The following is a 56,788-nucleotide window of genomic DNA, read 5'->3' as shown; positions in this document are numbered from 1 at the left end:
CTTCTCGTGGTATTCGTTGCAGACGTCGACCAGGTCGGCCGGGATCTCACCGTAGGTGAAGGTCACACCCTTGTCTTCGTCCCAGATGATGGCCTTCATCTTCACGAGGTCGACGATGCCCTGGAACTTGTCTTCGGCGCCGATCGGGATCTGGATCACGACGGGGTTGGCCTTCAGGCGGTCGACCATCATCTGGCGAACGCGCAGGAAGTTCGCGCCGGTGCGGTCCATCTTGTTGACGAACGCGAGGCGGGGCACCTTGTACTTGTTGGCCTGGCGCCAGACGGTTTCCGACTGGGGCTGAACGCCGCCGACGGCGTCGTACACCATCACGGCGCCATCGAGCACGCGCATCGAGCGCTCGACTTCAATCGTGAAGTCGACGTGGCCGGGGGTGTCGATGATGTTGATGCGGTGTTCCTGGAAATTCTGGGCCATGCCCTTCCAGAAGCAGGTGGTGGCAGCCGAGGTGATCGTGATGCCACGCTCTTGCTCTTGCTCCATCCAGTCCATCGTGGCGGCGCCGTCGTGCACTTCGCCGATCTTGTGGTTCACGCCGGTGTAGAACAGGATGCGCTCGGTGGTGGTGGTCTTGCCAGCGTCGATGTGCGCCGAGATACCGATGTTGCGGTACCGCTCGATGGGGGTTTTGCGTGCCATGAGATTACTCCGTTAACGGCGGAAAGCCCGCCCACCACACGGCAGGTCGGGCTTCAAGCCAGGTCTGATTTGAAGGACGGTGCTTAGAAGCGGAAGTGGCTGAAAGCCTTGTTGGCTTCGGCCATGCGGTGCACTTCGTCGCGCTTCTTCATCGCGCCGCCACGGCCTTCCGTGGCTTCCATCAGTTCGTTGGCCAAGCGCAGGGCCATCGACTTTTCACCGCGCTTGCGGGCGGCTTCCTTGATCCAGCGCATCGACAGGGCCAGACGACGGACCGGGCGCACTTCGACGGGCACCTGGTAGTTCGCACCACCGACGCGGCGCGACTTCACTTCGACCATGGGCTTGACGTTGTTGATGGCCATGGTGAAGGCCTCGACCGGGTCCTTGCCCGGGTTCTTCTTCTCGATCTGTTCCAGGGCGCCATAGATGATGCGCTCTGCAACAGCCTTCTTGCCGCCTTCCATGATCACGTTCATGAATTTGGACAGCTCGACATTGCCGAACTTCGGGTCCGGCAGGATTTCACGTTTGGGGACTTCGCGACGACGTGGCATTTTTCTAACCTCTTTGCTTCAGTTGGCACCGTTTCCGGCACCGCGAGAGCTAACAAAAACTCTCACTTACTCGACCCGACATTGGGTCACTTCGTTCGATGTGCCAGCCTGGGCACGCCGAACACCGCTGAATGAGAACGACAGAAGGACGAATCCTTCGGGAAACCGGAAGGCTTAGGCCTTCTTCGGGCGCTTCGCACCGTACTTGGAGCGCGACTGCTTGCGGTCTTTCACGCCTTGCAAGTCGAGCGAACCGCGCACGATGTGATAGCGAACACCGGGCAAGTCCTTGACACGACCGCCGCGAACCAGCACGACGCTGTGTTCCTGCAGGTTGTGGCCTTCGCCGCCGATGTAGGAAATGACTTCGAAACCGTTGGTCAGGCGCACCTTGGCAACCTTACGCAGAGCGGAGTTCGGCTTCTTGGGGGTCGTGGTGTAGACCCGGGTGCAGACACCGCGACGTTGCGGCGAGTTCTGCATGGCAGGGCTCTTCGAGTTGATCTTCTCAACTTCGCGGCCCTGACGCACCAATTGATTGATGGTTGGCATGAATGAATAAGTCCAAAGTTACTGCGGCCGAAACTTCTTTCGTGGTCCGGTCGTGACACCAGGCGCCGCAGATGACGAAAACGTGAAACCCTTCGGAATTTTCCGAAAAGCCCACGAGTATAGCAGCCAGACCTTCTCGGAGCAATTCCCCGCCCCCGCCCCCGCCCCCGAAACCGGCCCCGCGACCCCGGCGGGGCGGGGCGGGCCGAACTACTTGATCCAGAGCCGCATGGCGTCCCATGCGCGCCCGAGGACGCCGGCCTGCTCGACGGACTCGAGCGCCACGAGCGGAACGTCCGTCACGGGCTGGTCGGCCAGGGTGACCTTGAGCGAGCCGACGGTCTGGTTCTTGACGAACGGCGCCACCAGCGGGTCAGGGCGCGCAATCTGCGTCCTGATCTTGCCGGCCGAGCCCGAGGGCACGGCCACGACGATGGCCTCGACGCGGCCGATCTTCATCGTGTTCTGCTTGCCCTTCCAGACAGCCGGCGTGGCGACGGGTTGGCCACCATCGAAAAGCCGGACTGCGTCGTAGGCCGTGTACCCCCAGTTCAGCAGCTTTTGCGATTCGTTGGCGCGGGCGTTTTCGCTGGAGGCGCCCAGCACGACGGTCAGCAGGCGACGGCCGCCGGAGAGGTTCGGGAAATATCGCTTGGCCGTGACGATCATGCAGAAGCCGGCGGCGTCGGTGTGGCCGGTCTTCAGTCCGTCGACGGTCGGGTCGCGGAACAGCAGCAGGTTGCGGTTGGTTTCGTTGGTCGACGGGGTGCCCGGGTAGCGGTACTTCTTGATGGCGTAGTACCTCACCTCGTCCGGGTAGTCGCGCAGCAGGCGTGCGGCGAGGATGCTCAGGTCGCGCGCCGTGGTCGTGTGGCCGGGCGCGGCGAGGCCTTCGGGGTTCTTGTATGCGGTGTTCTTCATGCCGAGCGCCTTGGCCTGCTCGTTCATCAGCTCGACGAAATGCTCGACCGTGCCGCCCACCCCTTCAGCCAGCGCCACGGTCGCGTCGTTGCCCGACTGCACGATCAGGCCCTTGATCAGGTCCTCCACCGGCACCTGCATCTTCGGGTCGATGAACATGCGCGAGCCGGGCATCTTCCAGGCGCGTTCACTGACTGGCAGGGTTTGCGTCAGGGTGATCTTCCTGGCACGCAGCGCATCGAAGACCACGTAGGCACTCATGAGCTTGGTCAGCGAAGCGGGTTCGACCGGGGTGTCGATGTCCTTTTGCGCCAGGATCTGATTGGCCGTGACGTCCATCAACAAGTAGCTGCGGGCCGCGACCTCTGGTGGCGCGGGAACCTGGGCGAATGCCGACATGCACAGCGGCAGACCGGCAGCGAGCAGCAGCGCACGCAGCGCTTTCGAAAAACGGGTCATGGGAGAGCTGGGAACGAAGGAGAGCTAGCCCGCGCGCAAGTGGCGGGCTACGAGACTCTTGAGCAGCGGCAATTGTCCGTGAAAGAAATGACCGCCTCCGGGAACGACTGTGACAGGAAGTGACTGCGGGCGAGCCCAATCCATCACGGCAGAGAGTGAAACCGTGTCGTCTTGCTCGCCATGCACCACCAGCGCGCGGTCATGCGAGTTGGCGGGCAATGGCGGCGGCGGTACGCGCTCGACGCTCGGGCCGACCAGGGCGATGCGCTGGATTTCGCGTGCGTCCCAAATCGACTGCAGCGCGTTGATCGCGACGAATGCGCCGAACGAGAAGCCGGCGATCGACAACGGTCCATCGGGAGCGACCTGTTGCACCACCGCCAGCATGTCTTCGCTTTCGCCGCGGCCTTCGTCGTGCACGCCTTCACTCGCGCCGACACCGCGAAAGTTGAAGCGCACGGCCGTCCAACCGGCACCGACAAAAGCGCGCGCCAATGTCTGCACCACCTTGTTGTCCATGGTCCCGGCAAAAAGCGGATGCGGATGCGCAATCACAGCAACACCTTGCGACCCCGTGCCGGCGACCGGCGCGTCGCGCAGCGCCTCGATGACGCCGGCGGCGCCGCGCAACTGGATTTTCTCGGTTCGCGGATTCAAGTTCAGCGTCCCACGTCAGGCGGCAGCAGGAGGCGGTCGACCACCTGGCCGTTCTTCAGATGCGAATCGACGATCTCGTCGATGTCTTCCATGTCGACGAAGCTGTACCAGACCGCTTCCGGATACACCACGGCCACCGGCCCGCCCGCGCAGCGATCAAGGCAGCCCGCCTTGTTCACGCGAACCTTGCCCTGTCCGGCGAGCCCCGCCTGCCTGACGCGCATCTTGCAGTGGTCGAAGCCGGCCTGTGCGTTGTGCTGGGAACAGGAGTCTTCGCCATTCTTGCGCTCGTTCAGGCAGAAAAAGATGTGACGGGCGTAATAGCCGCTCGGTACAGGGGTCGGAGACGTGGGCATCGGCGCATTCTAGGATTGCCCGCCGCGGCGCGAGAGCCCCTGCACGACGTAGCCGAGCGTCGCGAAGGGCCAGAGCCACCCCAGCCACTGCGCCAAGCCGTTGAAGCGGATGAAGCGACCCTGCTCCCAGGTTGCAAGCGTCTGGGCGAAGTAGGCGCTTTCGGGCGCCTGGTTCAGCAAGCTCAGGTGCACGACCAGTGCCAGGATCAACAAGCCGCCGCACAGCCGGCGTGGGGCCCAGAGCAAGGGCACGCCGACGACCACAGCCGCCGCGATGCCCACTTGCACAGGCAAGCTGAGCCACGACCAGGCGTGCGGTGGCCCGTAGCTCAACGCAGCCGACAGCGCACTGGCGGCAATGCCGGCCAGCAACGTCATCGACAACAGGAACGCGCGCTGCGGCACCGAGCGCGCCACCGTCAACCCCAGCAGGCATGGCACCAGTGCACCCAGCATCACGCAGAGCAGCTCGACACCCGGAACCAGCGGCTCCAGTTCGAACTGTCGTACCGGCATCCAGTCGATGAACGGCGTGTCCATCAGAAGCTCAGAGATGCCGGCCTCGACCCGCTCGAATACCTGCCCCAGCCCAAAAGTCACCGCCGCCGGAAACAACAGCGCAATCGGCCACAGCGCGAGCAGCACCAGTGCGCCACGCGGCTCCTCGACGAACCATTTCGAACGAGCCGAATGCCAGTACTCGATGACGCCGAGCCGCTCGAGTCCCACCGCCACCACTGCGCCAAGAAACGCACCGGCCGAATTGAGGCTGAGGTCGACATTGGAGGGCACACGAACCGGCAGGTAGCTTTGCAGCGTCTCCATGGCGAACGAGATCGCCGCGCCGGCGAGCGTGGCGCGCAGCACGGCGCCCAGTGCGCCGATTCCCGTGCGTGTGCGAAGCACGGTCAGGGCCGACAGGAACCCGAAGGGGACATAGCCCATCACATTGATGGCGAGATCGAATCCGGTCCAGTACTTGGGCCATGGCGCGGTCAGATATGCCCAGGGTGCAATGCCCTGGTCACGCCAGTCGGAAAACGGATAGAGACTGGCGTAGACAATCAGCGCCGCATAGGCCAGCGTGAGCGGCAGTGCGGTTGTCTTGTGCGCAGCCACCAGGTCAGAAAGGCCGCACGACCACGAGCAGGACGATGGCCAGCAGGAGCAGCACCGGCGCTTCGTTGAACCAGCGGTACCAGCGATGACTGCGCCGGTCCGTGCCCGCCTCGAACCGGCGCAGGAGCACGCCGCAGCCGTGGTGGTAGCCGATGACCACGAGCACCAGCGCAAGCTTCGCATGCAGCCAGCCGTTGCCGGGCCCCCGTCCGACGCCGAATCCAAGCCACAGCCAAACTCCGAGGACCAGTGCGGGGACCGCGAGAATAGTGGTGAAGCGCATCAACTTGCGCGCCATGAGCAGCAGCCGTGCCCGTTCGGCGATCGACTCCGGCGGCACCATGGCCAGGTTCACGAAGATGCGCGGCAGATAGAAGAGTCCGGCGAACCAGCTTGCGATGAAAACGATGTGCAACGACTTGACCAGATTGAACCAGAGCATCCGGAAAGTTTAGTTGGCTCCACCCTGCGCCGAAGGGGCAAAAAAAAGCCCGGCGTCAAAACGCCGGGCCAGGAAGCCCTTTTGCTGTCACACATCAAGGCACCCGCTCAGGGAGGAAAAGCGGGGGACGACAAGTCGTCCAAGAAGGAATTTAACAAAGCCGATTCATCCTTTCAAGTCGTTCGTAACTATTTTTTGACGTTTGTGGCACTAAAGGTACAACTAAACGTTTCGTTCTTCCCGGATAAACGGACGAACGATCGTGCAGAAATAGCAGAGCCGGCGTCTCCGTCACTTCAGGCACAATTTTCGATATGACCCCCCTTGCCCCCTTCCCTGCCAGCCGTCCGCGCAGGCTGCGTCGTGATGCCTTCTCGCGCAATCTGGTGCGCGAATACGCGGTGAGCGCCCATGACCTGATCTATCCGGTGTTTGTGCAGGAGGGCCAAAAGAAGCGCGACGCCGTTGCATCGATGCCGGGTGTCGACCGGTTGAGCCTCGACCTGTTGCTGCCAGTGGCCGAGGAATGCGTGGCACATGGCATTCCGGTGATGGCGCTGTTCCCGGTGATCGACGGCAGCCTCAAGACCCCGACGGGCGACGAGGCCTTCAATCCAGACGGTTTGATTCCCCGCGTTGTCGCGGCGCTCAAGTCGCACTTCCCCGAACTGGGCGTCATGACGGACGTCGCGCTCGACCCCTACACCAGCCACGGCCAGGACGGGCTGCTCGACGACACGGGCTACATCCTCAATGACGAGACCGTTGAAGTATTGACGAAGCAGGCACTCACTCAAGCAGAAGCCGGTGTGGACATTGTGGCTCCCAGCGACATGATGGACGGTCGCATCGGCGCGATCCGCGACGTGCTCGAAGCCAGCGGCGCGATCCACACCTGCATCATGGCCTACAGCGCCAAGTACGCCAGCGCCTTCTATGGCCCCTTCCGCGACGCGGTCGGCTCGACTGCCAATCTCGGCAAGAGCAACAAGAAGGTCTACCAGATGGACCCCGGCAACAGCGACGAAGCGCTGCGCGAGGTGGCCATGGACATTGCCGAGGGCGCCGACATGGTGATGGTCAAGCCGGGCATGCCGTACCTCGACATCGTGCGCCGCGTGAAGGACGAGTTCCGCATGCCGACCTTCGCCTACCAGGTGAGCGGCGAATACGCGATGCTGAAGGCCGCCGCGCAGAACGGCTGGCTCGACCATGACGCGGTCATGCTCGAAAGCCTGCTCGCCTTCAAGCGCGCCGGCGCTGACGGCGTGCTCACCTACTTTGCGCTTGACGCGGCCCGCTTGCTACAAAAACAATAGCGTCTTTCGCGCGCTCCATCAGCGCCAAAGGCAGCCTCGGCTCACAGAACCCAACGACCGATGCGCAGCTTCGAGATCAACGGCCTCCAGGTGCTCGAGCATGATGCGTTGGCGCCGCTGGCCGCGCCGGGCGCTTGCGCTAGCGGCAGCTACCTGTGGATCTCGCTGACGCGGGAGGAGTTCAAAGGTCAACTCGACACGGTGCAGGACGTCCTGCAAAGCCTTTGCGGCACGCAACTGGTCGACCTGCACGTGCTGGACCTGCTGAACGAACAGTTGCCATCGCACTACGACTACACCTCGATCTACGACGTGCTGGTATTCCGGCGCCTGGCGACGAACCAGGGCAGTCCGGGCGGTGTATCGCCTGCGCCGCCCGCCAATCCGGTTGCAGGGCCCGAGGGGCCGTTGTTGCTCAAGCGCATCGACACCCGTCCGGTCGGCTTTGCGGTGTTCGACCGGGTGCTGCTGTCGGTCCATCCGGAAGACGGCGCCGTGCGCGACGCCTACGCGGCTAAGTTGCTGGCTGCGGGCGCGCCGGGCACGGGTGCTGCGCCGTCGGGTGACGGGCGGCCAGCGGGCACGCGATTGCCGACGGGTCCGGCCGACCTGATGCTGAGATTGGTCAACCAGATCGTCGATGGTTACCTTGACTTGCGGCGCGAAATGACCCGTCAGATCGACCACTGGCAGGGGGAACTGATCGACGTCAAGAGTCGCTTCTCTAACTGGGGAGCGCTGATGCAGGCGCGCCAGTCCCTGCATCAACTCGACGAGATCTGCGAGGACCAGCGCGGTGCGTTGCAGGACTGGATCGACGCCCTTGAAACGCTGCCCATGCCCGAAGACCCGGCCGAGCGGCGCGAGCGCGAACTGGTGATGATCCGCAGCCGCGACGTGCATGAGCACATCGAGCGCGTGGTGCACCACGTCCGCCGCCTCGAGCAGAACGCCGAGACCGCGGTGCAGATGCATTTCAGCGTGCAGAGCCACCGCACCAACGACATCATGCGGGTGTTGACCGCCCTCACGGCCGTGTTCCTGCCGCTGAACCTGATTGCAGGCATCTTCGGCATGAACTTCGAGTTCATTCCGCTGGTGCACAAGGCCGACGGCTTCTGGATTGCGATGGGCGCGATGGGCGTGATCGCGGTGGTGCTGATCGTTGTGTTCTGGCGAAAGCGATACCTGGCTCGCACCGCCCGCTGACGAGCATGAAAATCAGAAAGGCCGGGTGGTGCTCGACGCACCTGCCCGGCCTTCTTGATGCCAGCCTGGTCGGGTCACATGCGGGTCAAGTTGCGTCGGGCGATCTCGGCGCGTACGTCGACCGGATTGCGCAGCGTCGACACGAGCTTGCTGTTGACGCGCGAACTCACGTTAACGTTTTGGTCCGGTGCGGCCGCGGCGCGAATGGCTTCGTCTTGCACCACGCTGCGCTGACCCGACACCGCGACCGTTTCCGGACCGCGGGAGCCGCGCGTCACGTTCTGGTCGGACGACCAGGCCGTGCGCATGGCTTCGCCTTGCACGTCGGCACGGTTGAGGCCGGACAGGGGCGCTTGAACGCCTTGGTACGTCTCCGCCTGGACGCCCGTCGCGGCGATGAGTCCGAGGACGGCAAAAGCCGCGGCGGCGAGAAGACTGGCGGCTTTCATGGGTGGTCTCGGTTCAGGTTGGTGTGGCAGCGTGGGGGTGGATCAGGATCAAAGCGCCGATCAGCGCTGCGCCACTTGGCGACGAACCGCCAGCGAACCCTTCGTGTATTGCGACGGGACGGTGTCGCGGTAGAAGGCGCGGCGGTCCAGGCTGGCTAACGGGTCGTGCGCCTTGGCGACGGCTTCGGCGCGGACAACGTTGGGGTCGACGTTGCTGGAGGCAATCGCGGACACGCCAGCGGCTGCGCCGTCGGCGTACGGATTGCCGGAACGGGCTGCCACGGCGCCTTCGGAGGCGACGTCCGCACGAGCACGCGAATGGGTCAGGGGTTGAACGCCTTCATAGGTTTCAGCCTGTGCGCCAGCGACGGCAAACAGAACAACGGCTGCGGCGGCGATAAGGTTCGAGGTCTTCATGATGACGATTCCTTGGGTTAAGAATGAATTGCGGCTCGGACAACAGGGAATCGGGTACTCACTCGGCTCTCTGTCGGCAGACTTGCCTGATTGCCAGTCCGTGGGTCGAATTTTGGTGGCAATCCCTAGGTGAAAACCCTCGAAAATTGAATCACCGCGTTCACGGAATCGAAACAATGGACAGCCTCGACCTCATCAAGACCTTCCGGGAAGTCGCCCAACAAGGCAATTTCTCGCGTGCCGCGACAAAGCTGGACATGTCGAAGGCGACGGTCAGCAAATACGTTGCCGAACTGGAGTCGCGCTTTGGCGTGCGCCTGTTGAACAGGTCGACGCGATCGGTGAGCCTGACCGACGCAGGCGCCCTGCTGCTGGAACGCAGCACGCCGATGCTGGAGATGATCGAACTCACGCAATCGGAACTGCAGGAGCGTGCGAGGCAGCCGGCCGGCCTCCTGCGCATTTCAGCCCCACACGGCATGAGCCTGGGCGGGTTGCCGACCCTGCTGGCGCAGTTCATGGGCTACTACCCGGACGTACGCATCAGCCTGCGCTTGAGCACTGCGGTCGTCGATATGGCAGAGGAAGGCATCGACGTGGCGCTTCGGCTCGGCCCCATCGAGAACGAAAACCTGATCGTGCGGCGCCTGGTGCGAATTGGACCGGTCGTGTGCGCCGCGCCAGCGTATTGGAAGAAGCATGGCCTGCCCAGCCGGCCGGAGGACCTGGCCAACCATCTTGCGCTGACGCGGTCCGACATGGGCCCGCATCCGCATTGGCGCTTCGAGGTCAGCGGCAAGCCGGTCGACGTGCCTTTGACGAGCCGCATGGACTCGACCGACGGCGGCCCGCTGGTACAGGTCGCGGTGCACGGTCTTGGCGTGGTCTACCAGCCTGATCTGCTGGTGCGTTCGCACATCGACAAGGGCGAGCTGCAGCCGGTCTTGCAGGACTATGTGCGCAAGGACATGTGGCTCTACGCTGCCTACCTGCAACGCCGCAACAACAGCGCGGCGCTGCGCGCGCTGCTGGACTTTCTGGAGACGCGCGTCGGCAAGGGCACCGGCGGCAATGCCTGAAGGCCTGGGCGCGCCGCGCCGCTCCTATCCGACGTACTTGCCGAAGAACGCCAGCGTGCGTTCGAGCGCCAGCTTGGCCGCTTCAGCGTTGTACGAGCCACGCTGGTCGCAGTTGAAGCCATGGCCGCATTCGTACACATGCACCTCGACATCGGGATGCGCGGTGCGGAAGGCATCGACGGTGGGCATCGGAATCCAGTGATCGTTGTTGCCGAAGTGGACCATCACCGGCACCTTGGGTTGCAGCGCGCTTTCTTCCGGCGTGGTCATGCCGCCACCGTAGTACGGCGCCGCAGCCGAGAGGCCCGACACGACGGCCGCCGCGCGCCAGGTCAGCAAGCCGCCCCAGCAGTAACCCACGATGCCGACCTTGCCGGCCTTGCCCGCGTAATCGACGGCGGCCTGGATGTCCTGCAACACGCCAGGCAGCGGCAAGGCCTCGATGGCCATCTTGAGGGCGAAGCCAGCCTTCATGTCGTCTTCGGTGTAGCCGAGGTCGACTCCCTGTTTGGCGCGATGAAAGGTGGCGGGCGCCACCGCGAGATAGCCCGCGGCCGCATAGCCGTCGGCGACCGAACGGATGTGCGAGTTGACGCCGAAGATCTCCTGCACCACGACGACGGCGCCCTTCGGTTGTCCGGCGGGCTCGGCCACATAGGCCGGAAAAGTGAAGCCGTCTTTTGCGGTGAGATCGATGAATTGGCCCATGGTCATTTGCTCCGTTGGTGGATGGTGCGGGTTACCGCAAGGCGCTGGCGAGGAAATCGAGGCGGTCCTGGCCCCAGAAGATTTCGCCGTCGAGCACATAGCTCGGCGCGCCGAACACGCCGGCATCGATGGCATCCTGCGTGTATTGCTCGTAGGCTTCCTGCGCGGCCTGGCTTTGCGACTGCGCCATGAGGCGCGCGGGCAGCCTGCACTCGGCGACCAGCCCTTCGAGGTGCTTCGGGTCGGCGATGTTGAGTTGATGCACCCACACCGCGGCGAACACGGCGCCGCAGAGCTTCATCGCCGCATCGGTGCCTTCATGCAGATCCGCCGCGATGATGAGCTTGGCCGAGTCCTCGACCGCGACCGGAAAGAACTTGGGCTTGGGTTCAAGCGGCATGTCGAGATGTCGCGAGAAACGCGCCAGTTCCACCAGGCGATAGGCCTGCCGTTGTGGTGCCCGCTTTCCGAGCGGCAATCCACCCGAGACCGGGAACACCGCGCCGAAATCCACCGGCCGTATGCGCACCGTGGCGCCGGCGGCTTTCGCAATGGCGGCGAAACGCGCATGGCCGAGGTAGGTCCACGGACTTTGCGGGGTGAAGTAGTAGTCGATGGTGCGGCTCAATTGCATCTCCACGATGATGTAATCAGGGAGTCGGGGGGTTTTAACCGAGGCACGGATTCTGTGCAGGAGATGGGCTTTGAACAAGGTGCTCTTGATTACGGGCGGCAGTCGCGGTATTGGCGCCGCGACCGCGCGTCTGGCCGCGCAACGCGGTTGGGCGGTGGCGGTCAACTACGCGAGCCAGGCTGCTGCGGCTGACGAGGTGGTGGGCGCGATTCGCGCCGCCGGCGGCACCGCGATGGCCGTGCAGGGCGACGTGGGCGACGAAGCGCAGGTGCTGGCGATGTTCCGGCAGGTCGATGCCGAACTCGGGCCGCTGGCCGGGCTGGTCAACAACGCCGGCGTGGTCGACATGCAGGCCCGCGTCGACGAGATGAGCGTGGGGCGGCTGGAGCGCATGCTGCGCGTCAACGTGATCGGCAGCATCGTCTGCGCGCGCGAGGCGGTGAAGCGCATGAGCACGAAGCATGGCGGCAAGGGCGGTGCGATCGTCAATCTTTCCAGCGCCGCTGCGCGGCTCGGTTCGCCGGGTCAATACGTCGACTACGCGGCAAGCAAGGGTGCGATCGACAGCTTCACCATCGGCCTGGCGAAGGAAGTGGCCGACGAGGGTATCCGCGTGAACGCGGTGCGCCCGGGACTGATCGAAACGGAGATCCACGCATCCGGCGGCCTGCCCGATCGCGCGAAACAGCTCGCGTCGACAGTGCCGATGAAACGGACGGGCAGCGCCGCGGAAGTGGCCCATGCCATTGTCTGGCTGCTGTCCGACGAGGCGAGCTACTCCACCATGACCACCATCGACGTGACGGGCGGGCGCTGAATGAGACACCCCCGATGCGCCTGCGGCGCCTCCCCCTCCAGGGGGCGCACCCAGCGGCCCGGCAAAGCCGGTTCCGCGGGTGCCCACGAACAGACTTCGCCGTGCTCGTCCTGGTTTCATTTGTCGCGGAAGACGCTTGGCGTCATGGAGCACTGACATGGCCAGTCCCGCGATGGATCTGATCAAGCCGCTGATAACGCTGCTGGCCATTGTGAATCCGCTGGCGATCGTGCCCTTCTTCATCCACTACACGCAGGGGTTCACCGACGGCCAACGGCGGCGCACGGTGATGGTGTCCTCGTTCAGCGCGTTCGTGGTGATCGGGATCAGCGCGTTGCTCGGACTGCAGTTGCTGGCCTTCTTCGGTATCTCGATCGCGAGCTTCCAGGTAGGCGGGGGCATGTTGCTGCTGATGAGTTCGCTGTCGATGTTGAACGCCCAACCGGCCGAGATGAAGACCACGAACGAGGAGATCCGCGCGACCGAAGTCAAGGCCTCGCTGGGCGCGTCGATCGCGGTGGTGCCGCTGACCATTCCGTTGCTGACCGGGCCGGCCACCATGTCGACGGTGGTGATCTACGCCGAGAAGACGCGGCACATCTGGGAGTTGCTGGTGCTGGTGGGCTACGGTGCTGTGATCGCAGTCGCAACGGCCGCCGCCTTCTCGCTTGCCCAGCCGATCGCGCGCGTGCTGGGCAAGACCGGCATCAACGTCATGACGCGGCTGATGGGATTGATCCTGGCGGCGCTGGCCGTGGAGGTGATGGCCGATGGGTTGGGCAAGTTGTTCCCGATCCTCATTCACGCGCCCTGACGCCATCGCACGCGGTGCAAGTAGCACTCGCCACACTCGTGGTCGAGAAGATCGACGCATGCAAGACGACGCTGGCCTATTCGGTTGGGGAGCCGACCAGGTCGTACGTCAACATCACGCCGCAATGGCGAAGGGTCACGGCGACAGTCAGCCCCGGCACGCTGGAGTTCAAATTCCCCAACGGCGCTGCGGTCGTCTACAAGTTGCAGGCCAATGGCTCGCTGGCCGGCACGTACACAAGCCAGGGTTTCAATACGGCGGCAACCCTGACACGCGCTCCGGCTTGAAGGAGGCGCGCTACCGGCTATCGAGCCGCGCGAGCGCCCCTTGCACGTCGGCCGGCGAGCGCACCTGTACCGCCTGCAGGCCGGCGGCCACCGCACCGACCACGTTCTCGACCAGGTCGTCGAAGAACAGGATGTTCCCGGGCGCCACGCCGATGGCTTTGGCGATGTGTGCAAAGGCTGCCGCCTCCGGTTTGCGCATGCCGATTTCCGATGACACGAACACTCGGTCGAACGTGGCCGCAATGCGCGGATACGCGGCGTTCCACGCCCGCTGGTGTTCCGCGTTGGTGTTGCTGAAGGCGTAGCAGGGATAGTGCTTGCGCGCGTGCGCGACGGCGTCGAGGGTTTCGCTGATCTCGGCGCCGAAGATGCCGTTCCAGCCCTCGCCGATCTGCGCGTCGCTCGCCATGAGTTCGAGGTTGCGCCGCAGTCCATCGAAGTAGGCGGCGGCCGTGATTTCGCCGCGCTCGAGTTGGCGGTAGGGTTCGTCGTGGCCGAAGCGCTCGCGCACCTCGCGCAGCGGCAGTGCGGAATACCGTGCCCAGTGCTGGATCGCGCGTTCGAAGTCGAACTCGAACACCACGCCGCCCAGGTCGAACAGCAAGGCTTCAACGCGTGACACGGGCATCCCTTGACGTCTCCAGGTCGACGATGCGTGGCTGGATGGTGCCGGCATCGACGATCAATTCGCCTATCGAAATGGGCAGGCTGAAGCGTCGCGGTCCGGCGCTACCCGGGTTGACGTAGAGGACGCCGCCGCGCGGTTCGATCTTGGGACGGTGCGTATGACCGCTGACCACCACCTGCACGCCGGCCGCGGCAGCATCGATGTCGAGTTCGTCGAGGATGTGCAGCGCGTAGATGAAGATGCCACCGACCTGCACCATGTCGGTGTCGGGCACGGCGTCGGCCCACGGCTTGCGGTCGTTGTTGCCGCGCACGGCGGTGACGGGCGCGATGGCGGCGAGTTGCGCGAGGACTTCGGGCCCGCCGATGTCGCCGCCGTGCACGATGTGGTCGCACCCCTTCAGGAAGGCCAATGCCTCGGGGCGCAGCAGGCCATGGGTGTCGGAGATCAGGCCGATGCGAGTCATTTGCTGTTGGCTATTGGCTGTTGGCTGTTGGCTATTGGCTATTGGCTGTTTGATTACTTCAAGCCGTCGAGCCACTGGACCATGTCGTTGACTGCGGCATCGGTGGCCGCGGCGAGCGCCTTCACGCCCCCGGGGGCGTCGGCAGTGGCGGCCGGGCGTTGCACGGTGAACGTCTTCTGGCCGCGCACGCGGTCGCCGCCCGGCGCGCCGGTGATCATCGTGGCGCGCAGGCGCACCAGGCCAACGCTGGTCGAAGGGGTGTCGAAATACTGGCTGAACTCCTCGACGGTGACGCGCAGGGTGTCAGGCGCCTTGCCTTCCGCGCGGGTCATGCTGGCGTTCTCTTCGGCATTGAGCACGAGGCGGCGTTGCGACAAGCCATTGCGCAGGCGCTGCCGCACCATCTGCGTCGGCGCCATGCTCCAGCGCGCCTGGCCGTAGGGGCGCAACTCGTTGGGGTCGGCATAGCCGAGGCGATAGAGGATCTGCGTGCCATCCAGGCGCGGATTGGTCTCGAGTTCGGTGAGCGCGATGGTCGGCAAGGTCGGCGCGGCCACCGGGGCGGGCGCGGTGTCGCCGGGGCCGAAGTCGTACATCGTGACGCGCGAAGGCTTGTCGGGCAAGGCACCGCAGCCGGCGAGCGCGGCGCAGATACCAAGGCACGAGAGGGCTGCAGCGCCCGTACCTCGGGCGCGGGCGGCAAGAGTCTGGAGGACAGGAGTCGTCATGCGTGTCACCTTCATGGCCGCGCGCTTTCAGGCGGCGGGGAGAAGCCGGGCTCGCCCGGGCCGGGCACGACGCCGCCGTTGCCGAACAGGAGCGACTGCGGGTTGTCGTTGATGTTGTCGGCGGTTCGGCCGAGCCGGCGCACGGTGCGCGAAGCGTCGTCCGCGACGCGGTTGATTCGCGGGATCGTGGCACCGTTGAAGGTTTCGACCGCCAGAGACAGCGACCTGGCGCCGTCGCCGATCCGCTGCATGGCCCCGTCGGGCTGATTGAGCCGGGCGACCGTGGTGTTGAGATTGTTGGCCACGCGCGAGACGTCACCGGCAGCTTTCTTCACGCGCGCAAGTGCGTCGGGCATGGCCTTGAGCGCGGGGCTGAGATCGGCCTTTACGGTCTTGTCGAGCGTCTGCGTGAGCCGGTTGGCACCTGCGGCCGCCTGCCCGATGTTTTCGAGCGCGTCGCCGATACGCTTCTGGTTCTCGTCGGCGAGCAACAGGTTGGCGCGCTTCGCCGCCAGCTCGACCTGGTTGAGGATCGCCTCGCCGCGCTCCTGCAGCGCGGCCAGCACGGAAGGCTTGAGCGGAATGCGCGGTGGGTTCTCGTTGTTGGGCGCGAGGGTCTCCTGCGATTCGCCCTTGTCGTCCAGCGCGATGAAGGCCAGCCCGGTCACGCCCTGGTAGCTCAATGAAGCATAGGTCGAGGTGGTGAGCGGCACCCTTTCGTCGACGGAGATGCGCACGCGGACATTGCCCTTGACCTTCGGATCGAAGTCGATCGACGTGACCTTGCCGACCGCGATACCGCGGTAGCGCACCATGGCCTGTGGCTGCAAGCCGCTGACGGCATCGCGCGTGGAGAGTTCGTAGATGTTGCGCACGGTGTCGTCGCGCGTGAGCCAGAGCACCAGTGCGATGAGCGCGGCCAGCATGCCGATCACGAACGCGCCGGCGGCAATGGCATGGGACTTGTTTTCCATGGCGACCTCACCTCTTCTCGTGCAGGGCTTCCATGGCACGCTGGCCACGGCCGCCGAGGAAATACTCGTGGATGAACGGATGCGGATAGGTGATCACGTCGCGCGCGGTGCCGGTCACGATCACCTTCTTGTCCGCCAGCACGGCGATGCGAGTGCTCAGGTCGAACAGGGTGTCGAGATCGTGCGTGACCATCACCACCGTCAGTCCGAGTTCGCGGTGCAGACCGCTCAGCAGGTCGCAGAAGCCGTCGGCGCTTTCGGGATCGAGGCCGGCGGTGGGCTCGTCGAGCAGCAGCAGCGGCGGGTCCATGATGAGCGCGCGTGCAAGCGCCACCCGCTTGATCATGCCGCCCGAGAGGTCCGACGGGCTCTTGGCAGCCTGCTGCGCATCGAGACCCACCATCTGCAGCTTGACCAGCGCCGCATCGCGGATCAACTGGTCGGGGAACACCTGCAACTCGCGCAATGGAAACGCGACGTTGTCGAGCACGCTGAAGGCCGAGAACAAGGCCCCGTGCTGGAACAGCATGCCGACGTTGGCCGCCGCCATGCCGCGGAAGTGGCCGGGCTGCCGGCCGAGCACGCTGACCTCGCCTTTGTCGGGATGCTCCAGGCCCAGGATCTGGCGCAGCAACACCGTCTTGCCGGTGCCCGAACCACCCACCAGCGACAGCACCTCGCCGCGCCGGATCACCAGGTTGAGATCGCGGTGCACCACCTGGTCGCCATCGGGCGACTTGAAGACGGTCCAGAGATTGCGGATCTCGACCACGTTCTCGAATGCGTCGGCCGGCCCCGTCATTGGCGCAACCCGAAGTTCTTGAAGAGCACCGCGAACAATGCGTCGACGAGGATCACGATGGTGATCGAGGTCACCACGGACGACGTGGTGCCGCGCCCGAGGCTCTCGGTATTGGGCTTCACCTTGAGCCCGAAATAGCAGCCGATCAGCGCGATCAGGATGCCGAACACCGCCGACTTCGACAGCGCGATCCAGAGGTTCGACATCGGCACCGCGCGCGGCAACGCCGACATGAAGTACGTGGGCGAAATGTCGAGCGCCGCGTTGGCCGCGAACATGCCGCCGATCAGTGCCGCCATCGAGGTCCAACTGCTGATCAGCGGCATGGCGATGGCCAGCGCCAGCACGCGAGGCATGACCAGCCGGAAGCCATGCGAGATGCCCATCACGCGCATCGCGTCGAGTTCTTCCGTCACGCGCATCACGCCGATCTGCGCGGTGATGGCCGAGCCGGAGCGCCCGGCGACCAGTACCGCGGCCAGCACCGGCCCGAGCTCCCGAATGAGCGACAGCCCGAGGATGTTGACGATGAAAGCCTCTGCCCCGAAGTTGCGCAACTGCTGAGACGTGAGGTAGGCCAGCACCACGCCGATGAGCAAACCGACCAGGGCGGTGATCGGCAATGCCGTGGCGCCGAACTGGTAGAGCTGGCCCGAGAAATCGCGCCACGGCGCACGGTGCGGCGCACGGAAGAGGCGAATGATGTCGAGCGTGAGCTGGCCGATGATGCGCAGGAAATCGCGCACCACGAACATGATGCGCGGGCCGTTGTGCGCGAAGTCCCTGAAGCGGTCGGCCCAGGTCCGGGGCGGCTCCTCCGGCATGCTGCAGGTGTACAGCGCGACCTGGTCGAGCACGGCCTTGTGCTGCGGGTCCATCTCGAGTTGCGCGGGCCAGGCCTTTCCCCAATGGTTCCAGAGTACCTGCGCGCCGACATGGTCGAGCGGATCGATCGGCCGCAAGTCCCACGCCGTCGCGGAACGCGTGGAGGCCAGGCTTTGCAGCAACGTCGGCCAGGCGTTCGGCTGGGCAATGGCGATCGCCGTCCAGCGGCCGCTCGCCGTGACCGTGCCGGACGTCTGTTCGACTCGCGGCGAAGTGTCTGGCGAAGGGGACGCAACGGCAGGCATGGGCTCGATCGATTCCGGGAAGAGCGCTGGTTGGGGAGTGGCAGGGCTCGCATCATCGTAACCGCAGGGGCTGTCCACGCGGCGTAGGTACGACCCCAACCCGGCGCCGCCGCCTTTCGTGGCTTGGCGCGCATGGCGGGCATGCCTAAACTGCCCACACTCCATCGTCACAACGCGAGACTCCACCATGCAGATCATCAAGACTCCGATCGACCATTTCATCAACGGCCGCATGGTCGCCAACACCTCGGGCCGCACACAGGACGTGACCAACCCGGCGACCGGTTCGGTGACCGGCGTGGCAGGCCTGGCGAGCGCGACGGAAGTCGCTGCTGCCGTCGCCGCCGCCAAGGCAGCCTTCCCGGCCTGGGCCGACACGCCACCGATCCGCCGTGCGCGCGTGCTGTTCAGGTTCCTCGAGCTGCTCAACCTGCACAAGGACGAGTTGGCGCACCTGATCACCGCCGAGCACGGCAAGGTCTTCACCGACGCGCAGGGGGAGGTCACGCGCGGCATCGACATCGTCGAGTTCGCCTGCGGCATCCCGCAGCTGCTCAAGGGCGACTTCACCGACCAGGTCTCCACCGGCATCGACAACTGGACCCTGCGCCAGCCGCTCGGCGTGGTGGCCGGCATCACGCCGTTCAACTTTCCGGTGATGGTGCCGATGTGGATGTTTCCGGTTGCGATCGCCGCTGGCAACACCTTCATCCTCAAGCCGAGCCCCACCGACCCCAGCCCTTCCTTGCGCATCGCCGAGTTGCTGAAGGAAGCCGGCTTGCCGGACGGCGTGTTCAACGTCGTGCAAGGCGACAAGGTTGCGGTCGATGCACTGCTGGAACATCCGGACGTGAAGGCCATCAGCTTCGTCGGCTCCACGCCGATCGCCAACTACATCTACGAAACAGGTGCCCGCCACGGCAAGCGCGTGCAGGCGCTCGGCGGCGCGAAGAACCACATGGTCGTCATGCCCGATGCCGACATCGACCAGGCCGTCGACGCGCTGATCGGCTCCGGCTACGGCTCGGCCGGTGAGCGCTGCATGGCGATCAGCGTCGCGGTACTGGTCGGCGACGTGGCCGACCGCCTGTTGCCCAAGCTCATCGAGCGCACGAACACGCTGAAGGTGCTCGACGGCGAGAACCTGGCGGCCGAGATGGGCCCGATCGTGACGAAGGCCGCGCACGAGCGCATCACCGGCTACATCGGTCTCGGCGAAAAGGAAGGCGCCAAGCTGCTGGTCGACGGCCGCGGCTTCGACGCGAGGAAGGCCGGCGACGGCTGCGACGACGGCTTCTGGATGGGCGGCACGCTGTTCGACCACGTCACGCCGGACATGCGCATCTACAAGGAGGAGATCTTCGGTCCGGTGCTGGGCTGCGTGCGCGTGCACGATCTCGCACAGGCGGTGGACCTCATCAACGACCACGAGTTCGGCAACGGCGTGAGTTGCTTCACCAGGGACGGCAACGTTGCGCGCGAGTTCAGCCGGCGCATCCAGGTGGGTATGGTCGGCATCAACGTGCCGATCCCGGTGCCGATGGCCTGGCACGGCTTCGGCGGCTGGAAGCGCTCGCTGTTCGGCGACATGCATGCCTACGGCGAGGAAGGCGTGCGGTTTTATACGAAGCAGAAATCGATCATGCAGCGCTGGCCGGAGAGCATCGGAAAGGGTGCTGAATTCGTGATGCCCACTGCGAAATGAGCTCCCCCCCGAAGCGGCCATCGGCCGCCTCCCCCTCCAGTCCCCTCCAGGGGGCGTCGCCAGCGGCCCGGCGGAGCCGGTTCCGCGGCGCCCCCTGAGAGCACAGGGCACAGAATCGGGTCATGAGCGACACGACCTTCGACTATATCGTCATCGGTGGCGGCACGGCTGGTGCACTGCTGTGCAACCGACTCACGCGGCGGGCGGAAAGACGCACGCTGCTGATCGAGGCCGGGCGCAAGGACGATTACCACTGGATCCACATTCCTGTCGGCTACCTGTACTGCATCGGCAACCCGCGCACCGACTGGCTCTACAACACCGAGCCTGACGCCGGCCTCAACGGCCGCAGCCTGCGCTATCCGCGCGGCAAGACGCTCGGCGGCTGCTCGAGCATCAACGGGATGATCTACATGCGCGGCCAGGCGCGCGACTACGACCAGTGGGCTCGACTGACAGGCGACGACACCTGGCGCTGGGACCAGGTGCTGCCTTCATTCAAGGAGCACGAAGACTACTACCTCGGCGGCGACGCGATGCACGGCGCGGGCGGCGAATGGCGCGTCGAAAAGCAGCGGCTGCGCTGGGACATCCTCGACGCCTTTGCGGAGGCCGCCGTGCAGGCCGGCATTCCGCATTCCACCGACTTCAATCGCGGCACCAACGAAGGCGTCGGCTACTTCCAGGTCAACCAGAAGAACGGCTGGCGCTGGAACACGGCCAAGGCCTTCCTGCGGCCGACCTGCTACGGCCGGCCGAACTTCGAGATGTGGGTCAGCGCCCATGTCACGAAGCTCATCGTCGAGACACAGCCCGACGGCAGCCCTCGCTGCACCGGCGTGCAGGTATGGGACGGCCACCAGATGGTCACCGCCCACGCTACGCAGGAAGTGCTGTTGTGCGGTGGCAGCATCGGCTCGCCGCAACTCCTGCAACTATCGGGCATCGGCCCGGCGGACTTGCTGCAGCAGCATGGCATTCCGGTGGTCGCCGACCTGCCGGGCGTGGGAGCGAATCTGCAGGACCATCTGCAGATCCGCGCCGTTTTCAAGATCGAGGGCGCGTCGACGCTCAATGTGCTGGCCTCCTCGATGCTCGGCAAGGCGACGATCGGCCTCGAGTACCTGTTGAAGCGCAGCGGTCCGATGAGCATGGCGCCGTCGCAACTGGGCGCCTTCACACGCAGTTCGCCGGCGTACGAATGGCCAAACCTGGAGTACCACGTGCAACCGCTGTCACTCGACGCGTTCGGTGAGCCGCTGCATGCGTTCCCGGCGTTCACCGCAAGCGTGTGCAACCTCAACCCGACGAGCCGCGGCACGGTGCGCATCAAGAGCAACCGCTACCAGGACGCACCGGCCATTGCGCCCAACTACCTGAGCACGGAGGAAGACCGCAAGGTCGCGGCCGATTCGCTGCGCGTCACGCGCAACATCGTGGCGCAGCCGGCGCTGGCCAGGTACAAGCCGCAGGAATGGAAGCCCGGCCTGCAGTACCAGAGCGACGACGAACTGGCCCGGCTTGCGGGCGACATCGCGACCACGATCTTCCATCCGGTCGGTACCACCAAGATGGGCGCCGCCGACGATCCGATGGCGGTGCTCGATTCACGGCTGCGCGTGCGCGACGGCCGCGGCGGTTTCATCGCAGGGCTGCGCGTGGTCGATGCCGGCGCGATGCCAACCATCACCAGCGGCAACACCAACAGTCCGACCTTGATGATGGCGGAGAAGGCCGCAGCGTGGATTCGCGCGACGACCTGATCGCAACCCGGTGTCACAAATACCGGGTGGCAGCATCGCTGGCGCCAGGCCATTAGGCGGTGCGGACCTCGATGGACCGGGATTTGCAAACGAGCGATACAACCTGAAGCTGACGTTGCCCGCGAGCAACGGGTATCCCCCAATGCACATTCCCGGTGCTGCCGCTACAGTCTTGCCACTCGCAACGGGCCGCGCCCGCTGGGCGGGGCCGAGGAGACAAACCTTCGCGACCAAGTACAACGAATTAATAAAGGCTCTGTGCATGACACCGATGCCGCATTTGATAAAGCGCCGCTAGTCGGCGCTTTTTTTATGCCCTGGACGTTCGGAGGCTTGTGCGTCCGGTCTCTTCAGCTATCAATTCGATAGCAATCCTGAATGCGAAAATGCCCGCCATGGAAATGCTGGTGGTCACGGGAGCCTCCCTTCTCGCGGGATTTGTCGATTCGATCGTGGGCGGCGGCGGACTTGTTCTGGTGCCCGCTCTGTTCGCCACTTTTCCGGGCGCACCGCCAGCGACGTTGCTGGGCACCAACAAGAGCGCCTCGGTGTGGGGCACGGCGGCCGCGGCGGCCCAGTTCGGCCGAAAGGTGCAACTCCAGTGGGCATCGCTGCTACCGGCCGCAGCGGTCGGTTTTGCGGGCTCGTTGCTCGGCGCCTGGGCCGTCACCGTGTTTCCGGGCGAATTCCTGCGGCAGGCCCTGCCCTTCATCCTGCTGGCCGTGCTGGGCTATACCCTGGCCCGCAAGGATATGGGGCGCCACCACGTGCCGCGCTTCATCGGCCAGCACGAGACCATGGCCGCTTGCGCGGTCGGCCTGCTGATCGGGCTGTATGACGGTTTCTTCGGCCCGGGCACCGGAAGCTTCCTGGTGTTCCTGTTTGTGCGCTGGCTGGGCTACGACTTTCTCAATGCTTCCGCCTCGGCCAAGTGCATCAACGTCGCCACCAATCTTGCAGCGTTGATGCTGCTGGCGGCGAAGGGGCACGTGTGGTGGCACTACGGCTTGGTGATGGCCGCGGCGAATGTCGTGGGCAGCGTGCTCGGCACACGCGTGGCCCTGAAGCATGGCGCGGGCTTTGTGCGCGGCGTGTTTATCGTGGTGGTGAGCGCGCTGATTCTCAAGTCGGGCTACGACGCCTTCCTGCGCTAGCGGCGGCTAGCGGCGGCTAGCAGCGGCGAGCGGCGGCGAGCGGCGGCGCATCGCGACATCGCCTCCGTGCTGGCTGCGAGGCTCGGAAACAGCGGGAAACCACAAGCAATTCACGAAACTTTTTCCCTCGGAAGGAGGCACCGGGCCGATCATCGAAGCAGCTCGAAGGAATCCAGAATGCACAGTCATCAAAGCACCGTCAGCAGGCCAACCGAGGCTCAGCCACGCACCCCGCTGGCCGCGGCCGTGGCTCGCCGGTTCAGCGCCCTGTCGGTCCGACGCACCCGCGTCAACGCACAACGCCGGCAAGATCGACTCGCGCATCTTGATCTGGACCAGCGCGTGCGCGAATCGGGCGAGTGGTAGGTGGTCTGCTGAACACCCCCGATGCGCCTGCGGCGCCTCCCCCTCGAGGGGGCGCACCCGGCGGCCCGGCAAAGCCGGTTCCGCGGGGGAGATGAAACACCCCCGATGCGCCTGCGGCGCCTCCCCCTCGAGGGGGCGCACCCGGCGGCCCGGCAAAGCCGGTTCCACGGGTGCCCACGAACAGACTTGATTTCCTGCGATGGCAGGGCACGCGAACCGCGTGGTGGAAACTGAAATGAACTGACCGGGCTAGGGGCTATGCAACGTCAGGGCGTTGTTGCAGCGGGGGCGCTGGCGGCCGCAGCCGGCACGGCCACTGCCGCCGCCACCGCGGGCCACGCGGCCTCGCTGGCCAGCCGCGGCTTGCCGATCGGCGCCGACGCCTTGCCCACCTTGATGGCCGCCATGTCGGCCTCGCTCGGATACTGCCCGAGTAGCCAGTAGTCGAACACGCGCCGCGCGATGGGCGCCGCGGCCCCGGCACCCCACCCCGCGTTCTCCACGATCACTGCCACGGCGATCTTCGGATCATTGGCCGGCGCGAAGGCCATGAACAGTGCGTGATCGCGCTGGTGCTCTTCCAGTGCCTTGGCGTTGTATTTGGTGTTCTGCGCCTGCGTCACGGCTTGGGCCGTCCCAGTCTTGCCGGCGGCGACGTAGCCCGCACCGGTGAACACGGCACGCGCGGTGCCACCGGTGATCACGGCCTGCAGCCCTTCGCGCACCACGGCCACGTTGGCCGGCGCGAAGTGGAGATCGTCGACCGGCGGCTGCTCGACCGGCTGGGTCTTGCCAGTGACGGTGTCACGCGTGGCAACCACCAGGTGCGGCCGATGCTTGTGGCCGCCGTCCGCAATGATGGAGGTGGCCTGCGCGAGTTGCAGCATCGTGAAGCTGTTGTAGCCCTGCCCGATGCCCAGGGAGATGGTCTCGCCGGCATACCACTTCTTCATCTCGGGGCGCTTGTAGGCGTTGCGCTTCCATTCGGTGCTGGGCAGCACCCCGCGCACCTCGCCGCCGATGTCGATGCCGGTGATTTGGCCGAAGCCCATCGGCTTCATGAAGTCGTGGATCAGGTCCACCCCCATTTCGTTGGCGAGCGAGTAGTAGTAAATGTTGCTCGACAGCTGGATCGAGCGGCGCATGTCGACGTTGCCGATATTGCCCTCGGGGCTGCCGAAGCGGTGCCCGGCGAAGTTGTAGAAGCCCGGGTCGTTGATCTGCACGTTGGGCCCGCGCTTGCCGGTTTGCAGCGCACCCATGGCCATGAATGGCTTGTAGGTGGAGCCCGGCGGATAGGTGCCGCGCAGCGCACGGTTCAACAGCGGCTTGTCGATCGACTCGCTGAGTTCCTTCCAGCTCTCGCTGTCGATGCCTTCGACGAAGAGGTTGGGGTCGAAAGTGGGCTTGCTGACGAAGGCCAGCACTTCGCCGGTCTTGGGGTCGAGGGCGACCATCGCGCCGCGGCGCTCGCCGAACATGTCTTCGACCATTTTCTGCAGCTTGATGTCGAGCGACAGCATCACCGTATTGCCGGGCGTGGCCGGATGGCCGTTGAGCCGGCGCACCGCGCGTCCGCCGGCCGAGGTTTCCATCTGCTCGACGCCGGTCAGGCCATGCAGCGTCTTCTCGTAGCTCTGCTCGATGCCGAGCTTGCCGATGTATTCGGTACCACGGTAGTTGTCGTAGTCCTCGTCGTCCCACTCCTCCATCGCGGCCTTTTCTGTCTGGTTGATGCGACCGATGTAGCCGAGCACATGGCTGGCGATCTCGCCGTGCGGATAGTTGCGGAACAGGCGCGCCTTGATCTCCACGCCCGGGAAGCGGTAGCGCTGCGCGGCGAAGCGGGCCACCTCCTCGTCGCTCAGGCGCGTGCGGATGGGAATGGAGTCGAAGCTGCGGGAATCTTCGCGCAGCCGCTTGAAGCGCCTTCGGTCGCGCGGCCCGACCTCGATCACCGAGGACAGGCCGTCGATGGTTTCCTCGAGGTCGGCGACCTTGGACGGCGTGATTTCCAGCGTGTAGGCCGAATAGTTGGAGGCCAGTACGATGCCGTTTCTGTCGAGAATCAGGCCACGGTTCGGCACCACCGGCACGACCGCGGTGCGGTTGTTCTCGGCCTGTTCGGCAAGGTCCTCGTGACGCACCACCTGCAAGTAAGCCAGACGCAGGCAAAGCAGGCTGAATGCCGTCAGCACGACGAGTCCGATCACGATCACGCGACGCTTGAAGCGCGCGATGTCGGCAGCGACGTTGCGGATCTCAGTCATCGGGGTCGAGCTTAGGCTTGTGGGTTGTCAAAGGCAAACGTGGCGCGGGCTCCGCGGACGCTCTGGAGCGGCTACAGGGGCCGGTTGGCGTCGGGCTCCGGCGTGCGGCGTTGCGGCGCGAGCAGCAAGGCACTCACGAACGGCCAGAGCACCGCTTCGATCAACGGTGCGAACGCGAGGTTCCAACCCGGAAACAGCCCTCCGCCAATCATGCGGATGCCAAGTTCGACGAAGTGCGACAACGCGAACAGGGGCAGCAACTGCAGCGCCTGCGACACCACCGGATACCAGAGCAGGCGACGGTGAATCATGATCGCGAAGAAGCTCAGCGCCGTGTAGGAGAGTGCATGCTGGCCCAGCATGGCGGACTGGTGCACATCCATGAACAGTCCGAACACGAAGGCCACGCCGATACCGATGCGCGATGGCTGGTGCACGCTCCAGAACACGACGGCCAACGCAAGCAGGTCAGGGAACCAGGCGATGCGGCCGAGCGGCAGCATGTTCAGCAGCATGGCCAGGAGCAGGCTGCCCCAGATGAAAAGAGGGCTTACAGGCAGCAAGAGTTGCTGCTGGCCGGGACGCATGATCATCGCGCGGCTCCTTTCTCTTTCTTGTCTGCCTTGTCGGGTTGGGCGGCTTTGACCGGCTTGTCAGCCTTGTCAGCTTGGGCCGCCTTGTCAGCCTGGGCCGCCTTGTCAGCCTTGTCAGCCTTGTCAGCCTTGGCTGCCTTGTCTGCCTGGGCCGCCTTGTCTGCCTGGGCCGCCTTGTCCGCCTTGCCCGATTTCTCGCCCTTCTTCTTCGCGGGTACGACCGGTGCCGCCACGACCGGCGCCGGCTTGGGCGGCAGGTTCAGGTTGGCCGGCACCAGCACCATCACGTAGCGAGCGGCCGAAACGCCGCCCGCCGGCACGCAATGGATGCGCGCGAACGCGGAATCGGCGCGTCGTTCGATGCGGTCGATCTTGCCGACCGGCAAACCCGCCGGATAGACGCCGTCGACACCGCTGGTCGCCAGCAGGTCCCCTTCCTGCACGTCCGAGTTGGCCTGCATGAAGCGCAACTCCAGCCCGCCCCCATATGCATTGGCCTCGCCGAAGGCAACGCTGCGCGCACCGGTGCGGGTGTTCTGCACGGGAATGGCCAGGTCGCGGTCAGTCACCAGGGTGACCTCGCTCGTGAACGGAAGCACCTGCGTGACCTGACCCAGTACGCCGCGTTCATCGATCACCGGCGACCCGGGCAGGATGCCCTGCGTCATGCCCTGGTCGAGGATCAGCTTGCGTGTGTAGGGGTCGGCGGCGTCGTAGAGCACCTCGGCCACCCGGCCGGGCGTGGTGGTGCTGGCCCGCAGTTCGAGCATCGAGCGAAGCCGGGCGTTTTCCTGCGCGAGAGCATCCGATTGGCTCGCGCGCTCGGACTGCAGTGCGAGCGACTTGCGCACCTCTGCTTCGTTGCGCTGGGCGGTCTGCAGGTCTTCGAAGTAACGGGTGCCGCCCAATACCAGTTGCACTGGTTTCATCGCGACCCATTGCACCGGATAAAGCACCGCGCCGATGGCCGCCCGCACTGGCCGCACGATGTTGAATCGCGCATCCGCCACCATCAGGAACAGCGACAGCGCGCTGAAGAAAATCAGCTTGCTGAGCGCCGACGGCCCCTGGTTGAAGAGGGGCGGCGCAGTGCGATCAAGGGTGCCGAGGGGCATGGCATCAGGCCGGCGTCATATGGCAAAAAGCCGGCGCCATGCGAACATGGGCCGGCCACTGAAGTCTACGGGAATCACTCGCTGGTGAAGATACTTCCGAGACGATCCATGCGCTCCAGCGCGATACCGCAACCGCGCACCACGCAGGTCAGCGGGTCTTCGGCCACCAGCACCGGCAGGCCGGTTTCTTCCGCCAGCAGGCGGTCGAGATCCCGCAGCAGCGCGCCGCCACCGGTCAGCATCATGCCGCGCTCGGCGATGTCGGCGCCGAGTTCGGGCGGGGTTTGTTCCAGCGCGTTCTTCACGGCCGAGACGATGTTGTTGAGCGGGTCGGTCAGGGCTTCCAGCACTTCGTTGCTGCTGATGGTGAAACTGCGCGGCACGCCTTCGGAAAGGTTGCGGCCCTTGACTTCCATTTCCTTGACTTCGGACCCCGGGAAGGCCGAGCCGATGTTCTTCTTGATGACTTCGGCGGTCGGCTCGCCGATCAGCATGCCGTAGTTGCGGCGGATGTAGTTGATGATGGCCTCGTCGAAGCGGTCGCCGCCGACGCGCACGGACCCCTTGTAGACCATGCCGCCCAGCGAGATGACACCGACTTCCGTCGTGCCTCCGCCGATGTCCACGACCATCGAACCGGAGGCTTCGGACACCGGCAAACCGGCGCCGATGGCCGCAGCCATGGGTTCTTCGATGAGGTAGACGGAGGTGGCGCCTGCCGCCTCGGCCGCATCCTTGATGGCGCGGCGTTCGACCTGGGTGGACCCGCAGGGCACGCAGATGATGATGCGCGGGCTCGGCGTGAACAGCGTGCGCGGGTGCACCATCTTGATGAACTGCTTGATCATCTGCTCGGTGATCACGAAGTCGGCGATCACGCCATCCTTCATGGGTCGGATGGCTTCGATGTTGCCGGGCACCTTGCCGAGCATGGCCTTGGCCTCTGCCCCGACCGCCTGGATCACCTTCTTGCCGTGCGGACCGCCTTCATGCCGGATGGCCACGACGGAGGGTTCGTCCAGCACAATGCCCTTGTTGCGGGCAAAGATCAGGGTGTTGGCTGTGCCGAGGTCAATGGCAAGGTCGGTCGAAAAGTATCGACGGAAAACTCCGAACATTTTGCGGGATCCTTGTGGCACCGCGTGCGCTTCGGCATGCGGTCGCCTTTAATCTGTGGGTCGTCTGACGGGGATGAATAGAGGTTTTTGCAGCAAAAGCCGGCGCGTTCGCGTGGGTTGCGGCAAAGGCGGGATAATAACCGATCCCCCCGGCCTGACGGGCCAGCACACGCCCCGCACGTGCGATTACGTCGCTCTTTCTCCCCCGATTTCAGACGTTTCCTCCAATGTCACTTACCGATTCCGATATCGCGCGCATTGCGTCGCTCGCCCGGCTCCAGCTCGGCAGCGAAGAAAGCACGCGCATGCTGGGCCAGATCAATGGCTTTTTTGCGCTGGTCGAACGCATGCAGGCGGTCGACACCACAGGTGTCGAGCCTTTGGCGCATCCCGTGGCGACCATTGAAGACATATCGCTGCGACTGCGCGATGACGTCGTGAGCGAGCCGAATTGCCGCGAGGCGAATCAACGCAGCGCACCGGCAGTCGAGGCGGGGCTGTTCCTGGTGCCGAAGGTGATCGAATGAGCACCGCCCGGCCGCCCGAAGGTGCTCCGAATCGCAGTGCGAAGCACGAAGGTTTTCACATGATTTCCGCCCAGCCGCCCGGAGGCGCTCCGCACCGCAGTGCGAAGCACGAAGGTTTTCGAATGATTTCCACCCAGCCGCCCGAAGGCGCTCGCGCCGCAGTGCGAAGCACGGAGGTTTCGCAATGAGCCGGCCCGACTTGCATCAGATGGGTGTGACCCAACTCGCCAAGGCGCTCGCGGCGCGCGAGGTGTCGGCGAAAGAAACGGCGCAGCATTTTCTGGGTCGCATCCAGTCGCATGGCGAGCTGGGCGCGTTCGTCTCGCTCGATGCCGACGTCACGCTGACGCAGGCGCGTGCGGCCGACGAGAAGCTGAGCGCCGGTGGCGCACCTGCGTTGACGGGCGTGCCGATTGCGCACAAGGACATCTTCGTCACGACCCACTTCCCGACCACCGCGGGTTCGAAGATCCTGGAAGGCTACCGCTCGCCCTTCGACGCAACGGTGGTGCGCAGGCTCGCCGAAGCCGGCGCCGTGACGCTGGGCAAGCTGAGCTGCGATGAGTTTGCGATGGGCTCGTCGAACGAGAACGTGGCCGTGCCGGCCATCGGCCTGGATGCCGCGACGCCAGTGCGCAATCCGTGGGACGCATCGCGCATTCCGGGGGGCTCGTCGGGGGGCAGCGCCGCGGCGGTTGCCGCGCGCCTGGCGCCGGCTGCGACGGGCACTGACACCGGCGGCTCGATCCGCCAGCCCGCCTCGTTCTGCGGCATCACCGGCATCAAGCCGACCTACGGCCGTGCCTCGCGCTACGGCATGGTGGCGTTTGCATCGAGCCTCGACCAGGCGGGCCCGATGGCGCGCTCGGCCGAAGATTGCGCGCTGCTGCTGTCGGCCATGTGCGGCCCCGATCTCGATCGCGATTCGACTTCGATCGACCGGCCCGCAGAGGACTTCTCTCGCAACCTGAACGACTCGCTCGAGGGCCTGCGCATCGGCGTGCCGAAGGAGTTCCTCGGCGATGGCGTGGCGCCCGGCGTACGCGCAGCGATCGATGCTGCATTGGCGGAGTACGAGAAGCTGGGCGCCAGGCGTGTCGCGATCACGCTGCCGCGCACCGAGCTGTCGATCCCGGTCTACTACATCCTTGCGCCTGCGGAAGCATCGAGCAACCTGAGCCGCTTCGACGGCGTCAAGTTCGGCCACCGCGCCGCCAAGTACAAGGACCTCGCCGACATGTACGCGCAGACGCGCGAGGAAGGCTTCGGCGACGAGGTGAAGCGCCGCATCATGATCGGCACCTATGTGCTGAGCCACGGCTACTACGATGCGTACTACCTGCAGGCACAGAAGGTGCGGCGCATGATTGCAGACGACTTCCAGCAGGCGTTCAAGGAATGCGACGTGATCGCTGGCCCTGCCGCACCGACGGTCGCGTGGAAGATCGGCGAACACGGTGACGATCCGGTGGCCGATTACCTGGCCGACATCTTCACCTTGCCGGGTTCGCTCGCGGGGCTGCCCGGCATGAGCCTGCCGGTGGGATTCGGCGAAGGCAACATGCCGGTGGGCCTGCAGCTCATCGGCAACTACTTCGGCGAGGCCAGGCTGCTGAACGCGGCACACCGGTTCCAGCAGGCGACGGACTGGCATACCCGCATGCCTGAGGGTTTCTAGGATGGGTCTGGGGGCTGCCGTGCGATTGGGGCCTGATGGCCTGGGTGGCCTGGGTGGCCTGGGGCGGGATCACGCCGACGGCGTACTCTGCTCCGCGAATGTCCCCCGCCGTCAGCCTGCGGCCGCCGGCTCCTCCTTTATTTCGCTGCGCAGAGCACACCATCGACATGATCCAGACGCGCAGTCGTTGATCGGCCGACACCACCGACCGTTCCACGCGCCGAGGGTGCTGGGTGTCCCTCGCAGCGAAATAAGGGAGGAGCCGAAGGCGGGGGACATTCGCGCAGGGGGATACCCAGTGCCCTCGGCACGCACCCCGATCATCGGCATCCGATCGCCGGCACCCCCGAACGCCAGCAACCCGACAAGACAACAACATGTGTTGGAGCAAACAAGATGAGTGAAACCGCTGTCGTGAACCCTTTTGCCGAGGCGCAAGTCGGCCGCCCCACCGGGCCGCTGGTGCAGGGCTTCGAAGTCATCATCGGCTTCGAGACGCATGCGCAGCTTTCGACCGAGAGCAAGATCTTCAGCCGCGCCTCGACGGCCTTCGGCGCGGAGCCGAATACGCAAGCCTGCGCGGTCGACCTGGCCCTGCCCGGCACGTTGCCCGTGATGAACAAGGGCGCCGTCGAACGCGCCATCAAGCTCGGGCTGGCGCTCGGCTCGCACATCGCGCCGCGCAGCGTGTTCGCGCGCAAGAACTACTTCTACCCCGACCTGCCCAAGGGGTACCAGATCAGCCAGTTCGAGATCCCGGTGGTGCAAGGCGGCACGGTGAGCTTCTTCGTCGGCGATGAACTGAAGGCCGTGCGTCTGGTGCGTGCGCACCTCGAGGAAGACGCGGGCAAGTCGCTGCACGAGAACTTCATCGGGCAGTCGGGCATCGACCTCAACCGCGCCGGCACGCCGCTGCTGGAGATCGTGACCGAACCCGACATGCGCTCCACCGCCGAGGCCGTGGCCTATGCGAAGGAACTGCACAAGATCGTGACCTGGATCGGCATCTGCGACGGCAACATGCAGGAAGGCAGCTTCCGCTGCGACGCCAACGTGTCGGTTCGCCGCCCCGGCGAGCCGCTGGGCACGCGGCGCGAGATCAAGAACCTCAACAGCTTTCGCTTCATGCAGCAGGCGATCGACTACGAGATCCGCTGGCAGATCGGCGAGATCGAGGACGGCCGCGCCATCCAGCAAGCCACCGTGCTGTTCGACCCCGACACCGGCGAGACGCGCGCGATGCGAACCAAGGAAGACGCGGCCGACTACCGCTACTTCCCCGACCCCGACCTGCCGCCGCTGGCGATTGCGCAGGAGTGGATCGACCGCGTGAAGGCCGCCATGCCCGAATTGCCGCGCGCGATGGCGCAGCGCTATGTAGCCGACCTCGGGCTGTCGGAATACGACGCAACGCAGCTGACGCAGAGTGTGGCGTTGGCGCGCTACTTCGACGAGGCCGTGGCGAAAGGCGCCACGCCGAAGCTCGCCAGCAACTGGATCACCGGAGAGATCGCACGGCGACTCAACGCGCAGGAAATCGGCATCGAGGCCGCGCCCGTGAAGGCCGCACAACTTGGGCAACTGATCGCACGCATCAGCGACGGCACGATCCCGAACAGCGCCGCGCGCGTGGTGTTCGATGCACTGTGGAGCGGCGAAGGCAACGAAGTCGACGCGATCATCGCGGCGAAAGACCTGAAGCCGATGAACGACACAGGCGCGCTCGAAAAGATCATCGACGGCGTGCTGGCGACGAACCAGAAAAACATCGACGAATACCGCTCCGGCAAGGACAAGGCCTTCAACGCATTGGTCGGCCAGGTCATGAAGGCGAGCCAGGGCAAGGCCAACCCCGCGCAAGTCAACGCGCTGCTGAAATCGAAGCTCGGCTGACAGCGTATTGCGTGGGCTGCCGCGGAGCTGGCTTTGCCAGGCCGCCGGTGTCGTCCCCGGCAGGGGGTGGGAGGAGCGCACAAAGTGCGCGGAGCCTGGGGGCGAGCAAGAATGCTGCCGAGCTCACTTGCTCCACAACTGCTTCAGCCGAGTCCGCTCGTCGTCGAAGCGTGCATTGACGCGCCGCTTTTCCTCTTCCTGCTCGCCGATGAAACGGTTCTGCACCGCCATGGCCTGGTTGCTCTCGTCGATCTGGCGTCGCAACGCGGCCGGGGCCTTGTTGGCGTCGTTCCGGTAGAACTCCAACTCGGCGTCGATCCTTTTTCGGTCTTCGGCCAGTTCGCCCTGGCGCTTGCGGGCGGACTGGATCACGGAGTCGATCTGGGCGATTGCATCCGCACGATCGCGCTCGTGGGCGGCATCGTTGGGATAGCGCATGAGCAACGCGCGCTCGCGCCTGCGCTCTTCGCTCTGCTTCGACGCCGCAATCTGCGCCTGCCGCGCGCGTTCGTCGCGCTCGGCCTGTTCCTTGGGGGTGTAGCTCGGCTCGACGCGGCGGCGCATGGTGCCGCTGGAGTTCAGTTCGCGCTGCTCGCGGTCGAGGCAATCGGCGATGGGACGGTCCGAGGTGATGGTGCGACCGCGTGAATCGACGCAGCTGTAGATGCCCGCGCCGTTCGCCGGCTGCGCCTGCTGGGCCTGTACGGCGGACGCGGCAATTCCCAGCGCCAGCGGCAATCCAGCAAGAAGAACGGCAAGGCGCACTGGTTCGATCCCTTCAACGTGGCTGGTCAGGCCGCACCGTATCGTGCCCTGTAGGCCAGCACTCCTTCGCGATGGGCATCCAGCGAGTTGTCCGGACGGCCTGAGAGGTAATGTAACAAGTCGTTCAGGGTTGCGATCGACATGACTTTCAGACCGAGTTGATTTCGTACATATTGCACAGCGCTGTGGTCGACGTCGACTCCGTTCTCGGTCGCCTTCTCCTGGCGGTCGAGCGCGATGGCCACGGCGTAGGGGGTCGCGCCGGCGGCCTCGATGATGGCGATGGATTCGCGCACTGCGGTGCCGGCCGACATCACGTCGTCGACGATCAGCACGCGACCCTTGAGCGGCGCGCCAACCAGGCTGCCGCCTTCACCGTGGGCCTTGGCTTCCTTGCGGTTGTAGCAAAAGGGCACGTTGCGGCCGCGCCGCGCCAGCTCCGCGGCCACCGTGGCGCCGAGCGGGATGCCCTTGTAGGCGGGGCCGAAGATCATGTCGAATTCGAGCCCGCTGGCGATCAGTCGCTCTGCATAGAATTCGGCCAGCCGCGCCAGCTTGAGGCCGTCGTCGAACAGCCCGGCATTGAAAAAATAGGGGCTGATGCGGCCCGACTTGATCTTGAATTCGCCGAAGCGAAGCACGCCCGCGTCGAGCGCGAATTGCACGAAGCGCTGGGCCAGATCCACACCACCCATCTCAGCCATATCGGGAATCCTTCTAGTGTTCAAACTGACCAGCCTCAACCTCAACGGCCTGCGTTCCGCGACCACCAAGGGGGTGGCCGACTGGGTCGCTCAACTGGCGCCGGATTGTATTTGCATGCAGGAAATCCGCGTCCAGGCGAGCGACGTGACGGGGCGCTTCGAGGAGATGGCGGGGCTGAAGGGGCACTTTCACTTCGCCGAGAAGAAGGGCTATGCGGGGACCGCGATCTATACGAGGCATGAGCCGACCGAGGTGGTCGTGGGCTGGGGCGACAAGGAGTTCGATGCCGAGGGGCGCTACCTCGAACTGCGCTTCGACACGCCCAAGCGGAAGTTCTCCGTGATCAGTTGCTACTTTCCGAGCGGTTCGTCTGGCGAGGAGCGGCAGGCTGCTAAGTTCCGGTTTCTGGCGGGGTTCTTTCCGCACCTGATCGCATTGAAGAAGCAGCGCGAATTCGTGCTCTGCGGCGACATCAACATCGCGCACAAGGAGGTCGACCTGAAGAACTGGCGTGGCAACCAGAAGAACAGCGGCTTCCTGCCGGAGGAGCGCGCGTGGATGACGCGGCTGCTGGATGCGGGCGCCGATGGCGCGGGTCTTGTCGACGTATACCGCATGCTCAAGCCCGACACGACGGATGCAGCCTACACATGGTGGAGCAATCGCGGGCAGGCTTATGCCAACAACGTCGGATGGCGGCTGGACTATCACCTTGCAACGCCAACGATTGCTGCGCTCGCACGCAACGAAGAAATCTACAAGACCATCAAGTTCAGCGACCACGCGCCGATCACGGTGGAGTACGCGTTCGGCTTGTGAGTTTCGGCCAAGGTGGCAGCGCCGACGACCTGCCTCGCCGCCAGCGAACAATTGAAGCCACATCCACCCGCATCCTCCGCATTGGGGGTGCCAACCGCCAACGCCCGTCCGAACATCGCAACCCGACTTCCGGCAAGCGATCCGGATGAGCATGCGCAGTGGCATCGTCATGGCCTGACGTGCGGCCATTGACAACGCCGCCCCGGTCGTGAAACTGCGGACCACTTCAGGGGGTCATGCGCGACTGCGGCAACCCGTCACGACGGACGTGCAGCGCACACCAAGGAGCGCGCAAATGGCGCAGCAAATCAAGCGAAGCACCGTCCTGGGCGGAATCACCAACCTGTCGGTGCTGGCCCCGGTCAAGAAGGGCATGGTGATCGGCTTCGAGCCCATCAGCTATCTCGAAAGATTGCGCAAGGTGCTCGACGCGCTGTACTCGGCCCGGCAGAACGTGCGCGAATCGGAACTGCTGCAACCGGTGTTCCCGGATTCCGTCGGGCGGTTCGGCATCATCGACCACTTCCGCTATGCCCTCGTGCCGCCCATTCCCGGCCTCCCGGACGACCAGCCCCAGCCGGAAGACGGCACCTGGCGCCTGTCGCTCAACGTGACCTTCGACGGCGGCTGGGAGCCCTACATGCGGGTGATCTACCGCGACCTGGGCACGCTGCTCGATCTCCTGTTCTGCAACTGCGAAGACTATCCCGGCTCGAAAACCTCGCGCTACGAGGACTACTGTGCGTGGGTGCGCCGCAACGAGGTGGCGGGCGGCACTTTCTACGCCGATTCGGTCATGCCGCTGGGCGACCATGAATACCTTGCGGAGGTCGAGAAAAAGCAGCGCGAACAGGGCGCGCTCGCCACCGTCGACAAGGACATCGCAACGCACGCCGTGCCATCGGCCGTGGCAGCGCAGCGCGCGGCAATGGCCCGTGGGCTGGCCGACGTCGTCGGCACGCTGGTGCTGCCGTTGCGTACGCTCACGGGCCTGTACCGCCTGTCCATCTACTTCCCGCCGGGAGACCCCGCCAACAACGACGGAGACCGGGGCACGCTGCGCCGCTTTGCCCAGTCGGTGCTGCAAGGCTCCATCGACATGATCGCAATCCTGGACAAGCTTCAGCCGGGGCAGCCAGGCCAGGCCGAATGGGCAGCGGCCCAGGCCAGGCTGGTGCCATACCTCGACGCCCTGGGCTGGCTCAAGGGCGTCGGCGTTCCCCCGCCAACGCCCGCACCGGCACCCGCAGCGCCGCCCTATGACCCGACCCTGATCCAGAGCCACGTCCTCACCAGCAACGAGCCCGTCACCCACGGTTGCGTGGTGCTTTTGCGCGTGACGGACGCCGGACCCGCGCGCACGACGCTGGCCGCCCTCGCCCCACGTTGCGGCCCGCTGGCGGCCAACGGGGTCGCCTGCCTGGTCGGCTTCACGCACGCGGGGCTGGCGGCGCTGGGGGTGGCGCAGTCGCGCCTCATCGGCTTTCCACAGGAATTCATCGAGGGCATGGAGGCGCGCAGCTCGCTGCTCGGCGACGTGCGCGTCAACCACCCGGACCGCTGGCGCCGGCCGCTGGCGTGGGGCAACGAAGCCAGCGGGCATCGTGTCGACATGAAGGCCGTGCACGTGCTCATCCAGTTGCGCCTGACGGACCCGGCCAATTCGTCGGCCGACCTGCACCCCCTGTTGAAGACAGGTGTCGACGTCCTGAACGCGCCCGGCGGCGGCCTGCGCGTGCTTGCAGTCCAGCCGACCTTCAGCCAGCGCAACCTGCAAGGCGACATCGTGGGCCACCTGGGTTTTGTCGACGGCATCAGCCAGCCGCGGATCGACCCTGATTCAACGCCTGCCAATCCGCCCAAGGCGTTCGACGACCGGGTCAGGCCCGGCGAACTGCTGCTGGGCCATGCCAACAACCGCAACGACGCGCCGAACCCGGCGATCGACCCGTTGAAGTTCAACGGCAGCTTCCTGGTGGTGCGCAAGCTGCGCCAGAACATGGACACCCTGGACGCTGCCCTCTCGGCGCTCACACAGGCCGATCGCGACCATTTGCTGAGCCGGGTGATGGGCCGGCACCCGGACGGCACGCCCCTGGTGTCGGCGGCCGACGCCGCCACCGGCCTCAACAATTTCAACTACGACAGCGCCGGTGCCAGCGACGCCTGTCCGTTCCACTCGCACATCCGCCGCGCCAACCCGCGCGACAAACGGCCGTACACGCCGCGCATCATTCGCCGGGGCATGTCCTACGGCCAGAAGCAGGCGGGCGCGGAACGCGGCCTCGTGTTCATGGCCTATTGCGCCAGCCTGTCCGAGCAGTACGAGACCATCCAGCGCTGGATATCCGGCGGCAACAGCAGCGGCGTGGGCTCGGCGCAGGGCGACGCACTGCTGCGGGTGCCGCAGCACGGCGAGAACTACACCTTCCGTTATCTCGACAAGAACGGCAGCGTCGCGCGTTTTGTATTCGACGACCAGCCGCTGGCGCACCTGGAATGGGGCCTGTATGTGTTCGTGCCGTCGTTGACGGCGCTGGCCGCGCTCGACGACTACCGGGCCGAGCTTCCGGCGGCAGTGCCGCCCCCCTCCTCCACTCCGCCGCAGACCCCGGAAGAAGTCGAAGAGACCCGGCGGGAGGAGGTGCGGCAGCGGCTAGACGACCCGGACCGCGCGCCCGCCGCCTGGACGCTGGTGCGCAACGGCGACCCGAAGGCCCCGCAGGACACCCCCTACGGCCACCTCCTGGGAACCCACGACGAGATCCTGAAGGCCATGAAGGACGACGGGAGCAAGTACTCGGTCGAGGGCTATGGCGACCGCATGAGCGCGTCGATCGGCCTCAACCTGCTGGGCCTGGACGGCGCCGGGCACGCGGCCCAGCTTGCCCTCAACCACGCTGTCCTGAACATCGACGAGCAGACGGCGTACGACGTGACGATCGGCGTGGTGAAAAAGCTGCTCGCCGACAAGGACAAGTTTCCGGTACTGCCTTCGCCGATCCAGGATGACCTGGTGCGGCAGCCGATCGACACGCTTACCCTGGCAGACCAGGTGATGGCCGCCTTGTGCACCCAGTGGATCGGCCTGCCCGACGCACAGGGCAAGTACATGATCCCGGGCGGCCGCCTGGAAGCGAACCCCGGCAAGCCACGCTGCCCGGGCAACTTCGCGACGGCATCGCGCTACATCTTCTCGCCGCAGCCGCGGCAGGGCGTGGTGGACGCGGGCCAGCAGCAAGGCAAGGCGGTGCTGCTGGCCGTGCAGAGCTGGCTCACCGAGAACGGCACCGCCGGATTGGGGTCGCTTGCGCAGGAGATCCTGGACGGCTTGAATGTTCCCGTCACCGACCCGGTATTTGCGCTCAACCTGGCCGGCGTGCTGCTCGGATTCCCTCCGACAGTGGAAGGCAATTTCCTCCGCACCATGGAGACCTGGATCAAGGACGAGACGCTGTGGGACCGGCAGGAGGCGCTTTTCGAGGCCACCAGCGGCGCGCTTCCAACCTACGCCGAGGCCAACGCCGCCCTGCGCGCCACGCTGCTGGCCACCATGCGCAAGCGGCCAGTGCCCGAGATGCTGTGGCGCTGCCCGGTCGGCGCCAACGGGGTCGACAAGGAAGCAAGGAACCATGTCGTGCTGGGCATCGCCTCGGCGTTGACGGACCCCGCCGCGCCCGACGACCTGATGTTCGGCCGAAACAAGCCCGACGCCACCAACGAGACCGTGCACGGTTGCCCCGGCTACTACATGGCAATGGGCGTGATGCTCGCCATGTTCGCCGGCCTGCTGAACGCCGGCACGCTGCGGCCGACCGGTTCGCCGGTGTTGTTGATCCTGACGCCCAAGCCGGCGCCTGCACCGGCGGCTACGGCAAATTGACGGCGCCCTGGAATGCAAGTTCCGGCGCCCCCGCGAATTCGCTGTCCCGGCGACCCGCTTCCATCGAGGACTGCAGCCACCGCACTTCCGCCAGGTGCCAGTGCATGCCCATGCGCTCGAAGGCGGCGGCGGCCTCGCCGAGCAGGGCACTGGCGCGCTCGCCTCGATGCTGCCATGCGATTTCGGCGGCACACAACTGCGTGACGGCAATCTCGTGCGCCGAGCGGCGCGCCTGCGCTGCCTGCATCGCCCGGTCGAGGTAGTGAGGCACGCGCTCCGGGCGGTGCGCGGCGACGCCGCGGGCCAGCGAGCGGTAGCTCATCGCCGCGCCCAGCAAGTCGCGCTGCCGGCTGCGCCGCAGCGCCAGCGCGGCATGCCGGCGCGCCTCGGCATGCCGGCCCGCGTGGGTCAGGCCCGCGGCAAGCCAGCCGTGGTTGAGCGAGCGGAACAGGCCGCTCTGCCGCGGCTCCAGCCAGGCCGTCACCTCGATGATGGTCTGCAGAAATTCCGGCTGTCGTGTCAGCATCCAGCCGGCGAAGGCGTCCATGGCGCGCGCCACCGACAGTTGCGTGAGGCTGCGCGTGGCTTCGGCAATACGCCCCGACTCGTCGGCCGCCCGGCGCGCCTCTTCCCAGCGCCCCTGCCACAACAGCACGGCACTGTGCAGGCCGTGGGCCGTGGCGCCAATCTCGTGGGTGATTCCCGCGACCGAGTCGATCGCCTCGGCGAAGCATTCGTGCGACTCGGCAAACAGCCCGCGATCGCCCAGCAGGTAGGCACGGCAGACCAGCGAGAAGGCCAGCCCGACATTGACGTGCCGGCCGCTGCGGTGCCGGCTCTTGACGGCGATGGCCTCGTCCAGCAGCGCCAGCGCACGGTCGTAGTTGGCGGCGGCCTGGTGCGCCTCGCCGAGCGCCGCCACCACCTGCACCACCAGTTTCTCGTCATCCGCCGCACGCGCCTCGACCAGCGCCCGTTCGCAGTGGGCCACCGCGGCCCGGCCATCGCCCAGGCCGTAGCTGATGTAGCCCAGCCAATGGTGCGCTCGCGCGACGGCGGCCGCGTCGCCGAAGCGCTCGGCGAGTTCGACCGCGCGCACGTACAGGGCCAGTTCGCTGCGCACCGGGTCGAACACGCAGACGCGACCCAGGCGGTGCACGATGGCCACCCAGTGCAAGGCCACCGCGGGGCTCTGCGGCAACCGGTCGAGCGCGGCCAGCGCCACCCGGTACAGGGTGCGTGCGCGGTCGAGCGCGGAGGCCGACAGCGCCTTGTCGCCTGCCAGTTCGGCATAGCGCGCCGCCTGCACCGCATCGCCGCCCGCGTCGAAGTGCATGGCCAGCGCCTCCAGGGCCTCATCCTGCGCGGCGACGCTGTGCTGCTGCATGGCCTCCGCGATGCGCAGGTGCAACGCCTGCCGCACATGCAGGCCCACCGACTCGTAGATGATGTCGCGCGTGATGCCGTGCTTGAAGCGCAGCGTGCCGGCCCGCTCGCCGGGGAAGATGAAGTCCTGCTCGGCCAGGCCAAGCTGGAGCGGGCCGTCCGCGCGCTGCCCGGTGATGCTTTCGAGCAGCCAGGCCGGGATCACGTTGCCGATCACCGCGGCCACGCGCACCAGCTCGATCTGCGCCGCCGGCAGGTGCTGCACGCGCGATTCGACAAGGCGGTTCAGCCAGCCGGCGCCCTGCGTCCGTCCCAGGCGCCGCGCCGCATCGCCGCGCGCGGCCGAGTGGCACAGCTCTTCCAGGAACAGCGGGTTGCCGCTGGCATGAAGGCAGATCTCCTCGACCACGAACGGGTCGACCACCGGCAGGCGCGCCGCGATGGCCTGCCTGGCGTCGTCATCGCTCAGCGGCAGCAGCGTGATCGTCTGGCCGGCCGCCGCGGGCGCGTTGGGGACGGCGAGGATGCGCGTCGAAAGCACGATCAGCATCCTGGAGTCGGAGCGCTTGCGCAGCGCCGCCAGCACCTGGTGGGAAGCATCGTCCGCCCATTGCCAGTCATCGACGAACAGCAGCAACGGCCGCTCGGCGGCGAGCCGGGCGAACAACGCATCGAAGTCGTCCGGCGTGTGGGGCGGCGGCTCGTCGGCCAGCGCCTGCAGCATGTGATGAAACGCCTGCAGCGGCTCGGCGCCGAGTTCGCTTTCGCAATAGCCGCGCAACACGGTGCACCCCCGCTGCACGACCCGGCTCAGGAAGTGCTCGATCAGCCGCGTCTTGCCGATGCCCGGCGGCCCGGCCACGGCCACCGAGCGCGTGTGCCCGGCCATGGCGTCGTCCATGGCACGCTGCAGCAGCGCGAGCTCCGCGCGGCGGCCGACGAACGCGGTGGAGCCGTGGCGCGATGTGGCGCTCAAGCTTTCGGCCAGGCTGGCGCGGGCGTCGACGCGGTAGACCAGCAGCGGCGCGGCACGGCCCTTGACCTGCAGCAACTGCGGCGGCCCGGTCACGAAGAACCGGCTGGCCGGCCCGAGCGTCTCATCGCTCACCAGGATCTCGTGCGGACCGGCGGCGTCGGACAGGCGCGAGGCGATGTTGGGCACCGGCCCAAGCAGCTCGAATCGGCCCAGCTCGACGTCGCCGCTGCTCATCAGCACCAGCCCGGAATGAATCCCGGTGTGCAGGCACAGCAGGCGGCCGCCCGGGAGGTAGGGCCGCAGATCGCTGATGCGCTGGTGCATTTCGAGGGCGGCCGCGACGGCCCCGCGCCCATCGTCCTCGCGCGTGACCGGGTAGCCGAACATCGCGAGCAGGCCATCACCCTGCACGCGCACGACGATCCCGCCATGCCGCGGGATGGTGTCGTGATAGACCTTTCGCAGGGCGCCGAGCACGGCGGCGTAGTGCTCGGTCTCCATGACCTCGGCCAGTTCGGTCGACTGGGATAGGTCGGCAAAGAGCAGCGTCAGGTAACGCCTGCCCAGCGCCATGCCGGCCACATGTCCATTCGCGTCGTCTGTCATTGAAGTTGAATCCACACGGCTTTGGCGCGGCAGTCGACGCGGATCGACCGCCCGCCGACGGTATTGTTGTTGATTCGAGCGTCCGCCGGAATCTGCCACAAGTCAACCACGCTCCTGCATCTGGCGCTTCGCCAGTCTTCCGGGACGCCGGGTCCGCGCGGACGGGTGCGGAGCTGGCTCACCCCGCCGCGTGCCGCGCCAGATGCATCTGGTGAAGCGTGATCTTCCGCACCTCGGTCTGGCTTGTCTCGATGTGCGCGCGCAGCAGCATGGCGGCCTGGTCGCCGCGGTTGGCGCGGACGGCCTTCAGGATCTTGGCGTGCTCGTCATAGGTGGCGTCGATGCGTGGCTGCATGGTGAAGTCGAGCCGGCGGATGATGCGGATGCGGTCGGTCACGTCGCGGTGCACACGGGCCATCTCGCCGTTGCCCGCGGCGGCGACCAGGGCGCAGTGAAAGGCCTCGTCCCACTCGGCGACCTGCGCGTTGTCTGAACTGCGTTGCGAGAGCGGCACAAGCCAGATGTTGGCGAGGTCGCTGAGCATCTGCCGGTTGATGCCACGGTCGGTCTCGCAGAGGCGATGCACGGCCGTGGTTTCCAGCACCATGCGCAGGTCGTAGAGCTGCTCGAACTGGTCGAAGTCGAACGGCAGCACGCGCCAGCCACTGCGGAACAGCACCTCGACGAAACCTTCCTGCTGCAACCTGAACAGCGCCTGCCGCACGGGCGTGCGCGACACGCCCAGCCGTTCGCTGACTTCGTTCTCGGTGAAGCGGTCGCCGGGCACCATGCGGAACTCGGCAACGTCGCGCTTGAGTTGTGCGTAGACCTCGTCGGCGCGTGTGCGGAACACGACGACATCGGTATCTGCGGCGGTGGTGGCGTAGACGGCGGTCACCGCGAAATCTTAGGCTGCGTTGCCGAGTGCTGCCAACAGTGACTTGCTGGGTGCGGTCCAGCCGACGATGGCGCCCTGGGCGCGAATCATCTCGACGGCGGCGGCCTTGAATTCGGGAAAGTAGCTTTCGGTGCAGTCTTCCAGCAGCAGGCTGTCGTAGCCGCGATCATTGGCTTCTCGCATGGTGGTCTGGACACAGACTTCGGTGGTGACGCCGGCGAACAGCAGGTGCGTGATGCCACGCGCCTTCAGGGTTTCGTGCAGGCCCGTTGCGTAGAACGCGCCCTTGCCTGGCTTGTCGATGACGATCTCGCCGTCGACGGGCGCCAGCGCATCGATGATCTGGTTGCCGGGTTCGCCCATGATGAGGATGCGGCCCATCGGGCCTGCGTCGCCGATGCGCAGCTTGGGGTTGCCGCGGCCGAGCTTGGCGGGCGGGCAGTCGGACAGGTCGGGCTTGTGCGCCTCGCGTGTGTGAACGACGAGGCCACCGGCCTTGCGCCAGGCTTGCAGCACGGCTTGCGTGGTCGGCACGATCGCTTCGAGCAGCTTCACGTCGTTGCCTAGTGTTTCGCCAAAGCCACCGGGTTCGATGAAGTCGCGCTGCATGTCGATGATGACGAATGCGGTTTTCGCGATGTCGAAAGGGTAGGGGAAGGGGGTGGCTTCGATTTGCACTTTTGTCCTTCGGGTTCGTTCTAGTTCGGAATGCGTCGGCGGGCGGCTGTCTTGCTCCCTCTCCCTCCGGGCGAGGGCTGGGGTGAGGGCAGTCGCCCCAAAGGGACGATGCGCTCGATCCACCGCAAGCCCGGTACGCGATACGAGCTCGCCGATCCCTCCAGCGGGCAGCGCCTCCCACGCAGCGGCGACCACGCGAGATGAACGAACACGAGAGTCACGCAGCCACCGCTTCGTGATGGTGATGGTCACCCCCACCCATGTGCGCACCCAGCACGTGGCGTTCAGCCGTCGCGGCATCCGTCTCGTACACGATGCGCCCCTCGCTCATCACGACGATGCGATCCGCCAGTTCCAGCAGCTCGTCGATGTCCTCGCTGATCAGCAGCACCGCCCCGCCCTTCTCGCGCACTTGCACGATGCGCGAGTGGATCTCCGCGACCGCTGCGAAGTCGAGGCCGAAAACCGGGTTGGCGGCGATGAGCACGTTGATCTCACCCGCCAGTTCGCGCGCCAGCACCGCGCGCTGCACGTTGCCACCCGAAAGGCTGCGGATCGCCGCGCCCTCGCCTTGCGTCTTGACGCCGTACTCCGCGATCCATTCGCGTGCACGGCTGCGCCAGACCGGGAAGCGCAACACGCCGCCGCTCGCCAAGGGCGGCTGGTCGAAATCGCGCAAGGCCATGTTCTCGGCCACGCTCAGGTCGCCCACGCAGGCGTTGCGCAACGGCTCCTCGGGCAGGCTGCGCACCTTGAGCCTCCGGTTCTCGTCGCGCCTTGCGTCATAGCGCTCGCCACGCACCGTCACCTTGCCCGACAGGCGCGGACGCTGGCCTACGAGCGCTTCGACCAGCTCGCGCTGACCATTGCCCGACACACCGGCCACACCGAGGATTTCGCCGGCGCGCACGTCGAGGCTCAGGTCGTGCACCGCCAGCGTGCCGCGGTCGCCCTGCGCGACCAGCTTCTCGACGCGCAACGAAACCACCGCATCGATGCCCACGGGCTGGACGCCATGGATCGCGCGGCCCGTGAGCGGCGCGGCCTTCTCGCCGCCGTCACCCAATGCGAGTTCGGGCGGCGGCGCGTCGCCCTCGCCCATCATTGCGGCGGCCAGCTGCGCGGGGCTGGTCTCCGCCACGCTGCAATGCTTCACGGCCTTGCCGCGGCGCAACACCGTCACGTTGTCGGCATACGCCATCACCTCGCGGAACTTGTGCGTGATGATGAGCACAGTGCATTGGCCACTGCGCGCGAACTCGCGCACGTGGCCCAGCACCTCGTCGGCTTCCTGCGGCGTCAGCACCGAGGTCGGCTCGTCGAGGATCAGCAGGCGCGGCTTCAGGTAGAGCTGCTTGAGCAGTTCGAGCTTCTGCTTCTCGCCGGCCGCGAGCGACGATGGCGTCACGTCGAGGTCGAGGCTGAAGGGCGTGGTCGCGAGGAAGGCTTTCAGCTCGGCGCGCTTCTCTTTCCAGTCGATCAGCGCGCGCGTCTTGCCGCCGGCGAGCAACAGGTTCTCGGCCACCGTCATGCCGGGCGCGAGCGTGAAATGCTGGTAGACCATGCCGATGCCCAGCTCGCGCGCAATGATCGGATTGGAAATGTGCTCCTCGCGGCCATCGATCAACACGGCGCCCTCTTCCGCCACCTGGAAGCCGGCGACGCATTTCACCAGCGTGCTCTTGCCGGCGCCGTTCTCGCCGAGCAGCGCGTGCACTGTGCCGGGCTCCACACGCATCGTCACGCTGTCCATCGCGGTGAACGCGCCGAAGCGCTTGGTGAGCTGATACGTGTCGAGCGCGAGCGCACCGGTGTTGCGCGGCAGCGCGCCGATGGGTTGGGTGGAGGTGTCGTCAGCCATGGATGATGTTTCCTTTGAATTCCAATCTCATGCGACGGCGGCCAGCAGCGCGGCGGAGTCGGCATGCGCGCCGAAAACGCCACCCTGCATGGTGATCATCTTCAGCGCGGCCAGATGGTTGCCATGGTCGGTGGCGGCGGTGCAGTCCGACAGCAGCAGGCATTCGAAGCCACGGTCGTTGGCGTCGCGCATGGTGGTGTGCACGCACACGTCGGTGGTGATGCCGGCGAGGATCAGGTTCTCGATGCCGCGCGTGCGCAGGATCAACTCCAGGTCGGTGGCGTAGAACGAGCCCTTGCCGGGCTTGTCGATGACGACTTCGTCCGGCAGCGGCGCGAGTGCAGGAATGATTTCCCAGCCCGTTTCGCCGCGCACGAGGATGCGGCCGCAGGGCCCGTCGTCGCCGATGCCGACGCCGTTCGCGCCGATCTGCCGCGAGCGCCAGCGCTTGTTGGCGGGCAGGTCGGCGAGATCGGGCCGATGGCCTTCGCGCGTGTGGATGATGTGATAGCCCAACGGCCGCAGCGCCGCGAGCGTGCGCGCAATGGGCGCGATGGGTGCCTGCACTAGTGACAGGTCGTAGCCCATCACGTCGACGTAACCGCCCTTGCCGCAGAAGTCGGTCTGCATGTCGATGACGATCAGCGCGGTGTTGCCGGGGCGCAGGTCGCCGTTGTACGGCCATGCGTAAGGCTGCGCGGCGACATGGCGCTCGGTGAAGGTGGCTGTGTTGTCGGTCATCGAGGCCCCCACGTTCGGCACTGCGTGTCCTCACTGCCCGCTGAGGGGGTGCGAGTGCTTTCGGGCGGCCGGGTGGTGCTCATGACTTCTCGCTCGATCGCATTGAAGCTATCTCGTCGAGGAAAGCTCGCCCGGGCTGCCGATCGCCACGCTGCCCGGCTTGCAGGTCAACACCAGGATCACCAGCGTGAGCGCGTACGGCACGGTGTTGAACAGGTGATAGCCCCAGCCCACGCCCACCGACTGCAGCGCCGGCCCGAGCGCGCCTGCGCCGCCGAACAACAGCGCCGCACCGACGCAGCGCAACGGACTCCAGCGCGCGAAGATCACCAGCGCCACGGCGATCAGGCCCTGCCCGCTCGAGATGCCTTCGCTCCAGCTTCCCGGATAGAACAGCGTGAGCGAGGCGCCGCCCAGGCCCGCAATCGCGCCGCCTGCCGTCGTGGCGGCGATGCGAATGCCAGACACGGAATAGCCCAGCGCACGCGTCGCGTTCGCCGAGTCGCCCGCCATGCGCACCAGCAACCCTGCGCGGCTTCGCGCGAATCCCCACCAGAGGAATACCGCCAGCACGATGCCCAAGGGCACCAGCGCATTGACTTGCAAGGCCGCGCGCACGGCCGAGTTGTCGCTCCAGTCTCCGAGCGGAATCGCGGGGATCTGCGGCGCCTGCGGCTGGATCAGCGGCTTGCCGAGGTAGAACGCGAGCCCTGTGCCGAACAGCATCAACGCGATGCCGGTCGCCACGTCGTTCACGCGATCGAGCGAACACAGCAGGCCATGCAGGCAGGCCAGCGCGGCGCCCGCCATGGCGCCGATCAATACACCCAGCCACGGCGAGCCTGTGAGATACGCACCACCGAAGGCAGACATGGCCGACAGCACCAGCACGCCTTCCAACCCGAGGTTGATGCGGCCCGACTTCTCCGTCAGGCATTCGCCGAGGCTCACGAACAGGAAGGGTGCACCCACGCGCAGCGCGCCGCCGATGATGCCGGCGATGAGCGCGATCCATTGGTCACTGGTCATTGGAAAACCTCCCTGCGTCGCTCATGCATTCCCCTTCAGCTTCAGCAGCTTCGGTTGCAGCGGATTCGGCATGCGGTTCCTGACGAGGTTCTTCCAGTCCACCATGCGAAGCCCTTCGCTCGCCAGGATCAGCACGAAGGCAATGCCCTGCAGCACTTGAACCGACGCATCGGGCAAGCCGAGCCGGCGCTGCAGCAAGCTCCCCGCCGCGCCGAAGCCGCCGAACAGGATCGCCACTGGAACGATCGCGATCGGGTTGTGCCGCGCGATGAACGACACCAGGATGCCCGCGTAGCCATAGCCCGCGATCAATGACGCATTGGCATTGGTGTGCACCGCCGCCACCTCGACCGCGCCGGCCAGGCCCGCGCACGCGCCGCCGAGTCCGCAAGCCGCGAGGATGAGTTGCGTCGCGGGCAGCCCGACCAGCTGCGCCGTGCGCGGATTGCCGCCCACCACGCGAATCGAGAAGCCCGATGCGGTGAGGCGCAGCCACAGCCCCAGCGCAACGCAGGCGACGACGCCGATCGCGAGGCCCCAATGCACGTCGGACCCGAACATGCCGCTGATGAGCAAGCCGTCCGGCAGCGGATGCGTCGACGGCTTGTTGAGGCTGGACGGATCGCGCAACGGCCCTTCGACCATGTGCTTGAAGATGCCGATCGCGATGTAGGCCAGTAGCAGGCTGCTGATGGTCTCGTTGATGCCGCGGTATTGCCGCAGCCAGCCGGCCAGCATGATCCACAGGCCGCCGATGATCGCGCCCGCGATGCAGGTCAGTGCCGTGCCGACGATGTTGCCTGGCAGCGGCACCGCCTGGCCGAGCGCGGCGCAAGCCAGGCCGCCCAGCACCAGCGCGCCTTCGCCGCCGATGATGATGAGGCCGGCGCGCGCCGGTATCGCCACGCACAGGGCGGTGAGCATCAGCGGCGCGGCACGCTGCAAGGTGTTCTGCCACGAGAACCAGTCGCCGAACGCACCCTTGAACAACGTGACCCACACGTCCACCGGGCTCACGCCGGCAAACCACACCAGCACCCCGAACACCAGCAAGGCCGCCGAGATGGCGACCGCCGGCAACGCGATCTCCTTAAGAGCGGTTCGCATGATGGACCGGGATGAATTCGCTCAGGGCTACCGCGGAACCGGCTTTGCCGGGCCGCTGGTGGCGCCCCCTTGCAAAGGGGGTTGGAGTAGCGACACGAAGTGCGCGGAGCCTGGGGGATGTCATAAGCTTCCGAGGACGCCTTCGACCAGGTAGTTCATCTTCTCGAGTTCGAGGTCGGTCTGCTGCAGCGTCTTGGGCACGACCACCGTGCCCTTGCCGTCCTTGATGCCGCCCACGAAGATGTCGAACTTGCCTTCGATCATCTTGGCCTTGATGTCGTCGGCCTGCTTCTTCGCGGCGTCTGTGACCATCGGGCCGTAGGCGGACATCTTCACATAGCCCTCCTTCAGTCCGCCGCGCAGGAAGTTGGGATGCGGCTTGCCGTTCTGCGCGGCGTCGATGACAGTCTTGTAGGCGGTGAGCCAGTTCCATTCGGCGCCGGTGAGGTACGCGTTCGGCGCCAGCTTGGCCTGGCTCGCGTGGTAGCCGCACACCATCTTGCCGCGCTTGGCCGCTGTCTCGACGATGACCTTGGGGCTGTCGACGTGCATCGTGAACACGTCGCATCCCTGGTCGGCCAGGCTGTTGGTGGCTTCGGCCTCTTTCACGGGCATCGACCAGTCGCCGGTGAAGATCACGTTGCAGGTGATGCCGGGCTTGACCGAACGCGCACCCAGGGTGAAGGCGTTGATGTTGCGCAGCACCTGCGGGATCGGCTTGGCCGCGATGAAGGCGATCTTGTTGCTCTTCGTCATGTGGCCGGCGATCACGCCGTTGAGGTACTGGCATTCGTCGATGTAGCCGAAGTAGCTGCCGACGTTCTTCGGATGCTTGCCCTCGGTCCACATGCCGCCGCAGTGCGAGAAGCGCACATCGGGATTCTTCGGCGCGAGCGCCAGGATGTGCGGATCGAAATAGCCGAACGAGGTCGGGAACAGCACCTTGGCGCCGTCCTGCGAAATCATGCCGGTCATGGTCTTCTGCACGGCGGCCGTCTCCGGCACGTTCTCTTCCTCGACCACCTTGAGGCCAGGCATCTTCTTCACTTCGGCCGCCGCTTGCGCCTGCGCCTGGTTGTAGCCGTAGTCATCGCGCGGGCCGACATAGATCACGCCGACGGTCAGCGGCTTCTGCGCGCGGGCCAATCCGCTCAATCCGCCGAGCGTGCCGGCGGCGCCGAGTGCGGCGATGGTCTTGATGGAATCGCGACGGTTCAGTTGGGACATGCTGGGCTCCGGTGAGTTGGAATGAATCCGGTCTTGGATACAAGACGGTGTGCATAAACCGTACCAACCGCGCCTGCGGCTACATGAGCGCGGCGATGGGCGCATGCACGACGCCCGCCGTCTCCAATGAAGCGGCCACGCGAAGCACGTGATCCTCGCGCCACGGGGCGCCGATCACCTGCACGCCGATCGGCAAATGCGGATGCGCGCCCCACACCGGAACGGCGCAGACCGGCAGGCCGATGCACGAAATTGGTTGCGTCAGCAGCCCCATGTTGGGCCGCACCGGCAGGCGCTGGCCCTGGATTTCGAACCACTCGGCGCCGATCGGCGTCGCGGCGCAGGGCGTGGCCGCGGCCAGCAGGATGTCGAAGCGCTCGAACACGCGAGCCACCGCTTCGGCATAGGCGCGCCGCACGCGTTGCGCACGCGCGACCCATGCGGCGGGCAACAGCGCCCCGGCGAGGAAGCGGTCGCGCGAAAGCGGTTCGAAGTCCTGCGGCCTGGTCCGCAGGTCGGGCAGGTGCAGCGCGGCGCCTTCGGAATTGGTGATGAGGAAGGCGGCGGCGCGGCCGGCCTCGACCATCGGCAATTCGACCGCCCTGGTGGCGCCGAGCGCTTCGGCAACCTTGTCCACGGCCAGCAAGGCTTCGGACTGCGCATGCTCGCGGAAGTAGCCGGTCAGCACACCGATGCGCAAGCCGTTGGCGCACTGCACGAGCAGCGGCGTCACGGGTTCGATGGCGCGCTGCGCACAGCCGGGGTCGTGCGGGCCGATGCCTTCGGGGCCCTGCATCGCGTCGTAGCAAAGCGCGAGGTCGCGCGCCGAGCGCGCGAACGGGCCGAGATGATCGAGGCTCGAGACGAAGGGATAGCTGCCGGTGCGCGGCAAGCGTCCGAAGGTGGGCTTGAGGCCGAACACGCCGCACAGCGACGACGGCACGCGGATGGAACCGTTCGTGTCGGAGCCGAGCGTGATCGGCACCTGCCCTGCCGCGACCGCCGCGCCGGAGCCGCCCGACGAGCCGCCCGCGATGCGCTTGAGATCGTGCGGGTTGTGGGCCGGGCCGACGTGGCTGTTCTCCGTCGTGAAGCCGTAGGCGTACTCGTCCATGTTGAGCGCGCCGACCAGCACCGCGCCCGCAGATTCGAGGCGGTGCACCAGCAGGCCGTCACGCACGGCGGGCGCGGCGGCGCGCTCGATCTTCGAGCCGGCCAGCGTCGGGATGCCGGCGACGTCGAACAGGTTCTTGACGGCGAATGGCACGCCGAGCAGCGGCAGCGCGCGTGTTCGATCGCCCGATGACGATGCAAGCGATGCATCGGCCTGGCCCGCGCGCCGCAGCGCCCGCTCGCGCACGACATCGGTGAAGGCGTTGATGCGCTTGTCGGTGGCATCGATGCGCGCCAGGCTGGCCTGCACCAGCGCGGTCGCGGTGGTCGCGCCGCTGCGCACCGCTTCGGCCATCGCCGCTGCGTCCTGCGCCAGCAGCGTATCGGCATTGGCGGCCGCAGGCCGAACACGATCGGGAACCGCGCTCATTCCGTAGCTTCCCGCGGTTCCACCGGCACAAAGGTCGTCGCCGCCTCGTCATGCGGTTGCAGGGGCACCGCGTCAACGATGGCAGCGAACTCGGATGCCAGCGTGAAGTAGCGCAGCACGCCGGGCCGGTAGTCCTGGCGCAAGCGCAAGTCCAGCGCAGCCGCTGCCGCGTCGACGTAGGTCGCGATCTGCGAAGGAGTCACTGCGTCTCCCTTCGAGCGCGTACTTCGGTTTGCTCTGATTCGTGCGGAAGATCTTGAAGACCCCCGGCGGCTCCGGCCCGCAGCAACCGACATCGGGTCGCGCCAGTGGCTGGATGAATCTTGCGCATATCGAAAGCTCCTGCAATGAATGTGGATGGAGGAATCTGCGGTTCACCCCGCCGGGGCCTGTCTCGATGCGATGTAGCGGCGCCAGCCGCCGTGTTGTGTGATGTCTTCCGCGCCTTCGAGCGCCAGCGGCTCGCAGACGAAGCCCTGCACGCTGCTGCCGTCCGCCAGCGTCAGCGTGCCGATGCCGAGCGGCGCGGGAATGAGTGCGACGAAGCTGCCGTAGTGCGCCGCGGGCATCTCCCAGACTTCCAGCTTGATCGCGGCGCCGGCACCGGGCGCGACGCGCAACATGCCGGGCTTTGGCGGCACGGTTCCGGCCAGCGCGTAGAGGCGATAGTCGGGCGCCGTTTCGGTTTCGAGGAGCAGGCGCGCGCCGCGCTCCCGCAGTTGCCCGTTCAGCGGCATGCCCGACAAGTGGGCGCCGACGACGGCCACGCGCACCGTGTCGGCGCTGAGCGGCAGCGCCACCGGTGGCGGCATCGGGCGGCCCGTCGCGCCCAGCGTGAGGCCGGTCGCGTGATGAAAGCGCTGGCCCAGCTCGGCCAGTTGCAGATCGCTGCCGCAAGGCGCTATCAGCGTGATTCCGAACGGCAGGCCATCCGGCCGGATCGAACTCGGCACCGACAGCGCCGCATAGTCGAGCAGGTTGACGAAGTTGGTGTATGCACCGAGTTCGCGATTGCGCGCCACCGGGTCGGCGCGCATCTCGTCGATGGTGCAGTGGCGCGGTGCGGTCGGCACCAGCAACACGTCGATCGTGTGCCACATCGGTGCCACGCGCTGCGCGATTTCCTGCAGGCGCAGTTGCGCATCGAAGAGGTCGGCGGCGCTGTACTTCCGGCCGCTTGCAAGGATGCCGCGCACCGGCTCGATCACGTCGTCCTCGTGCGCGTCGAAGAACTCGCGCACCGCGGCGTAGCGTTCGGCCACGAGCGCGCTGTCGTAGAGCAGCGATGCCGCTTCGGCCAGCGGTGCGTAGTCGATCGACACGCGCTCGCCGCCGAGCGATTCGAGGCGCCCGATGGCCTCGTCGAAGGCTTCCTCGGCGAGCGCGTCGCCGAAGAACGCCAGCGCCGACGGCACGCCGAACGAGAACCGCGCCGGAAACGGCTGGCGCTGTAGTCGCAATTTGCGCGAGAAGGCATCCGCCGCGTCGAAGCCCATCGCCGCCTGCAGCACCCGCACCGCGAGTGCAACGGTCGGCGCGAAGATCGACACGCAATCCACGCTCTGTGCCGCCGGCACCACGCCGCGCGTACTCACCAAGCCCTTGCTCGGCTTCAGGCCGACGATGTTGTTGAGCCCTGCCGGCACGCGGCCGGAGCCCGCCGTGTCGGTGCCGAGCGCGAAGTCGACCTCCCCCGTCGCGACCACGTAGGCCGAGCCCGAACTGGAGCCGCCCGACACGTAGCGGGCGTCGAAGCTGTTCGGCACAGCGCCGTAGGGCGAGCGCGTGCCGTTGAGGCCGCAGGCGAATTGGTCCAGGTTGGTCTTGCCGAGCAGCGACGCACCGGCATCGAGCAGGCGCGCCACGACGTGTGCATGCTGCAGGGCGGTGCGCTCGAAAGCGGGGCACGCGGCAGTGGTGGCGACGCCGGCCGCGTCGATGTTGTCCTTGGCGGCGAAACGCAATCCGGCAAGCGGACCGCCGGCGGCGCCCTTCATCGGCGCGTCGAAGCGCGTGATCCAGGCGGCGGCGGGCGTTGCGTCGGCCTTCGAAGCGGACTCGGCGAGCGAGTCCTTTTCATGCACCATCATCAAGCATCCTGTCTTGTGTACAAGATGTGATGCAAACGGCGTGCCAATCCGGCGGAATGCCCCTCGGCAAGATGCCGATCGGGGTTTTTGCGATAGTCGGGGGCTCGCTCGTCGACTCGCCCATGCTCCGCTACCAAACCGTTCCCGTTACCCAATTCCAGCAAAACTGTTCCGTCGTCTGGTGCGATGCCACGCACAAGGCCGCGGTCATCGACCCGGGCGGCGACCTCGACAGGCTGCTGGCGGCCGTCGACAAGCTCGGCGTGACGCTCGAGCAGATCTGGCTTACCCATGCGCACATCGACCATGCGGGCGGCACCGGCGAACTCGCGCGCCGGCGCGCCTTGCCTGTTGTCGGCCCGCACCCCGGCGACCAGTTCTGGATCGACGGCCTCGCGCAGCAAAGCCGCATGTTCGGCTTTCCTGCGGCCGAGCCCTTCGTGCCCACGCGCTGGCTCGCCGATGGCGACACGGTGACCCTCGGCGAGGAGACGCTGTCGGTGCGCCACTGCCCCGGCCACACGCCGGGGCATGTCGTCTTCTACTCCGCAAGCGCGCAGCGTGCCTTCGTCGGCGACGTGCTCTTCGCCGGCAGCATCGGCCGCACCGACTTTCCGCAGGGCAACCATCAGCAGTTGATCGACAGCATCACGCAACGCCTCTGGCCGATGGGAGACGAAACGGTGTTCATCCCGGGCCACGGGCCGGAGAGCACGTTCGGGCGCGAGCGCCGCAGCAATCCCTACGTCGCGGGCACCTGATTCACCGTCAGTGGCGTTCGAGATACGCCGCTGCCTGACGGTCCAGCAGTGACAGCAGGTTGCCCAGCGCCAGGTTGACGTCGACCAGGTGCAGGCCCCAGCCCTTGAGCACCACGCCCGCGATGCTGAGGTCGCCGGGGATGTGGTCGATGCGCTGGTCGGCCGCGTTGGCATGCGTGTGGACGGCGAGGTAGTCGCCGTGCTCGTTCGAGACGCATTCGGCGCTCAGAAGGCCGGGCGTGGTGACGAACGGCGTGTTCAGCTTCTGGCCGCTCTTGAGCCATGACGTGCCGCGCGACGGCATGCCGGTGATGTCTGTGTTGCCGCTCGTGAAGTACGGCATCAATGCGCCCTCGCCCCCTGCCAGTGCGGCGGGATTCACGCAGGCCGCGACCTGTCCCGGTGCATCGACCCGGCCGAACACGCTCCGTGCCGGTGGCGGTGCATCGGCGCGGAAGCTCACGTAGGCCAGCACGCAGCCGGTCTGCCCGGCCCCGCGGCACAGCGGCACGCTCCGGAACGCACCGCCCACGTCGGCGCCCTTCGGCACCGCGAGGTTCGTGCCCATCAGCAGCGCCGACACCATGCGCGACTGCACCGGCTTGCCGTCGATCTCCTCGCGAATGAGGCGCGTGAGCATGCGCGAGCCCTGACTGTGGCCGATGAGCACGAAACCGCGCCCCTGGTTGTCTCGGGCCAGGTAGTCTTCCCAGGCAGCCTTCACGTCGGCGTAGGCCAGTTCGCCCTCGGCCGCCAGCGGCCTGCCGAACGCGGCGGTGGCCAGTGCGGCAAGCGTGAGCTGGCGATACAGCGGCGCAAAGAGCCTGCAGCGCGAGGCGAAGCGGGCGAACTGCTGGTTGGCCACCTCGCGCTCGGCGCCGCTCGCGGCCAGCGTGCTGTTCATCGCGCGTTCGCGGCTCACTGTCGGGTAGACGTAGAAGCAGTCGATCGCAGGCGCCTCTGCGGGCTTGAAGGGCTCGACGGTGAGTTGGCCGTCCGCCTCGACGCGTGTGGCGGTCTGGTCGCGGCTGCAGGCATCCGTGCGGCCGGGGCGGCAGAGCCAGGATGCGTCGGCCTTGTAGTCGACCTCCGCGGCGGGCGCTTGCGCATGCGTGAAGGCCGGGCCGAGCAGCGCCGCCGCCATCGATGCAATGAGAAGCTGCCTGATCATGCCGGCATAGACGACCGCATCCCGGCGGCGCCCCTTACTGGCCGCGCTTCGACATCCCGCGCTCCCACGCGCGCATGCTGTGGTTCCACGTGCGCAGCCGGCTGTCCGAAGACAGCCCGGCGGGTCCCGATGTCGTGGCCAGGAGCTGGTCGAGAAGGATCTCCTGGTCGGCGGTGAGATGGTCCGGAAAGATCGGCAGCACGGTGACGACCTGGTCGCCGCGAACGCCGCCCCGCGCCACCGGGAATCCATGGCCTTTCATGCGATAGGCCAGTTGGTCGCGCTTCAGCTTCAGCGCCTGCAGGCCCACGACGGTTGGCACCTGGATCGAACGGTTGGCAATCCACGCAAAGCCATCGACCGGAATGTCGCAGCGCGTGGTGCCGTCGTCGTCGAGCTTGAAGAAGGCATGCTCCGCCACTTCGACGCGGATTTCGAGGTCGGCCGGCGGGCTGCCCGGATGCGGGCGTCCGCCGTTGACGTGCAGCAGCGCGCCATCGCGCACGCCCGGCGGAATGCGCACGTTGACCTTGTAGGCACGCGGCGCCATCTTGCCGGCGCCCGCGCAGGCCTTGCACGGCCGCCGCGCGATGCCGCCACCGAGGCACGCATTGCATTCGTAGTACCCGGTGGGCCAGCCGAAGAAGGCGCGCTTCGGGATCGCGCCGGAGCCGCCGCACTGGGCGCAGTTTCCGCCGAGCACCTGGTGCCCGGCACCGGCGCAGACCACGCAGGTGTCGGTGATCTTGCCCTGCATGGCCTTGATGCAGCCGGCCGCCGCTTCTTCGAGGGTCAGCTTGACCTTGCGGTAGATGGGGCGGCGTTGAGGCTGGCCGTCTTCAGCGGCCGCCGAGTCTCGCGATGCGGTGCTGTCGGCCCGCGCTTTCTCGTGGAAGCCGCGGGTGGTATTGCCGTTGCCGTTGCCGTTGCTGTCTTGCGTGCCGGCGGCGTGGGGACGCGCGGTGCGGTGGGAGGCGTGCGGCCGTTCGGCTTGCGAGGTGCGAGGTCCGGCATTGCGGATCTCCTCGAACGCGCGGTTGATGCGCTGCATCCGGGCCACGGCGTCGGCGCTGCTGTTGCGGTCGGGATGCCACTGCGAGACCAGCCGGCGCCAAGCCGCCTTGACCTCGCTGTCGGTCGCATCAGGTGCCAAACCCAGTTCGGCGAAAGCGTTGTCGGTGCCCAAATTCCAAGTCCTCGTCCAGGCAATCCGTTCGGGACGAAATCCCGACACAGGCGACGGCCCGTGGGTACGAATGTTAGCTGAAGGTCGCGCAAGAAGTGCGCCAGCAGAGGGCGCATTCGGCGCATTTACATCAGCCGAACGGAAGGAAAAGGCCTAGCAGCCCGATCGCACTCACCAGGGTGGCAGGGTTGTGCGTCTCCTCGAGCACGCCGCTCAGGCGACCGAGGATGCGCTGGCTGTGCCGCGCGCGCCAGATCAGGAGATCGGCAAGCCATGGATGGTCGTTGATGCGGTTGGCTTGCTCGTAGTGGGCGAAGCGGGGTTTCAGCGCTGTGAGCGCGGCTTCGTAGCCCGTGCGGACGGCCTCATCGTCATCCGCGCCCGCCTCGATGGCCTCCGCGGCCCGCATGCCGGTCTCCAGCGCCTTGCCGATGCCCTCGCCGGTGAAGAGATAGGTGCTGCCGGCGGCTTCGCCGGCCACCAGCAGCCCCGCTCGTGACCATCGCGCGCCTTCGAGCGAACAGCGCAGCGGCGCGCCTTTCAGTTCGCCGAGCCGGGTGCCTCCCTCCATCAGTTCGCGCGCCGGCCCGTGCACGCGCAGGAAGGCGGCGAAGACTTCCCGCAGGCTGGGGTCGCGCGCCGCCGACGATCCGCCTGCCTGGCCATCGCGGTGCGTGATGCCGACGCCGATGTTGAACACGCCGTCGCCGCACGGAAAGATCCAGCCGTAGCCGGTGCGCAGCGCGCGGTGCCACACGACTTCGAGCCTGCCGATGCGCGTGGCCATTGCGTCGTTCCTGACGTAGCCGCGCAACGCGACGCCGGTCGGCAGTCGCCGAAGGCACATGTCCGCCGCGATCAATGCCACCGAATCCGCACCAGTGGCCAGCACGGTCCAGCGCGCCTGAAGTTCATGCACGCCGCCTCCCCCAAGGCGCAATCGCGCGCCGGCCACACGCTGGCCGGCATCGAACAACGGTGCATCGAAGT

54 protein-coding genes (2 of these 54 only partly in view) are annotated in these 56,788 nt (G+C 66.4%); 16 read left to right on the top strand and 38 right to left on the bottom strand.

Annotated elements, in window-relative coordinates; all coding sequences use genetic code 11:
• The 8 genes from fusA to WKW80_RS26280 all read right to left on the bottom strand — a co-directional run.
• Positions 1-660, bottom strand: the beginning of a protein-coding gene (fusA, locus tag WKW80_RS26315; protein WP_340366523.1) for an elongation factor G. It extends 1,440 nt beyond the left edge of the window; 660 of the gene's 2,100 nt are visible here — the first part of the coding sequence; its start codon is at positions 658-660; the stop codon falls past the left edge of the window.
• Between the two features lie 83 nt (positions 661-743).
• Positions 744-1,217: a 30S ribosomal protein S7 gene (rpsG, locus tag WKW80_RS26310; RefSeq protein WP_114968651.1), complete on the bottom strand. Its 474-nt coding sequence runs from the start codon at positions 1,215-1,217 to the stop codon at positions 744-746.
• A 174-nt stretch (positions 1,218-1,391) separates the two neighbouring features.
• Positions 1,392-1,769, bottom strand: a complete 378-nt coding sequence (gene rpsL, locus WKW80_RS26305; RefSeq protein ID WP_174328402.1) for a 30S ribosomal protein S12 — start codon at positions 1,767-1,769, stop codon at positions 1,392-1,394.
• 210 nt (positions 1,770-1,979) lie between these two features.
• Complete coding sequence (locus WKW80_RS26300; protein WP_340366522.1) at positions 1,980-3,149, bottom strand: D-alanyl-D-alanine carboxypeptidase family protein; 1,170 nt, start codon at positions 3,147-3,149, stop codon at positions 1,980-1,982.
• Between the two features lie 24 nt (positions 3,150-3,173).
• Positions 3,174-3,806 carry an alpha/beta hydrolase gene (locus WKW80_RS26295; RefSeq protein ID WP_340366521.1) on the bottom strand — a complete coding sequence of 211 codons (633 nt, stop codon included), beginning with the start codon at positions 3,804-3,806 and terminating at the stop codon, positions 3,174-3,176.
• A 2-nt stretch (positions 3,807-3,808) separates the two neighbouring features.
• Complete coding sequence (locus WKW80_RS26290; protein ID WP_340366520.1) at positions 3,809-4,162, bottom strand: (2Fe-2S) ferredoxin domain-containing protein; 354 nt, start codon at positions 4,160-4,162, stop codon at positions 3,809-3,811.
• 9 nt (positions 4,163-4,171) lie between these two features.
• Positions 4,172-5,281 (bottom strand): VanZ family protein, encoded by a 1,110-nt coding sequence (locus WKW80_RS26285; protein ID WP_422822965.1) that lies wholly within the window; start codon positions 5,279-5,281, stop codon positions 4,172-4,174.
• 4 nt (positions 5,282-5,285) lie between these two features.
• Entirely contained in the window at positions 5,286-5,723 is a 438-nt protein-coding gene (locus WKW80_RS26280) for a CopD family protein (protein WP_340366518.1), read from the bottom strand.
• Between WKW80_RS26280 and WKW80_RS26275 the strand changes: the two genes are divergently transcribed.
• The 3 genes from WKW80_RS26275 to WKW80_RS26265 are packed head-to-tail and all read left to right on the top strand — an operon-like array spanning position 5,691 to position 8,251.
• Positions 5,691-6,041 carry a hypothetical protein gene (locus WKW80_RS26275; RefSeq protein ID WP_340366517.1) on the top strand — a complete coding sequence of 117 codons (351 nt, stop codon included), beginning with the start codon at positions 5,691-5,693 and terminating at the stop codon, positions 6,039-6,041. The genes WKW80_RS26280 and WKW80_RS26275 overlap by 33 nt on opposite strands.
• Positions 6,038-7,042: a porphobilinogen synthase gene (gene hemB / locus WKW80_RS26270; RefSeq protein WP_340366516.1), complete on the top strand. Its 1,005-nt coding sequence runs from the start codon at positions 6,038-6,040 to the stop codon at positions 7,040-7,042. The genes WKW80_RS26275 and hemB overlap by 4 nt, the downstream gene beginning before the upstream one ends.
• Before the next feature lie 60 nt (positions 7,043-7,102).
• The gene (locus tag WKW80_RS26265; protein ID WP_340366515.1) at positions 7,103-8,251 is read left to right on the top strand and encodes a magnesium transporter CorA family protein; all 1,149 of its coding nucleotides are present in this window, start codon (positions 7,103-7,105) and stop codon (positions 8,249-8,251) included.
• Between the two features lie 74 nt (positions 8,252-8,325).
• On the opposite strand, the gene WKW80_RS26260 is transcribed toward WKW80_RS26265, so the two are convergent.
• Entirely contained in the window at positions 8,326-8,700 is a 375-nt protein-coding gene (locus WKW80_RS26260; protein ID WP_340366514.1) for a DUF4148 domain-containing protein, read from the bottom strand.
• Positions 8,701-8,760: 60 nt separating this feature from the next.
• Positions 8,761-9,117 (bottom strand): alpha/beta hydrolase, encoded by a 357-nt coding sequence (locus WKW80_RS26255; protein ID WP_340366513.1) that lies wholly within the window; start codon positions 9,115-9,117, stop codon positions 8,761-8,763.
• 176 nt (positions 9,118-9,293) lie between these two features.
• Here WKW80_RS26255 and WKW80_RS26250 point away from each other — a divergent pair, with 176 nt between their 5' ends.
• Positions 9,294-10,196, top strand: a complete 903-nt coding sequence (locus tag WKW80_RS26250) for a LysR family transcriptional regulator (protein ID WP_340366512.1) — start codon at positions 9,294-9,296, stop codon at positions 10,194-10,196.
• A gap of 24 nt (positions 10,197-10,220) precedes the next feature.
• Here the strand turns inward: WKW80_RS26250 and WKW80_RS26245 are convergent, their stop codons facing one another.
• Entirely contained in the window at positions 10,221-10,904 is a 684-nt protein-coding gene (locus tag WKW80_RS26245) for a dienelactone hydrolase family protein (RefSeq protein WP_340366511.1), read from the bottom strand.
• Between the two features lie 31 nt (positions 10,905-10,935).
• A complete protein-coding gene (locus tag WKW80_RS26240; RefSeq protein ID WP_340366529.1) occupies positions 10,936-11,538 on the bottom strand; it encodes a 2-hydroxychromene-2-carboxylate isomerase in 603 nt (200 codons plus the stop codon).
• A 70-nt stretch (positions 11,539-11,608) separates the two neighbouring features.
• Here WKW80_RS26240 and WKW80_RS26235 point away from each other — a divergent pair, with 70 nt between their 5' ends.
• The 3 genes from WKW80_RS26235 (at position 11,609) to WKW80_RS26225 (ending at position 13,456) form a co-directional block, all read left to right on the top strand.
• Complete coding sequence (locus tag WKW80_RS26235; RefSeq protein WP_340366510.1) at positions 11,609-12,355, top strand: SDR family oxidoreductase; 747 nt, start codon at positions 11,609-11,611, stop codon at positions 12,353-12,355.
• Between the two features lie 157 nt (positions 12,356-12,512).
• Positions 12,513-13,169: a MarC family protein gene (locus tag WKW80_RS26230; RefSeq protein ID WP_422822964.1), complete on the top strand. Its 657-nt coding sequence runs from the start codon at positions 12,513-12,515 to the stop codon at positions 13,167-13,169.
• 14 nt (positions 13,170-13,183) lie between these two features.
• The gene (locus WKW80_RS26225; RefSeq protein WP_340366509.1) at positions 13,184-13,456 is read left to right on the top strand and encodes a hypothetical protein; all 273 of its coding nucleotides are present in this window, start codon (positions 13,184-13,186) and stop codon (positions 13,454-13,456) included.
• Positions 13,457-13,466: 10 nt separating this feature from the next.
• On the opposite strand, the gene WKW80_RS26220 is transcribed toward WKW80_RS26225, so the two are convergent.
• Genes WKW80_RS26220 through WKW80_RS26195 form a run of 6 tightly spaced genes read right to left on the bottom strand, consistent with a single transcriptional unit; the run spans position 13,467 to position 18,184 of the window.
• Positions 13,467-14,084: an HAD family hydrolase gene (locus WKW80_RS26220; RefSeq protein WP_340366508.1), complete on the bottom strand. Its 618-nt coding sequence runs from the start codon at positions 14,082-14,084 to the stop codon at positions 13,467-13,469.
• On the bottom strand, positions 14,065-14,550 hold the full coding sequence (locus WKW80_RS26215; protein WP_340366507.1) for a metallophosphoesterase family protein: 486 nt from the start codon (positions 14,548-14,550) through the stop codon (positions 14,065-14,067). Before WKW80_RS26215 ends, WKW80_RS26220 begins: the two co-directional genes overlap by 20 nt.
• 53 nt (positions 14,551-14,603) lie before the next feature.
• On the bottom strand, positions 14,604-15,278 hold the full coding sequence (locus WKW80_RS26210) for an ABC-type transport auxiliary lipoprotein family protein (protein WP_340366506.1): 675 nt from the start codon (positions 15,276-15,278) through the stop codon (positions 14,604-14,606).
• 11 nt (positions 15,279-15,289) lie between these two features.
• The gene (locus WKW80_RS26205; protein ID WP_340366505.1) at positions 15,290-16,252 is read right to left on the bottom strand and encodes an MlaD family protein; all 963 of its coding nucleotides are present in this window, start codon (positions 16,250-16,252) and stop codon (positions 15,290-15,292) included.
• 7 nt (positions 16,253-16,259) lie between these two features.
• Entirely contained in the window at positions 16,260-17,054 is a 795-nt protein-coding gene (locus tag WKW80_RS26200) for an ABC transporter ATP-binding protein (protein ID WP_340366504.1), read from the bottom strand.
• The gene (locus WKW80_RS26195; RefSeq protein ID WP_340366503.1) at positions 17,051-18,184 is read right to left on the bottom strand and encodes an MlaE family ABC transporter permease; all 1,134 of its coding nucleotides are present in this window, start codon (positions 18,182-18,184) and stop codon (positions 17,051-17,053) included. The genes WKW80_RS26200 and WKW80_RS26195 overlap by 4 nt, the downstream gene beginning before the upstream one ends.
• 187 nt (positions 18,185-18,371) lie before the next feature.
• Between WKW80_RS26195 and WKW80_RS26190 the strand changes: the two genes are divergently transcribed.
• From WKW80_RS26190 to WKW80_RS26180, 3 genes are all read left to right on the top strand, one after another.
• Positions 18,372-19,889, top strand: coding sequence for a CoA-acylating methylmalonate-semialdehyde dehydrogenase (locus WKW80_RS26190; RefSeq protein ID WP_340366502.1), 1,518 nt, complete (start codon positions 18,372-18,374; stop codon positions 19,887-19,889).
• 122 nt (positions 19,890-20,011) lie between these two features.
• On the top strand, positions 20,012-21,652 hold the full coding sequence (locus WKW80_RS26185; protein ID WP_340366501.1) for a GMC family oxidoreductase: 1,641 nt from the start codon (positions 20,012-20,014) through the stop codon (positions 21,650-21,652).
• A gap of 395 nt (positions 21,653-22,047) precedes the next feature.
• On the top strand, positions 22,048-22,806 hold the full coding sequence (locus WKW80_RS26180) for a sulfite exporter TauE/SafE family protein (protein WP_340366526.1): 759 nt from the start codon (positions 22,048-22,050) through the stop codon (positions 22,804-22,806).
• A 632-nt stretch (positions 22,807-23,438) separates the two neighbouring features.
• Here WKW80_RS26180 and mrdA read toward each other — a convergent pair.
• The 4 genes from mrdA to WKW80_RS26160 all read right to left on the bottom strand — a co-directional run bounded on the left by mrdA (position 23,439) and on the right by WKW80_RS26160 (position 28,268).
• The gene (mrdA, locus tag WKW80_RS26175; RefSeq protein WP_340366500.1) at positions 23,439-25,442 is read right to left on the bottom strand and encodes a penicillin-binding protein 2; all 2,004 of its coding nucleotides are present in this window, start codon (positions 25,440-25,442) and stop codon (positions 23,439-23,441) included.
• Between the two features lie 71 nt (positions 25,443-25,513).
• The gene (gene mreD / locus WKW80_RS26170) at positions 25,514-26,035 is read right to left on the bottom strand and encodes a rod shape-determining protein MreD (protein WP_340366499.1); all 522 of its coding nucleotides are present in this window, start codon (positions 26,033-26,035) and stop codon (positions 25,514-25,516) included.
• Positions 26,032-27,150, bottom strand: coding sequence for a rod shape-determining protein MreC (mreC, locus tag WKW80_RS26165; RefSeq protein ID WP_340366498.1), 1,119 nt, complete (start codon positions 27,148-27,150; stop codon positions 26,032-26,034). Before mreC ends, mreD begins: the two co-directional genes overlap by 4 nt.
• A 74-nt stretch (positions 27,151-27,224) precedes the next feature.
• Positions 27,225-28,268, bottom strand: a complete 1,044-nt coding sequence (locus WKW80_RS26160; RefSeq protein WP_340366497.1) for a rod shape-determining protein — start codon at positions 28,266-28,268, stop codon at positions 27,225-27,227.
• 227 nt (positions 28,269-28,495) lie between these two features.
• On the opposite strand from WKW80_RS26160, the gene gatC reads away from it, so the two are divergent.
• The 3 genes from gatC to gatB all read left to right on the top strand — a co-directional run bounded on the left by gatC (position 28,496) and on the right by gatB (position 32,366).
• Entirely contained in the window at positions 28,496-28,795 is a 300-nt protein-coding gene (gatC, locus tag WKW80_RS26155) for an Asp-tRNA(Asn)/Glu-tRNA(Gln) amidotransferase subunit GatC (protein WP_340366496.1), read from the top strand.
• A 184-nt stretch (positions 28,796-28,979) separates the two neighbouring features.
• The gene (gene gatA, locus WKW80_RS26150) at positions 28,980-30,473 is read left to right on the top strand and encodes an Asp-tRNA(Asn)/Glu-tRNA(Gln) amidotransferase subunit GatA (protein ID WP_340366495.1); all 1,494 of its coding nucleotides are present in this window, start codon (positions 28,980-28,982) and stop codon (positions 30,471-30,473) included.
• 396 nt (positions 30,474-30,869) lie between these two features.
• Complete coding sequence (gatB, locus tag WKW80_RS26145) at positions 30,870-32,366, top strand: Asp-tRNA(Asn)/Glu-tRNA(Gln) amidotransferase subunit GatB (protein ID WP_340366494.1); 1,497 nt, start codon at positions 30,870-30,872, stop codon at positions 32,364-32,366.
• 123 nt (positions 32,367-32,489) lie between these two features.
• Here the strand turns inward: gatB and WKW80_RS26140 are convergent, their stop codons facing one another.
• Together WKW80_RS26140 and pyrE are read right to left on the bottom strand one after the other, a co-directional pair.
• On the bottom strand, positions 32,490-33,131 hold the full coding sequence (locus WKW80_RS26140) for a DUF4124 domain-containing protein (RefSeq protein WP_340366493.1): 642 nt from the start codon (positions 33,129-33,131) through the stop codon (positions 32,490-32,492).
• Positions 33,132-33,157: 26 nt separating this feature from the next.
• Positions 33,158-33,826: an orotate phosphoribosyltransferase gene (gene pyrE, locus WKW80_RS26135; RefSeq protein ID WP_340366525.1), complete on the bottom strand. Its 669-nt coding sequence runs from the start codon at positions 33,824-33,826 to the stop codon at positions 33,158-33,160.
• Between the two features lie 25 nt (positions 33,827-33,851).
• Here pyrE and WKW80_RS26130 point away from each other — a divergent pair, with 25 nt between their 5' ends.
• The gene (locus WKW80_RS26130) at positions 33,852-34,655 is read left to right on the top strand and encodes an exodeoxyribonuclease III (protein ID WP_340366492.1); all 804 of its coding nucleotides are present in this window, start codon (positions 33,852-33,854) and stop codon (positions 34,653-34,655) included.
• A gap of 295 nt (positions 34,656-34,950) precedes the next feature.
• Positions 34,951-38,538 (top strand): Dyp-type peroxidase, encoded by a 3,588-nt coding sequence (locus WKW80_RS26125; protein WP_340366491.1) that lies wholly within the window; start codon positions 34,951-34,953, stop codon positions 38,536-38,538.
• Here WKW80_RS26125 and WKW80_RS26120 read toward each other — a convergent pair.
• From WKW80_RS26120 to atzF, 11 genes are all read right to left on the bottom strand, one after another.
• On the bottom strand, positions 38,525-41,506 hold the full coding sequence (locus tag WKW80_RS26120) for an ATP-binding protein (RefSeq protein ID WP_340366490.1): 2,982 nt from the start codon (positions 41,504-41,506) through the stop codon (positions 38,525-38,527). The genes WKW80_RS26125 and WKW80_RS26120 overlap by 14 nt on opposite strands.
• A 178-nt stretch (positions 41,507-41,684) precedes the next feature.
• Positions 41,685-42,404, bottom strand: coding sequence for a GntR family transcriptional regulator (locus WKW80_RS26115; RefSeq protein ID WP_340366489.1), 720 nt, complete (start codon positions 42,402-42,404; stop codon positions 41,685-41,687).
• A gap of 9 nt (positions 42,405-42,413) precedes the next feature.
• A complete protein-coding gene (locus WKW80_RS26110; protein ID WP_340366488.1) occupies positions 42,414-43,082 on the bottom strand; it encodes a cysteine hydrolase family protein in 669 nt (222 codons plus the stop codon).
• 217 nt (positions 43,083-43,299) lie between these two features.
• Entirely contained in the window at positions 43,300-44,943 is a 1,644-nt protein-coding gene (locus WKW80_RS26105) for an ABC transporter ATP-binding protein (protein ID WP_340366487.1), read from the bottom strand.
• Positions 44,944-44,970: 27 nt separating this feature from the next.
• Positions 44,971-45,684: a biuret amidohydrolase gene (gene biuH / locus WKW80_RS26100; RefSeq protein WP_340366486.1), complete on the bottom strand. Its 714-nt coding sequence runs from the start codon at positions 45,682-45,684 to the stop codon at positions 44,971-44,973.
• Positions 45,685-45,792: 108 nt separating this feature from the next.
• Entirely contained in the window at positions 45,793-46,713 is a 921-nt protein-coding gene (locus tag WKW80_RS26095) for an ABC transporter permease (protein WP_340366485.1), read from the bottom strand.
• Between the two features lie 21 nt (positions 46,714-46,734).
• On the bottom strand, positions 46,735-47,820 hold the full coding sequence (locus WKW80_RS26090; RefSeq protein WP_340366484.1) for an ABC transporter permease: 1,086 nt from the start codon (positions 47,818-47,820) through the stop codon (positions 46,735-46,737).
• Positions 47,821-47,940: 120 nt separating this feature from the next.
• Positions 47,941-49,047, bottom strand: a complete 1,107-nt coding sequence (locus tag WKW80_RS26085; protein WP_340366483.1) for a BMP family ABC transporter substrate-binding protein — start codon at positions 49,045-49,047, stop codon at positions 47,941-47,943.
• Positions 49,048-49,126: 79 nt separating this feature from the next.
• The gene (locus tag WKW80_RS26080; RefSeq protein WP_340366482.1) at positions 49,127-50,590 is read right to left on the bottom strand and encodes an AtzE family amidohydrolase; all 1,464 of its coding nucleotides are present in this window, start codon (positions 50,588-50,590) and stop codon (positions 49,127-49,129) included.
• Entirely contained in the window at positions 50,587-50,793 is a 207-nt protein-coding gene (locus WKW80_RS26075; RefSeq protein WP_340366481.1) for an AtzG-like protein, read from the bottom strand. The genes WKW80_RS26080 and WKW80_RS26075 overlap by 4 nt, the downstream gene beginning before the upstream one ends.
• Before the next feature lie 171 nt (positions 50,794-50,964).
• Positions 50,965-52,680 (bottom strand): allophanate hydrolase, encoded by a 1,716-nt coding sequence (atzF, locus tag WKW80_RS26070; protein WP_340366480.1) that lies wholly within the window; start codon positions 52,678-52,680, stop codon positions 50,965-50,967.
• A gap of 122 nt (positions 52,681-52,802) precedes the next feature.
• Between atzF and WKW80_RS26065 the strand changes: the two genes are divergently transcribed.
• Positions 52,803-53,441, top strand: coding sequence for an MBL fold metallo-hydrolase (locus tag WKW80_RS26065; RefSeq protein WP_340366479.1), 639 nt, complete (start codon positions 52,803-52,805; stop codon positions 53,439-53,441).
• A gap of 7 nt (positions 53,442-53,448) precedes the next feature.
• Here the strand turns inward: WKW80_RS26065 and WKW80_RS26060 are convergent, their stop codons facing one another.
• From WKW80_RS26060 to WKW80_RS26050, 3 genes are all read right to left on the bottom strand, one after another.
• Positions 53,449-54,612, bottom strand: a complete 1,164-nt coding sequence (locus tag WKW80_RS26060) for a DUF3089 domain-containing protein (protein ID WP_340366478.1) — start codon at positions 54,610-54,612, stop codon at positions 53,449-53,451.
• A gap of 34 nt (positions 54,613-54,646) precedes the next feature.
• Complete coding sequence (locus tag WKW80_RS26055; protein ID WP_340366477.1) at positions 54,647-55,798, bottom strand: DnaJ C-terminal domain-containing protein; 1,152 nt, start codon at positions 55,796-55,798, stop codon at positions 54,647-54,649.
• Between the two features lie 130 nt (positions 55,799-55,928).
• On the bottom strand, positions 55,929-56,788 hold the 3' portion of the coding sequence (locus tag WKW80_RS26050; RefSeq protein ID WP_340366476.1) for an NAD(P)/FAD-dependent oxidoreductase. The gene runs 373 nt beyond the window's last position; only the last 860 of its 1,233 coding nucleotides appear in the window; its start codon lies beyond the right edge, outside the window; its stop codon occupies positions 55,929-55,931.

It is taken from the genome of Variovorax humicola (assembly GCF_037889915.1).
Classification (GTDB): Bacteria; Pseudomonadota; Gammaproteobacteria; order Burkholderiales; family Burkholderiaceae_C; genus Variovorax; species Variovorax humicola.
This window is presented reverse-complemented; position numbering and strand designations above follow the sequence as displayed.

Excerpts from the sequence above, each read along its gene's own strand:
- rpsG (WP_114968651.1), bottom strand. The coding sequence starts at position 1,217 with ATGCCACGTCGTCGCGAAGTCCCCAAACGTGAAATCCTGCCGGACCCG.
- rpsL (WP_174328402.1), bottom strand. The coding sequence starts at position 1,769 with ATGCCAACCATCAATCAATTGGTGCGTCAGGGCCGCGAAGTTGAGAAG.
- WKW80_RS26300 (WP_340366522.1), bottom strand. The coding sequence starts at position 3,149 with ATGACCCGTTTTTCGAAAGCGCTGCGTGCGCTGCTGCTCGCTGCCGGT.
- WKW80_RS26290 (WP_340366520.1), bottom strand. The coding sequence starts at position 4,162 with ATGCCCACGTCTCCGACCCCTGTACCGAGCGGCTATTACGCCCGTCAC.
- WKW80_RS26280 (WP_340366518.1), bottom strand. The coding sequence starts at position 5,723 with ATGCTCTGGTTCAATCTGGTCAAGTCGTTGCACATCGTTTTCATCGCA.
- hemB (WP_340366516.1), top strand. The coding sequence starts at position 6,038 with ATGACCCCCCTTGCCCCCTTCCCTGCCAGCCGTCCGCGCAGGCTGCGT.
- WKW80_RS26265 (WP_340366515.1), top strand. The coding sequence starts at position 7,103 with ATGCGCAGCTTCGAGATCAACGGCCTCCAGGTGCTCGAGCATGATGCG.
- WKW80_RS26260 (WP_340366514.1), bottom strand. The coding sequence starts at position 8,700 with ATGAAAGCCGCCAGTCTTCTCGCCGCCGCGGCTTTTGCCGTCCTCGGA.
- WKW80_RS26255 (WP_340366513.1), bottom strand. The coding sequence starts at position 9,117 with ATGAAGACCTCGAACCTTATCGCCGCCGCAGCCGTTGTTCTGTTTGCC.
- WKW80_RS26250 (WP_340366512.1), top strand. The coding sequence starts at position 9,294 with ATGGACAGCCTCGACCTCATCAAGACCTTCCGGGAAGTCGCCCAACAA.
- WKW80_RS26245 (WP_340366511.1), bottom strand. The coding sequence starts at position 10,904 with ATGGGCCAATTCATCGATCTCACCGCAAAAGACGGCTTCACTTTTCCG.
- WKW80_RS26240 (WP_340366529.1), bottom strand. The coding sequence starts at position 11,538 with ATGCAATTGAGCCGCACCATCGACTACTACTTCACCCCGCAAAGTCCG.
- WKW80_RS26230 (WP_422822964.1), top strand. The coding sequence starts at position 12,513 with ATGGCCAGTCCCGCGATGGATCTGATCAAGCCGCTGATAACGCTGCTG.
- WKW80_RS26220 (WP_340366508.1), bottom strand. The coding sequence starts at position 14,084 with ATGCCCGTGTCACGCGTTGAAGCCTTGCTGTTCGACCTGGGCGGCGTG.
- WKW80_RS26215 (WP_340366507.1), bottom strand. The coding sequence starts at position 14,550 with ATGACTCGCATCGGCCTGATCTCCGACACCCATGGCCTGCTGCGCCCC.
- WKW80_RS26210 (WP_340366506.1), bottom strand. The coding sequence starts at position 15,278 with ATGACGACTCCTGTCCTCCAGACTCTTGCCGCCCGCGCCCGAGGTACG.
- WKW80_RS26205 (WP_340366505.1), bottom strand. The coding sequence starts at position 16,252 with ATGGAAAACAAGTCCCATGCCATTGCCGCCGGCGCGTTCGTGATCGGC.
- WKW80_RS26200 (WP_340366504.1), bottom strand. The coding sequence starts at position 17,054 with ATGACGGGGCCGGCCGACGCATTCGAGAACGTGGTCGAGATCCGCAAT.
- WKW80_RS26195 (WP_340366503.1), bottom strand. The coding sequence starts at position 18,184 with ATGCCTGCCGTTGCGTCCCCTTCGCCAGACACTTCGCCGCGAGTCGAA.
- WKW80_RS26190 (WP_340366502.1), top strand. The coding sequence starts at position 18,372 with ATGCAGATCATCAAGACTCCGATCGACCATTTCATCAACGGCCGCATG.
- WKW80_RS26185 (WP_340366501.1), top strand. The coding sequence starts at position 20,012 with ATGAGCGACACGACCTTCGACTATATCGTCATCGGTGGCGGCACGGCT.
- WKW80_RS26180 (WP_340366526.1), top strand. The coding sequence starts at position 22,048 with ATGGAAATGCTGGTGGTCACGGGAGCCTCCCTTCTCGCGGGATTTGTC.
- mrdA (WP_340366500.1), bottom strand. The coding sequence starts at position 25,442 with ATGACTGAGATCCGCAACGTCGCTGCCGACATCGCGCGCTTCAAGCGT.
- mreD (WP_340366499.1), bottom strand. The coding sequence starts at position 26,035 with ATGATCATGCGTCCCGGCCAGCAGCAACTCTTGCTGCCTGTAAGCCCT.
- mreC (WP_340366498.1), bottom strand. The coding sequence starts at position 27,150 with ATGCCCCTCGGCACCCTTGATCGCACTGCGCCGCCCCTCTTCAACCAG.
- WKW80_RS26160 (WP_340366497.1), bottom strand. The coding sequence starts at position 28,268 with ATGTTCGGAGTTTTCCGTCGATACTTTTCGACCGACCTTGCCATTGAC.
- gatC (WP_340366496.1), top strand. The coding sequence starts at position 28,496 with ATGTCACTTACCGATTCCGATATCGCGCGCATTGCGTCGCTCGCCCGG.
- gatA (WP_340366495.1), top strand. The coding sequence starts at position 28,980 with ATGAGCCGGCCCGACTTGCATCAGATGGGTGTGACCCAACTCGCCAAG.
- gatB (WP_340366494.1), top strand. The coding sequence starts at position 30,870 with ATGAGTGAAACCGCTGTCGTGAACCCTTTTGCCGAGGCGCAAGTCGGC.
- pyrE (WP_340366525.1), bottom strand. The coding sequence starts at position 33,826 with ATGGGTGGTGTGGATCTGGCCCAGCGCTTCGTGCAATTCGCGCTCGAC.
- WKW80_RS26125 (WP_340366491.1), top strand. The coding sequence starts at position 34,951 with ATGGCGCAGCAAATCAAGCGAAGCACCGTCCTGGGCGGAATCACCAAC.
- WKW80_RS26120 (WP_340366490.1), bottom strand. The coding sequence starts at position 41,506 with ATGACAGACGACGCGAATGGACATGTGGCCGGCATGGCGCTGGGCAGG.
- WKW80_RS26105 (WP_340366487.1), bottom strand. The coding sequence starts at position 44,943 with ATGGCTGACGACACCTCCACCCAACCCATCGGCGCGCTGCCGCGCAAC.
- biuH (WP_340366486.1), bottom strand. The coding sequence starts at position 45,684 with ATGACCGACAACACAGCCACCTTCACCGAGCGCCATGTCGCCGCGCAG.
- WKW80_RS26095 (WP_340366485.1), bottom strand. The coding sequence starts at position 46,713 with ATGACCAGTGACCAATGGATCGCGCTCATCGCCGGCATCATCGGCGGC.
- WKW80_RS26090 (WP_340366484.1), bottom strand. The coding sequence starts at position 47,820 with ATGCGAACCGCTCTTAAGGAGATCGCGTTGCCGGCGGTCGCCATCTCG.
- WKW80_RS26085 (WP_340366483.1), bottom strand. The coding sequence starts at position 49,047 with ATGTCCCAACTGAACCGTCGCGATTCCATCAAGACCATCGCCGCACTC.
- WKW80_RS26080 (WP_340366482.1), bottom strand. The coding sequence starts at position 50,590 with ATGAGCGCGGTTCCCGATCGTGTTCGGCCTGCGGCCGCCAATGCCGAT.
- atzF (WP_340366480.1), bottom strand. The coding sequence starts at position 52,680 with ATGATGGTGCATGAAAAGGACTCGCTCGCCGAGTCCGCTTCGAAGGCC.
- WKW80_RS26065 (WP_340366479.1), top strand. The coding sequence starts at position 52,803 with ATGCTCCGCTACCAAACCGTTCCCGTTACCCAATTCCAGCAAAACTGT.
- WKW80_RS26060 (WP_340366478.1), bottom strand. The coding sequence starts at position 54,612 with ATGATCAGGCAGCTTCTCATTGCATCGATGGCGGCGGCGCTGCTCGGC.